This is a genomic window from Maricaulis sp. (assembly GCF_048270265.1).
Classification (GTDB): domain Bacteria; phylum Pseudomonadota; class Alphaproteobacteria; order Caulobacterales; family Maricaulaceae; genus Maricaulis.
Genome location: NZ_JBLWTD010000003.1, coordinates 36,948 through 94,618, shown reverse-complemented (window position 1 = coordinate 94,618; position 57,671 = coordinate 36,948). Strand labels below are relative to the sequence as shown.

At 63.5% G+C, this 57,671-nt stretch carries 40 protein-coding genes (1 of these 40 only partly in view); 10 read left to right on the top strand and 30 right to left on the bottom strand.

The annotated features are described in order from the left end of the window. From gspD to ACN0YF_RS02675, 11 genes are all read right to left on the bottom strand, one after another. Window positions 1-664 carry the 5' end (the start) of a type II secretion system secretin GspD gene (gene gspD / locus ACN0YF_RS02725; RefSeq protein ID WP_417493254.1) on the bottom strand. Its footprint begins 1,232 nt before the window's first position, so 664 of the gene's 1,896 nt are visible here — the first part of the coding sequence; its start codon is at window positions 662-664; the stop codon falls past the left edge of the window. A 239-nt stretch (window positions 665-903) separates the two neighbouring features. Beyond that, window positions 904-1,320, bottom strand: a complete 417-nt coding sequence (locus ACN0YF_RS02720; RefSeq protein WP_417493253.1) for a hypothetical protein — start codon at window positions 1,318-1,320, stop codon at window positions 904-906. Continuing rightward, window positions 1,307-1,882 carry a hypothetical protein gene (locus ACN0YF_RS02715; protein WP_417493252.1) on the bottom strand — a complete coding sequence of 192 codons (576 nt, stop codon included), beginning with the start codon at window positions 1,880-1,882 and terminating at the stop codon, window positions 1,307-1,309. The genes ACN0YF_RS02720 and ACN0YF_RS02715 overlap by 14 nt, the downstream gene beginning before the upstream one ends. Continuing rightward, a complete protein-coding gene (locus tag ACN0YF_RS02710) occupies window positions 1,879-2,808 on the bottom strand; it encodes a hypothetical protein (RefSeq protein WP_417493251.1) in 930 nt (309 codons plus the stop codon). The genes ACN0YF_RS02715 and ACN0YF_RS02710 overlap by 4 nt, the downstream gene beginning before the upstream one ends. 23 nt (window positions 2,809-2,831) lie before the next feature. Beyond that, window positions 2,832-3,455, bottom strand: coding sequence for a type IV pilin protein (locus tag ACN0YF_RS02705; RefSeq protein ID WP_417493250.1), 624 nt, complete (start codon window positions 3,453-3,455; stop codon window positions 2,832-2,834). Further along, entirely contained in the window at window positions 3,452-3,829 is a 378-nt protein-coding gene (locus ACN0YF_RS02700; protein ID WP_417482703.1) for a hypothetical protein, read from the bottom strand. Before ACN0YF_RS02700 ends, ACN0YF_RS02705 begins: the two co-directional genes overlap by 4 nt. Next, a complete protein-coding gene (locus tag ACN0YF_RS02695) occupies window positions 3,819-4,289 on the bottom strand; it encodes a pilus assembly FimT family protein (protein ID WP_417493248.1) in 471 nt (156 codons plus the stop codon). The genes ACN0YF_RS02700 and ACN0YF_RS02695 overlap by 11 nt, the downstream gene beginning before the upstream one ends. Continuing rightward, window positions 4,267-4,701, bottom strand: a complete 435-nt coding sequence (gene gspG / locus ACN0YF_RS02690) for a type II secretion system major pseudopilin GspG (RefSeq protein WP_417482701.1) — start codon at window positions 4,699-4,701, stop codon at window positions 4,267-4,269. Before gspG ends, ACN0YF_RS02695 begins: the two co-directional genes overlap by 23 nt. Window position 4,702: 1 nt before the next feature. Continuing rightward, window positions 4,703-5,941, bottom strand: a complete 1,239-nt coding sequence (locus tag ACN0YF_RS02685; protein WP_417493247.1) for a type II secretion system F family protein — start codon at window positions 5,939-5,941, stop codon at window positions 4,703-4,705. Continuing rightward, entirely contained in the window at window positions 5,934-7,526 is a 1,593-nt protein-coding gene (locus tag ACN0YF_RS02680; protein WP_417493246.1) for a GspE/PulE family protein, read from the bottom strand. The genes ACN0YF_RS02685 and ACN0YF_RS02680 overlap by 8 nt, the downstream gene beginning before the upstream one ends. A 161-nt stretch (window positions 7,527-7,687) precedes the next feature. Further along, entirely contained in the window at window positions 7,688-17,524 is a 9,837-nt protein-coding gene (locus tag ACN0YF_RS02675; protein ID WP_417493245.1) for an Ig-like domain-containing protein, read from the bottom strand. 293 nt (window positions 17,525-17,817) lie between these two features. On the opposite strand from ACN0YF_RS02675, the gene ACN0YF_RS02670 reads away from it, so the two are divergent. From ACN0YF_RS02670 to ACN0YF_RS02655, 4 genes are all read left to right on the top strand, one after another. Then, entirely contained in the window at window positions 17,818-18,795 is a 978-nt protein-coding gene (locus ACN0YF_RS02670; RefSeq protein WP_417493244.1) for an NAD(P)H-dependent flavin oxidoreductase, read from the top strand. Window positions 18,796-18,876: 81 nt separating this feature from the next. After that, window positions 18,877-20,109 carry an acetyl-CoA acetyltransferase gene (locus ACN0YF_RS02665; protein WP_417493243.1) on the top strand — a complete coding sequence of 411 codons (1,233 nt, stop codon included), beginning with the start codon at window positions 18,877-18,879 and terminating at the stop codon, window positions 20,107-20,109. 4 nt (window positions 20,110-20,113) lie between these two features. Continuing rightward, on the top strand, window positions 20,114-21,322 hold the full coding sequence (locus ACN0YF_RS02660) for an acetyl-CoA C-acyltransferase (protein WP_417493242.1): 1,209 nt from the start codon (window positions 20,114-20,116) through the stop codon (window positions 21,320-21,322). A gap of 211 nt (window positions 21,323-21,533) precedes the next feature. Then, window positions 21,534-23,843, top strand: a complete 2,310-nt coding sequence (locus ACN0YF_RS02655; protein ID WP_417493241.1) for a TonB-dependent receptor — start codon at window positions 21,534-21,536, stop codon at window positions 23,841-23,843. A 113-nt stretch (window positions 23,844-23,956) separates the two neighbouring features. Here the strand turns inward: ACN0YF_RS02655 and ACN0YF_RS02650 are convergent, their stop codons facing one another. From ACN0YF_RS02650 to ACN0YF_RS02605, 10 genes are all read right to left on the bottom strand, one after another. Next, entirely contained in the window at window positions 23,957-24,709 is a 753-nt protein-coding gene (locus tag ACN0YF_RS02650) for an SDR family oxidoreductase (protein ID WP_417493240.1), read from the bottom strand. Beyond that, a complete protein-coding gene (locus ACN0YF_RS02645) occupies window positions 24,709-25,254 on the bottom strand; it encodes a nuclear transport factor 2 family protein (protein ID WP_417493239.1) in 546 nt (181 codons plus the stop codon). Before ACN0YF_RS02645 ends, ACN0YF_RS02650 begins: the two co-directional genes overlap by 1 nt. Then, entirely contained in the window at window positions 25,251-25,727 is a 477-nt protein-coding gene (locus ACN0YF_RS02640; protein ID WP_417493238.1) for a nuclear transport factor 2 family protein, read from the bottom strand. The genes ACN0YF_RS02645 and ACN0YF_RS02640 overlap by 4 nt, the downstream gene beginning before the upstream one ends. Before the next feature lie 26 nt (window positions 25,728-25,753). Beyond that, window positions 25,754-26,806 (bottom strand): hypothetical protein, encoded by a 1,053-nt coding sequence (locus tag ACN0YF_RS02635; RefSeq protein WP_417493237.1) that lies wholly within the window; start codon window positions 26,804-26,806, stop codon window positions 25,754-25,756. Beyond that, the gene (locus tag ACN0YF_RS02630) at window positions 26,803-27,774 is read right to left on the bottom strand and encodes an SDR family NAD(P)-dependent oxidoreductase (RefSeq protein ID WP_417493236.1); all 972 of its coding nucleotides are present in this window, start codon (window positions 27,772-27,774) and stop codon (window positions 26,803-26,805) included. Before ACN0YF_RS02630 ends, ACN0YF_RS02635 begins: the two co-directional genes overlap by 4 nt. A gap of 52 nt (window positions 27,775-27,826) precedes the next feature. Then, complete coding sequence (locus ACN0YF_RS02625; RefSeq protein ID WP_417493235.1) at window positions 27,827-28,792, bottom strand: winged helix-turn-helix transcriptional regulator; 966 nt, start codon at window positions 28,790-28,792, stop codon at window positions 27,827-27,829. Between the two features lie 220 nt (window positions 28,793-29,012). Continuing rightward, a complete protein-coding gene (locus ACN0YF_RS02620; protein ID WP_417493234.1) occupies window positions 29,013-30,368 on the bottom strand; it encodes an MFS transporter in 1,356 nt (451 codons plus the stop codon). A gap of 2 nt (window positions 30,369-30,370) precedes the next feature. After that, window positions 30,371-30,850, bottom strand: coding sequence for a nuclear transport factor 2 family protein (locus tag ACN0YF_RS02615; protein ID WP_417482418.1), 480 nt, complete (start codon window positions 30,848-30,850; stop codon window positions 30,371-30,373). 79 nt (window positions 30,851-30,929) lie between these two features. After that, entirely contained in the window at window positions 30,930-31,346 is a 417-nt protein-coding gene (locus ACN0YF_RS02610; protein ID WP_417493233.1) for a nuclear transport factor 2 family protein, read from the bottom strand. Continuing rightward, window positions 31,346-33,052, bottom strand: a complete 1,707-nt coding sequence (locus ACN0YF_RS02605; RefSeq protein ID WP_417493232.1) for a class I adenylate-forming enzyme family protein — start codon at window positions 33,050-33,052, stop codon at window positions 31,346-31,348. The genes ACN0YF_RS02610 and ACN0YF_RS02605 overlap by 1 nt, the downstream gene beginning before the upstream one ends. Window positions 33,053-33,337: 285 nt before the next feature. On the opposite strand from ACN0YF_RS02605, the gene ACN0YF_RS02600 reads away from it, so the two are divergent. From ACN0YF_RS02600 to ACN0YF_RS02585, 4 genes are read left to right on the top strand one after another with little or no spacing between them, the layout of a single operon-like run. Next, on the top strand, window positions 33,338-35,215 hold the full coding sequence (locus tag ACN0YF_RS02600) for an AMP-binding protein (protein ID WP_417493231.1): 1,878 nt from the start codon (window positions 33,338-33,340) through the stop codon (window positions 35,213-35,215). Continuing rightward, the gene (locus tag ACN0YF_RS02595; RefSeq protein WP_417482414.1) at window positions 35,212-36,015 is read left to right on the top strand and encodes a DUF1295 domain-containing protein; all 804 of its coding nucleotides are present in this window, start codon (window positions 35,212-35,214) and stop codon (window positions 36,013-36,015) included. Before ACN0YF_RS02600 ends, ACN0YF_RS02595 begins: the two co-directional genes overlap by 4 nt. Next, the gene (locus ACN0YF_RS02590; RefSeq protein WP_417493230.1) at window positions 36,015-37,493 is read left to right on the top strand and encodes a carotenoid oxygenase family protein; all 1,479 of its coding nucleotides are present in this window, start codon (window positions 36,015-36,017) and stop codon (window positions 37,491-37,493) included. The genes ACN0YF_RS02595 and ACN0YF_RS02590 overlap by 1 nt, the downstream gene beginning before the upstream one ends. A gap of 21 nt (window positions 37,494-37,514) precedes the next feature. Continuing rightward, window positions 37,515-38,054 carry a nuclear transport factor 2 family protein gene (locus ACN0YF_RS02585; RefSeq protein WP_417493229.1) on the top strand — a complete coding sequence of 180 codons (540 nt, stop codon included), beginning with the start codon at window positions 37,515-37,517 and terminating at the stop codon, window positions 38,052-38,054. Between the two features lie 21 nt (window positions 38,055-38,075). On the opposite strand, the gene gabT is transcribed toward ACN0YF_RS02585, so the two are convergent. The 9 genes from gabT to ACN0YF_RS02540 form a co-directional block, all read right to left on the bottom strand. After that, window positions 38,076-39,350: a 4-aminobutyrate--2-oxoglutarate transaminase gene (gene gabT / locus ACN0YF_RS02580; RefSeq protein WP_417493228.1), complete on the bottom strand. Its 1,275-nt coding sequence runs from the start codon at window positions 39,348-39,350 to the stop codon at window positions 38,076-38,078. A gap of 20 nt (window positions 39,351-39,370) precedes the next feature. Continuing rightward, complete coding sequence (locus ACN0YF_RS02575; RefSeq protein ID WP_417493227.1) at window positions 39,371-40,828, bottom strand: NAD-dependent succinate-semialdehyde dehydrogenase; 1,458 nt, start codon at window positions 40,826-40,828, stop codon at window positions 39,371-39,373. 105 nt (window positions 40,829-40,933) lie between these two features. Further along, window positions 40,934-42,130: an MFS transporter gene (locus ACN0YF_RS02570; protein ID WP_417493226.1), complete on the bottom strand. Its 1,197-nt coding sequence runs from the start codon at window positions 42,128-42,130 to the stop codon at window positions 40,934-40,936. Further along, window positions 42,127-44,295: a serine hydrolase gene (locus ACN0YF_RS02565; RefSeq protein WP_417493225.1), complete on the bottom strand. Its 2,169-nt coding sequence runs from the start codon at window positions 44,293-44,295 to the stop codon at window positions 42,127-42,129. Before ACN0YF_RS02565 ends, ACN0YF_RS02570 begins: the two co-directional genes overlap by 4 nt. After that, window positions 44,292-45,860: a sulfotransferase gene (locus ACN0YF_RS02560; protein ID WP_417493224.1), complete on the bottom strand. Its 1,569-nt coding sequence runs from the start codon at window positions 45,858-45,860 to the stop codon at window positions 44,292-44,294. Before ACN0YF_RS02560 ends, ACN0YF_RS02565 begins: the two co-directional genes overlap by 4 nt. A gap of 52 nt (window positions 45,861-45,912) precedes the next feature. Then, a complete protein-coding gene (locus tag ACN0YF_RS02555) occupies window positions 45,913-48,297 on the bottom strand; it encodes a TonB-dependent receptor (RefSeq protein ID WP_417483224.1) in 2,385 nt (794 codons plus the stop codon). Window positions 48,298-48,361: 64 nt separating this feature from the next. Further along, window positions 48,362-49,282, bottom strand: a complete 921-nt coding sequence (locus ACN0YF_RS02550) for a carbon-nitrogen hydrolase family protein (RefSeq protein ID WP_417483223.1) — start codon at window positions 49,280-49,282, stop codon at window positions 48,362-48,364. 153 nt (window positions 49,283-49,435) lie between these two features. Further along, window positions 49,436-51,283, bottom strand: a complete 1,848-nt coding sequence (locus ACN0YF_RS02545; protein WP_417493223.1) for a PLP-dependent aminotransferase family protein — start codon at window positions 51,281-51,283, stop codon at window positions 49,436-49,438. A gap of 163 nt (window positions 51,284-51,446) precedes the next feature. Then, window positions 51,447-52,196 carry a metallophosphoesterase gene (locus tag ACN0YF_RS02540; protein ID WP_417493222.1) on the bottom strand — a complete coding sequence of 250 codons (750 nt, stop codon included), beginning with the start codon at window positions 52,194-52,196 and terminating at the stop codon, window positions 51,447-51,449. 232 nt (window positions 52,197-52,428) lie between these two features. Between ACN0YF_RS02540 and ACN0YF_RS02535 the strand changes: the two genes are divergently transcribed. After that, on the top strand, window positions 52,429-53,238 hold the full coding sequence (locus ACN0YF_RS02535; protein ID WP_417493221.1) for a transglutaminase-like cysteine peptidase: 810 nt from the start codon (window positions 52,429-52,431) through the stop codon (window positions 53,236-53,238). A 553-nt stretch (window positions 53,239-53,791) separates the two neighbouring features. Beyond that, window positions 53,792-57,634: a hypothetical protein gene (locus tag ACN0YF_RS02530; RefSeq protein ID WP_417493219.1), complete on the top strand. Its 3,843-nt coding sequence runs from the start codon at window positions 53,792-53,794 to the stop codon at window positions 57,632-57,634. The last annotated feature ends 37 nt before the right edge of the window (window positions 57,635-57,671 follow it).

Below are 57,671 nucleotides of genomic sequence, written 5' to 3'. Positions count from 1 at the left end.
CGACTTCACCCTTGGCCGTTTCGGCGTTCACATATTGCAGCTCATACATGCCGAAGACACGATTGGTCAGAAAGGGCCGGTCAAAGGTCTCGATGGCTTCAACCGCGCTCTCGACCTCACCGGCCGGACCGGCAATGACCAGCACGCCTTCGGAGTCGTGCGGGATCACATCCACGCGTTCCGACAGGAAAGGATCGATCAGGGCCAGGATCGAGCTGGGATTGGTGTGGGTCACCGGAACGACCCGGCCGCCATAGCCAAGCGAGGTCGAATACTGGGACAGGCTTGCCTGGGCCTCGCCCTCACGCGTGAGGAGATAGCCGGCCTCCCGTTCGATCAGGGCAAAACCGGATTCGCTCAGCACGGTTTCCAGCGCAGCCAGGGCAACCCGCGCAGACGTGGGTTCAGGCGATGTCAGCGTGATCCGCCCCTCGACGCCGGCGGCGACCAGGACCGGTCGGCCGAGTGCGTCGGAAATAATCGTCCGAACGGCGTCAGCAACCGGCGCATCAACAAAGTTCAGCCGCAGGGTCGTCGTATCAAGGCTTCGATCACCGGACACACTGGTGGCGGGCGTTCCGCGCTGCTGGTCGAAATAGACCAGGCGATCACCATCCGGTTCGGCATCAGGCCGGCCGGCAGGGGTCTGCCCGGCCTGCGGCATCTCCGGTCCTGCCGGTGTCACAAGGGCAGGCTCGGCTCGGGACAAGGGTATGGGGCGGGGCGGGAACTGCTCCGCATGCACACCGCGCGCATCGGGCATCACCATGGAACACCCCTGCAGTGCGAGCACCAATAGGGCAGCGAAACTACCGCGCCAACACCGCAAAACCACGCTCAGTCCTCCCCCGGAATCCGACTTCGTGGACCTTATGCCCAATCCCCGGAAACCTCCAGCCTAACTCACCGGGCCAGGCGCAGCGTGACCTGATTACCATCACGCTCAAACACAATGTGATCCGTCTCGATGGCCGTGGCTTCATAGCCATCGAGCATCCCGCCGACCGCCAGCGAGTGCGTTCCGCCATTGCCAGCGATGACAGCCAGGGTCCTGCCGTCCACCTCGACCAGCCCAACCAGGCTGTATCCGGCCAGTTCATCCACCGGCGCCAACGGCCGGGCAATCCGGGCAGGCGCCGGGCGCAGCCGCCCCTCCAGCCATGGCGCCCAGCCTTCCGCATCGCCCGGTTCGGGCGTCGTGACAGCCGGTGACGGCGACTCGAGCGGCGGCGCGAGCCCGATCGGCATAAAGGACAGCGCCCCAAGGACGAGCAGGGACAGGATGGCAGCTGAGCCGAGAAAATCGCTACGATTCATCATCAACCACCACCAGATAGCTGTGCCGCAACTGCAAGCGCCCGCGAACCCGCCCCTCGGGCTGTCCCGGCATGGCGATAATATTCAGACCGGCGAGCCGGATGCCGGTATGCTCCAAGCCAGCAAATGCCCGCAGGACATCGCTGAGCGCTCCGGAGAACTGGACAGTCCCGGCCAGCTCGATGACGTCACCGCCGAGCGAAGCCTGCTGCACGTTCGGCGCCTGCAGCAAGTGTGCACCCGAGCCGATCAAGGCCTCGGAAATCCGGTCGAGATCGGCATCCAGGGCCTGGCGCGCAAGATCGGGATCGCTGTATTCCCGAACGGTATCCTCCGTCTCGCCGTGCCTCTCATACCAGGCGTTGATCGTTTCAGTCTGGGCGCCGACCCGTTCGGTCAGCGCCGAAACGGTCTGGCGCACGGCCCGGGTCTCTTGCCACGCCTGGACCATTCCGACCGCAGACAGGATCACAGGCAGGGCAACAAGCAAGGCCGCCCCGCCCAGCATCGCCCAGGCGATCATAAGGCGGTTCCGGGCATCCAGCGATGAAAACATCCCGGTCATGTTTCATCCCCAAGCGGCAATTCCAGCCGCGTGACTGCGGTGGAATCCGCTGCGTCAGCTTCGGGACCTTCGATGACGAGCGCATGTGGGGGTTCGAGCTGAATGGTCCGGATGGTCAGATCCTCCGGCGCCTGTAGTCCGAGATCGCGCAAGGCCTCGACCACCCGGTCGAGGGGCACGCTGGTCGGTCCCGCCTGCATCGCAAGTTCGGCCCGCTCGATACCGAGGTCCGCATCGCGCAGGCCACGGGCAAATCCGATCAGCTCGGTGCGCCGCAGCTCGAGCGTATCCGCCTCCCGGGAGAACCGGTCAGCCCAGGCGACGCAGACCAGCACGCAAACCGCAACAAGCAGGAGAAGACCCGCCCCCCGTCCGATACCCCGGCGCCCGCCACCCGCCGATCCGGTGGCAAAACGAAAGCCGGGCTCGCCCGAGGCATCCACCGCGCCGACAATGCTCCAGCGCGCGGCCGACCGGGGCAAGGCGTCAATGGCCTGCCGCAACCGCGCCGCTCGAATAACCGCAACCTCGATGTCGCAACGCCCCCCGACAGCGGGCGAAAGCTGACGAAACGCAAACCTGGCCTGGTCGACCGGAAGGGGGCTGAACTCATTCAGGCGCAACTCCAGGGCCGCGCGCCCGCGGCGGGCCACACCCTCACTGACGGTGAGGACGCGGCGATATTGTTCGGCATCGGAGAGTTCGAGCTGCAGCTCTGCCGGTTCGTTACCGGCCCTGCCCTCACCCAAGGACGCTTCACCCAGCCAGGAACGATAGCGCACCCCGACCTGGATCAGCTCATTCTCCTTGCCGAGCCGGGCAAGACGGGCATCCGGGCCGCGGCCGAACTCGCGGATCATGCGCGGCAGTGTGGCGCGCACAGTCGTCAGCGCCCACCCGAAGGCGTGTCGCAGCTCGTCAGTCAATCGAGCCAGTTGTGTACTTGCCGTCACTCTGTATCCCCCAGACAGATACCTTGCCCAGAATCGAACCGGCAATCAAACGCGCCTGCACCGCCGACCCGTGCCTCGATCCGATTGCGGCTGCCATCGCGCGACAACAGATCCAGGCCAACCAGCTGTGGCGGCGCGGGATGGTCCCAGCTTTCGTGCCAAACCGTCCCGCGACCGTCTTCGATATCGCCAAAATACCGGAAACGGGCACGTTCGAGTTCGTCGGCCAGCACTATGCCCTGCGGCGCGCGCGAACGGTCCTCAAGACGCGGCAAGGTCAATTCCAGACGACCGGATTCAAACTCCAGGCGAGCCGGTTGCGGTGTCCCGGCTGCGGTCGCGAGCGTGAGGAAGCTGACAGAGGTGGGCGTGCCTTCCAGCTGCCCGGCCGACGCCGCGCGTGGCGGGCGGTGGGCCCGCAGCAGAAGCTCGCGCAGCAGATCTTCGGTGCCGGCCTGCGTCTCGAGACCGACAATCAGGTTCGAAGCGCGGGCCTCGACGCGGACGGCGGTGCTGACAGCCGGAACGAGAACCGCCGCGATCCCGGCGAGAATGACAACGGCGATCAGGGCTTCCATCAAGGTGAAGCCGGCGCTGTGGTCGCGCTCCGCCCGGATCATGGTTGCTCATCCGTCAGCAGGTATCCGTCCTCGATAAAGACGAGTTCGAGCGCCACAAGGGGCGCCGTGTGTTCAATCCGGGCGCGCGTCAGGACCGCACCCGTGCGCGGGTCGACCGGCCGGTCGACAGCCGAGATGGATATCCGCCAGTCCGGGTAATCAGCCGACACATTTGCGGCCGGGTCACCGGCGCGCAAGCGGGCCGAGATATTGGCGCCATCGAGGAGCACTTGCTGCATGTCCGCAGCCCCGCGTGCGCCGCGCAGGGCGATGGTCATGCCTGACATCGCCGTGGCGACGACTGCAGCCGCGATGACCGAAGCGACAAGCACCTCGGTCAGGGCATAGCCACTTTCCTTGTGGCTAGCCGGCATGGACACGCCCCGTGACACGATCGATCTGCACGGACAGGCGGTCATCACCGCGCAGGATCTCGACTTCCAGCTCGGGTGAGGCAACCGTCCGGGGCGGCAGCGCCAGAACGGTCGCAACCTGCCAGCTGCCAGCCTGGTGCACCCGCCAGACCGCCGTCACATCCCGGGGCCAGGTCCGATCGATTTCCAGGGCCTCGATGCTGTATCCCTGGGGTGAGAGCCGGATGATTGTCTCATCGCCCGTGCTGCGCGCCTTCAGGCTGGCGCGCCGCAAATCGAGCACCAATTGTTCAGCCGATCGCTGATAGCGCAAATGCCCCAGGGACCCGGCGAGCGCCACCCCGGACAGGCTGGCAATGGCCGCGAAAATGCTCAGGGCGATCAAGAGTTCGAACAGGGTCATGCCGCGCTCATTGGCGGATGACCGGTCGCCCCGATTAGCTGCGGGTGAGATCGCCATCTTCGCCCTCGCCGCCCTCTTCGCCATCACGGCCGAAACTCGTCAGGACAAATCGGTCACCGGGCTCGGCGCGCAGATAGATATAGGGACGCCCCCAGGGATCATTGAAACCTGAGCTGTTCCCGAAATAGGGCCCGCGCCACAACAGACTGTCCTCTGGCGCCTCCATCAGGGCAGCCAGTCCCTCATCGGCTTCCGGGTAGCGGCCCATATCGAGATAGAACAGCTCGAGCGAGGTCGCGATCGAGGACATCTGCGCCTGGGCGACATCGGTTTTCGAGCGGCCGAGATATCCGATCACGCGTGGAGCCACAATGGTCGCCAGCAAGGCCAGAATGACGAGCACCACCAGCAGTTCGAACAGGGTGATCCCGCGCTCGCTGGCCTTTGGCCGCCGGAGTGCCTTCGTCATATCAATAAACCACTTCATTGAGACTCAAGACCCCCGACATCACTGCGGCAATCACACCGCCCACGCACACGCCGAGTATGCCAATCATCACCGGTCCGATCAATTCAACCGAACTCTTGAGCATGTTGCGGACCTCGCGGTCATGCAACTGTGCCGCCCGCTTCAGCATGACGTCGAGATGTCCGGTTCGCTCGCCCAGCGTGACAAAGCGCAAGGCCTGGGCCGGCAGCACCCGTTGGCGGCCCAGAGCCGCAGACAGGCTCTCGCCCGCGCGCACCGCCTCGCCGGCCACAGCATAGCGCGCCCGCAGTCCAGGCGAGGCGATCGTACTGCGCGCAACAGTCTCGGCGCGCGAGAGGGGCTGCCCGCTGGCGAGGAGCAGGCCGAGCGTCCGGCAATAGCGGGCCGCGTCCAGCGTGCGCAAGGCTGCCCCGACCACGGGAATAATCTGGACCAGCTGATCAAGCCCGGAACGGAACTGGCGTGCGAGCAAGCGCGCACCGATCGCCACGGCGATGATCAAGGGCGGAATCCAGACGGCATAGGCCCTTAAGAACGCGCCGACAGCGAGCACAAAGGCTGTCTCGGGAGGCGGCGCCACACCGGCATCCAGAAAGATGGTCTCGAATTGCGGCAGCACGAAATAGGACAGGAAGACCAGCGTCAGGCTGATCAGCACCACAAGCGCCATCGGGTAGATCATCTGCCCGATCAGCTCCTGGCGCAGACTGCGCTCGTCTTCCATTTGCGCGGCCAGTTCGGTCAGGTTCCTGGCCAGCAAGCCCGAGGCTTCCCCGGCCCGGACGAGTGCGATCAACAGGCGCGGAAACTGCCCGGCATCGACCTCAAGCGCCTTGCTGAACGCTTCACCATGGCGAACCCGGTCCTCGACCCGGACCAGCGCCGCACGCAGGGCCGGTCGCTTCTCGTGCTCGGCAAGGCTGGTGAGTGCATCGCGCAGCGGGATGCCGGCATCGACGAGCTCGGCGATACCACGGGTAAAATCGAGGGCTTCTGACGCGTCCAGGTGTGTGCGCCGGCCGCTGAACAGACCGTTGCCCGCGCTTGCTCGCTTCATCTCCAGCGGCGTGCCTCCGAGCGCGCGCAGCTTGAGCAAGGCCTCCGCCTCGGTTCGCCCGACGACTTCACCGCGCAAAAGCCGACCGTCCGGCTGTTCGATTGTATAGCGCCAGCTCTCCGGCCGGCCCGCCGCGGCGGGTTCTGGCTTGAGATCAGGCACGGCCAACCGCCCTGTTCACTTCCGCCATCGTGGTCAGGCCGGCATCCACCTTGTTGCGGCCGTCCTGGGACATCGGGATAAAGCCGCCCTGCAACAATACCTGCGCCAGACCCGGTCCGCTCGCGGACTGCCGGATCGCCTCGCGCATCGCCTCGTCGACCTCAAAGCCTTCGGCAATCGCCACGCGGCCGAGGAAACCGGTGTCCTGACAGGCCGCACAACCCCGTCCGGCACACGCGGCGCAGGTGCGCCGGACCAGACGCTGGGCAAAGACACCGACCAGGGTCGAGGACAGCAGATAGTCCTCAACGCCCATATCGAGCAGGCGGAGGACCGCCGAGGCGGCATCATTGGTATGCAGGGTCGACAGCACCAGATGGCCGGTCATCGCCGCCTGGATGGCCGTCTGGGCAGTTTCAGCATCACGAATCTCGCCGACCATGACCACGTCGGGGTCGTGACGCAGAAAGGAGCGAAGCGCGCTGGCGAAGTCGACACCGATCAAGGGGTTGGTCTGCGACTGGGCAATGCCGGGGAGCCGGTATTCGATCGGATCCTCGATCGTGAGAATCTTGCGTTCTCCATCGGCGAGGCGGCGCAGGAAGGAATACAGGGTCGTCGTCTTGCCGCTGCCGGTCGGGCCGGTCACCAGGATCAGACCGTGCGGGCGTTGCAGGACGGCTTCGGCGACAGCCTTGACCTGGGCCGGCAGGCCAAGATCGTCGAGCTCCTGCAAATTGGCCTCGGGATCGAGCAGGCGCACCACCATGCTCTCCCCGTGCTGGGCGGGCACGACCGAGACCCGCAGGTCGATGGCGCGGCCCGCGACCGGCTGGGTGAAGCGGCCATCCTGGGGACGCCGGCGTTCCGCAATATCGAGGTCGGCCAGAACCTTGATGCGTGAAATGGCGGCCAGGGCCTGCGTGGTGTCGAGTGTTTCCAGATCACGCAACACACCATCGACGCGCAAACGCACCACGGTCTCGCGTGGCCCCGGTTCGATATGGATATCGGTCGCCCGGGCACCGGCGGCCGCCGTGATCAGACGATTGACAAGGCGCACGACCGGAGCCGTGCTCGCCATATCCTTGAGACGGTCGAAATCAGCGGTCACGTCGAACTCGCGTTCGCCGCCCGTCATCGCGCGATCATTGAAACGCCGCTGATACAGCGCGATGAACTGGGAGTGCGTCGTCACCACCGGCCGGACCTCACGGTCCAGGGCAAAGGCGAGCCCCCGCAAACCGGCATCGCGGGCCGGATCAATCACGGCCACGATCACGATGTCATCCTCGATCACGACGGGCATCACCCGCTCGGCGAGGAGGAAATCGGGATTGAGATCGCCGTCACAATCCGCGACCGGGCCTGGCGCGATGGTGGCAAGGTCGAGACAGGGATCGCACCCGGCGGCGCTGGCAAAATGCTCTGCCAGAAAGGCCTCCGTCAGCAAGCCGAGCTGGGTGAGGATCTGGTCGATCGGTTCGCCGGTGCGGCCAAGCAAGGCCGTGGCATGCGCGGCTTCGGCGGCGGTGAGATGTCCCGCTTCCGTCAATTCGCGCAGTCTGACGTGATCGATTTCCATGGTCACAGACTAATACATTTCACCCGCTTGTGTACGGCCCAATGCCGCTGGGGAAGACCGGTGCAGGGGGGCCGGTATCGATGGCAGGGCCCCGAAAAGCAGCCGGCCCGCCAGTTTGGCGGGCCGGACACAGTCATTGTCTCCGCAGCGGGACTGCGGACCTACTCCATGCTCAGCGGCATCCGGATGCGGATCATCGCATTATTGGCTTCGAACTCACCGAGACCGAGGCCGATAATCCCGAGTTCGCCCGAGATCATGCCGCCATTGGGCAGCTGCGCTGTCAGGCCGAAGCGTGCGTCAGCCCGCAGACCGCCAATGCCCTGCAGATTGCCCGCGGAATTGTAAACGTCCGCATCATCGTAATCCCACAATGCGGTGAGGCGGACATAGGGTTCGAAATACCCGCCCTCGGCATTGACGAAGCGATAGGCCAGTTCCGGTCCGGCGTTGATCCGGCCAAGGGTGATTTCCTGGCTCGGGATCAGGAAGCCGAGCGTATCGGTATAGGCGTCCTGTTCCTCGTTGAAATAGGCGATGCCGATCTGTGGCGACAGGCGCCAGTTTCCGGAATGCATCTCGCCACTCAGATTGGCTTCGACGAGCCAGCGGCTGGTTTCGAACGCGTCGGTGTAGAGGCCGATGGGATTGACGTCATTTTCCGAACGCCCCCAGGCGCCGCGTGCGTCGAGATACACATTTTCCGACAGGCGGGCCGCGACATACGGACCGGCCATCCAGCCATCACCGCTGACTTCACTGCGATAGGTGCCGGTAACCGTCTCGGCATGATCCCATTGCAGCAAGGCACCCACGAGCACGTTCTCCGACGCCATCATGTCGACGCCCAGATAGTAGAGGCCGAAGGTGGAGTTGGCGTTCAGCCCGGCGCGGTTGTCGTCAATGCTGGTGTAGATCGCCTGCGCCCAGACATCGAGGCTGGCAATACCGGTCTCGCCGTCGAGGTTGAACTGCTCGTCACCCGGCATATGCGCCCGGCTGCCCTCGGCGGCCTGACGGATTGCCGACAGGCTGGTGGACATGTCGGCGGAGAAACGCCCGTCCTGATAGTCAGCGGCAAAGCGGTTCGGCGTCGCCGTCATCCGGCTGCCGCGAATCCGGCTGGCCAGCTCCGGCGAGTTGGTGAGGATCTGGTCCGCGCGCGCCGCCATGAAGCTGCGAATGGCGCTCTGGGTGATCTCGCGGATGAAGTCCTCGTCACGCCGGTTGGCGAAGGTACACACCATCGCCTCTTCCGGGTCGATGTCCAGGACGATGGTGCCGCTGTCGAGATCGAAGGTCGAACCGCCATCGGTATCGCCGGTACAGCTCATCGAATCCAGGGCCCAGCCTTCGGAGGCTGCCTGGGTCAGGCTGTAGCTGCCGCGCAGCACCGTCAGAGCTCCCGAGCTGGCGGTTCCGCCGGTCGTCGAAAGGCTCAGCCCGTTCAGGTCTGCCAGGGTCGAGGTGTAGTTGAAGACCCCGTCGCCGGCTTCGGATGGCGCCGTGGTGGCGACAATCGTCAGCGTGCCTTCACGCGGAGCCAGTGTGATCGTGACCGGGATCGTCAGAACGTTGAGCGTATTGGCACTCGAGCCGGCAGGCTTTTGCGCCGCACCCGAAGTCTCGGTGATCGTGACATTGGCCGTATAGGTTCCCGGAGCCAGATCGAGCACACCATCATTGAAGGTGATGGTGAATTCCAGTGCTCCATCGGCCGGAATCTCACCGGACGTCGGATCGATATCGAGCCAGGTCACGTCCGCCCCCGCGGTGAACGAGAAGGGCAGCCCGCCGGTATTGGTCAGCGAGAAGCTTGTGCTGACCCCCGTCGGATCATCAATGGCAGAGTCCAGCGCGAGGGTCACTTCAGGAATAACCGTCTCGTCAATCGCGGGATCGGCGATGGCGTTGAAGGTACAGCTCACATCATCGGCAGGTGCCAGCGTGATGGTGACCGCCCCGGTGGTGGGATCGATCGAGGTCGAACCACCCGAACAGGTCGCGCCGTCGAGGCCGAAGCCGTCCTCGGCCGCCGGAGTGATGGTGTAAACCCCTTCAGCCAGATCGGCGAAGGACTGCGAGCCGGTCTGGCCGGTGGTCGCGATCGAGAAGGCACCGAGATCGCCGGTGAAATCGAACTCGCCATCGACGGCGCCATCGACCGTCTGGGCGATGGTGATCCCGCCACGGCGCAATTCGACGCTGAACAGATCGGTGGTGGTCGCATCCGCAAGCAGATTACCGGCCAGATCGGCCGCGCCGGAGACCGTGATGTCGATATCATCGGCCTTGATGCCGCTATCCAGCAGATCATAGCTCGCCGTGTAGACCGTATCTCCGCTCGACCAGGCCGCTGACTGCAAGCTCAAGGTGGCAGAAAGATCGGCACCGACGAAGGCAAAGACCGGCGCGATGGCCGTGTCCAGTGCCTCGGAGAAGGTCGCGGCGACCGTGAAGCTGGTGCCGACATCGCCAACCGTGAGGTTGGCATCAGACACGACAACCGAGACGACTGTCGGCAGGCTGAGATCGGCAGCGACGGCAAACTGGGTCGCGGCGGTATTGTTGTTACCCGCGGCATCGGTGGCGACACTGGCGGCGACATCGATGGTGACCGTACCATCCGCTGCCGGTGTAACGGTCGCGGTATAGACGGCGCCGCTGCCGGCAAGGGCCGAGGCCGTACCATTGCCCACGGCAATATCACCCAGCGCAAAGCCGCTCACGGATTCGGAGAAGGTGAAAGTGGCCGTAAACGCCCCGGTCTGTGCGGCGCTCGGGCCGGTAATGGCCAGGGTCGGCGCCGTGCTGTCGGCGGTGATGGAGAATTGTGCCGAAGCGAGGTTGAGATTTCCGGCGTAATCAAGTGCGACACCGGCCGGGATATCCACCGTCACGGGACCGTCAGCGACGGGCGTGATCGTCACGCTATAAGAGTTGGCAGCCTGGGGCTGGAAATTCGAGGCAAGGCCATTGCTGATCACAAGCTCGCCCACAATCAGCTCATTCCCCGAGCCGGCGATGCTCTCATCAAAGGCGATATTCAGGGTGAAGGCGCCCGTGACCGGGTCAGTCGCCGCGCTTGTCATCGTGGCGACCGGTGCGGTGTTGTCGATGCTCCACGCCGCGTTGCCGATCACGCCGGGACCGGCCAGCTGGTTTCCGGCCGCGTCAGCAATGTCCTGACCTGGTGCCAGGCCCAGTTCGACCGAACCATCCAGGTCCGCCAGATCACCTCCGGTGATGGTCACAGTGACACTTGTGCCGCTGGATCCCGACACCGAAATCACGGCACCGGAAATGCCGGTGGCCACAAAATCATCGCCGGAAATATTGACCACGGCTTCGCTGAACGTGACCGTCGCAACCAGCGTGTCGGCATTGGTTATCCCGCCATTGGCTGAAGCCGTCACCCGGCTTCCCTGGGTGATCGTTGGCGCTGAACCGTCACTGGTGATGGAGAATTGCGTCGCGGCCGTATTGTCATTGCCGGCTACATCCTGAGCGGCGGCGGCAGCGACATCGACGGTGACAACACCGTCGGCAGACGGCGTGATCGTCGCGGAATAGGTGTCACCGGAGCCCGCGAAGGCGGAGGCGGCACCATTGCCGACCGTCAGGTCGCCAATCGCGAAACCGGTGACGGATTCCGAGAACACGATATCCAGAGTAAAGGCACCGGAGACCGGGTCAGCCGAGGCCGTTGAAAGCACGACCGTCGGTGCGGTGGCATCAAAGGTGATCGAGAACTGGGTCGCGGCGAGATTGTCATTGCCGGCCGAATCCTGGGCTGCACCGGCAGCGATATCGACCGTCACCGCGCCATCTGCTGCGGGTGTGATCGTTGCAGAATAGGTGTCGCCCGTGCCTGCGAAGGCCGAGGCGGCCCCGTTGGCAACGGTCAGGTCGGCGATCGTGAATCCGGAAACGGATTCCGAGAAGACAACATCCAGCGTGAAGGTGCCGGAGACCGGGTCGGCCGACACCGTCGAGAGCGCGACCGTGGGGGCCGTGCCATCGCTGGTGATCGAGAACTGGATCGCCGCCGAATTGTCATTGCCCGCCGAATCCTGCGCTGCAGCCGCAGCGAGATCGACGGTGACCGTGCCATCGCCAGCTGGCGTGATAGTGGCGGAATAGGTGTCTCCCGAACCGGCGAAGGCCGAAGCCGCACCATTGCCGACAGTCAGGTCACCGATGGTGAAACCGGTGACAGATTCGGAGAAGACCACATCCAGCGTGAAGGCCCCGGAAACCGGGTCAGTCGCGCTGGAGGACAGGACAACGCTTGGCAGCGTGCTGTCGCTGGTGATCGAGAACTGGGGCGCCGCCAGATTGGCATTGCCTGCCGCATCAGAGGCAGCGCCCCCGGCGACATCCACCGTGACCGCACCATCGGCAGCCGGGGTGATCGTGGCTGAATAAGTGTCGCCGGAGCCCGCGAAGGCGGAGGCGGCACCATTGCCGACCGTCAGGTCGCCGATCGCGAAACCGGTGACGCTTTCCGAAAACACCACGTCCAGCGTGAAGGCACCGGAGACGGGATCCGACGAGACCGATGACAGCACCAGGGTCGGGGCTGTGGCATCACGGGTGATCGAGAACTGGGTCGCAGCCGTATTGGCATTACCGGCCGAATCCTGGGCCGCCGCGGCCGCCACATCGATAGTGACGGCTCCATCGGCAGACGGGGTGATGGTCGCGGAATAGGTATCACCCGCGCCGGCAAAGGCCGAGGCAGCGCCATTGCCGACCGTGAGATCACCGATGGTGAATCCGGTAACGGTTTCAGAGAAGACAATATCCAGCGTGAAGGCACCGGAGACTGGATCAGCCGCAGCCGTCGAGAGCACAACGGATGGGCCGGTCTCATCATTGGTGATCGAGAACTGGGTCGCAGCCGTATTGGTATTCCCGGCAGAATCCTGGGCGGCAGCAGCCGCGAGGTCGATCGTGACAGCACCGTCAGCAGCCGGGGTGATGGTGGCTGAATAGGTGTCACCCGAGCCCGCGAAAGCGGAGGCGCTACCATTGCCGACCGTCAGATCGCCAATCGCGAATCCGGTGACGGATTCGGAGAAGACGATATCCAGCGTAAAGGCGCCCGAAACCGGATCGGAACTGACGCTGGACAGCACGACTGTCGGTGCGGTCTCGTCATTGGTGATCGAGAACTGGGTCGCAGCCAGATTGACATTGCCCGCCGGATCAGAGGCGGCGCCAGCGGCGACATCGACGGTGACGGCGCCATTGGCGGACGGCGTGATGGTTGCCGAATAGGTGTCGCCCGAGCCTGCGAAGGCCGAGGCCACGCCGTTGCCGACCGTCAGATCGCCAACGACAAAGCCGGTGACGGATTCCGAGAACACGACATCCAGCGTGAAGGCACCCGAGACGGGATCCGATGAAACAGTGGACAGCACCAAGGTCGGGGCGGTGGCGTCACGGGTGATCGAGAACTGGGTCGCAGCGGTATTATCGTTGCCGGCAGCATCCTGGGCAGCCGCAGCAGCCAGGTCGACGGTGACGAGACCGTCAGCCGACGGGGTGATGGTGACCGAATAGGTGTCGCCAGCGCCGGCAAGGGCCGAGGCTACGCCATTGCCGACCGTCAGATCGCCGAGGGCGAAACCGGTGACCGGCTCGGAGAAGACCACATCCAGGGTGAAACCGCCCGCGACCGGGTCGGTGGCGACGCTCGACAGGACCACGGTCGGATCAACCGTATCCTTGGTCGCCGTATCGTTCACGGCCGCACCGGCATTGCCGAGCGGGTCAGTCAGAGTGGCCGAAAGGGTGATCGTGCCGTCGCCGAGGCCGGAAATGTCGATCCCGCTGACCGTGGCGGCAGCGGCCGAGACAGTCGCACTGTCCACCACCGAAGCACCGCCCCCGTCGCTGGAAATCGTGTAATCGAGCAAGGCGCCGACTTCGAAGCCGGTGAAGCTGAACGACACGGCGCTCGCAGTGGCTGCGGTGATCGGATCCTGGTCGAGCGTGACCGCATAGCCCGAAGGCGCTGTGATATCCGCGGTGATCGTGAACTGGGTCGCGACGAGATTCGGGTTGCCAGGAATGTCCTCAACCTTGCCGGCATCCATGTCGACGGTCACCAGACCCGAGGCGGCCGGCGTGATGGTGACGGTATAAGCTGAACCCGAACCGGAAAGACCCGAAGCGGTGCCATTGCCGACAGTGAGGTCGCTGGCAGCGAAACCGGTCACGTCTTCATCAAAGGTGACATCGAGAACAAAGGAGCCGGAGAAGGGGTCGGCGGCGGCCGTCGAGAAACTCGGCGTTGCACCGGTCTCGTCGTTGGTGATGGTAAATTGCGTAGCGACAAGGCTGTCGCCAGCATCCGCATCAACTGCGGCTGCGGCAGCAATATCCACCGTTACGAGGCCGTCGGCAGCCGGGGTGATGGTGGCGGTGTAGGCGGTTCCGCTACCGGCAAAATTGCTTGCTGCGCCGTTGCCGACGGTCAGATCGGTAACGTCAAACCCGGTCACCGGCTCGTCGAAATTGACCGTGATATCGAAGGCACCGGAGACCGTCCCCGACGACACACTGGTGATGACGGGTTGGGGTACATCCTGGTTGACGCCTATCGAGAACTGGGGTGCGGCTGTGCTGACGCCACCGGCCGCGCCCGTGGCAGCCGAACTCGCGATATCAATCGTCAGCGTGCCGTCCCGAATCGGGGCGACAGTTGCTGCGTACACGGCCCCACTTCCGCTGAATGCCGAGACAGCACCGCCATCGATCACGAGGTCACCGGATTCGAAGCCCGTGACAGACTCCGAGAATGTAACCGTGATATCAAACGTGCCGCCCGTAACCGGATCTGCGGCCGCCGAGGAGATCACGACCGTTGGAGATGTGAAGAGCGGAATCGTCAGATCAGGTCCCTGGCGATTGGCGGCACCGCCGGAGTCGGCGGTGACCGTCGCTGCCGGCAGGCTGACGACAACATCTGCGGCGTTCGTCGCGTTTACGAAGAAGCTATAGCTTGTACCGCTGCCCCCGAACGCCAGGGTGCTGGCGACCCCGGTTACATTGAAATCGCCGATATCCAGCCCGGAAACAGCTTCATCGAACTCAACAAGAATCTGGACAAAACCGGCTGCAACGATCACCGGCGTCGTACTCGTGATCGTGGCCACCGGCCCGAGCGAGGCTGCGGTCACCGAATATTGTGTTGCGCCGGAATTGTTGACCCCACCGCCGTTCTGGGCAACAGCCGCGGCGACATCCACCGTAACCGCCCCGTCCGCATCCGGGATGATGGTAGCGGTATAGACGGCACCCGCACCCGCGAGAGCACTGGCCGAGCCATTGCCCACGACGATGTCGGAAAGCTCGAATCCCGTCACATTCTCGGAGAAGGTGAAGGTCGCGGTAAAGGCATCAGAGACGGGACCGGCAGGACCGGAGATCACGAGGGTCGGAGAGCCAAGGACGGCAGCGATCGAGAACTGGGTCGCAGCCGTATTGCCGTTACCAGCCAGATCGGTCGCCGCGTCGGCAGCAATATCGACCGTTACGGTGCCGTCGATCGTCGGCGAAATCGTCGCGACATAGACAGCATCGCTACCGCTGATGGCGGTCACGGCACCGTTCCCGACCGTCAGGGTCGAGGCGACAACCCGGTCCATGGCCTCGGAGAAGGTGAGCGTGACATCGAAAGAACCAGCGACCGGCCCGACAGCCGCGCTGGTAATCGCGACGGTGGGTACGCTTACGTCGGCTGTGAGAGACAACTGCGTCGCGGCGAGATTGTCATTCAGGTCACCGTCCTGGGCGACACCGGCGGGGACGTCGACCGTCACGGGCCCGTCGACCGACGGGACGACATCAAAACTGTAGACATTGCCCGAGATCGACTCATTCGAAGTCGTGCCATTGACGATCAGGACATCCGTGAACAGAAAACCGGTCACAGCCTCGGAGAAGGTCACCGTCACCGGGAAAGAGCCGCCCACAGGAGATGCCGACGTAGTGGCGATCACAACGGTCGGCGCACCATCAGCAGTCGATTCGATCGTGAACTGGGTCGCGGCCGTATTGTTGTTTCCAGCCGTATCCTGGAAGGCACCGCCAGCAACATCAACGGTCAGCGTACCGGTGGCCGTCGGCGTAATGGTCGCCGTCAGGTCATCGCCCGCGCGCTGGATATTCGTAGCCACACCATTGACCACGACCAGATCGGCGATGGTGAAGCCGGAATAGGCTTCAGAAAAATCAAGGTTGAGCGTAAAGGGCGCACTGACAGGCCCGACAGCAGAACTGGTCAGCGTGACAGTCGGCGCAACGGCGTCAGCCTGCACGGTCAATGTTGTTGCGGCGACATTGTCACGCGCGCCTGTGTCCTGGGCCGAAGCACCGGGCACATCCACCTTCACCGTGCCTGAAGCGCTGGCCTGGATGGTGGCGCTGTACTCGGCACCGGAACCGGAAAACCCGCTGGCGGTCGCATTGGTAAGAACCAGGTCATCAACCGTAAATCCGGTGACAGGCTTGGAAAATGTGAAGGTGGCTGTGAAGGCAGCTGCGACAGGCGAGGACGCCGAGGTCGCAATAACGACGGTCGGGTCGGTAATGTCAGCCTCGACCGACAGCGTATTGGACTCGGTGTTCGCGTTGGTGTCGGCGTCAATCACCGTCGCCGCGGCGACCTTGATCGACAAGGTCCCGGTGTTGGTTGGAGTCAGTGTCGCCGTGTAGGTGGTTCCGGAACCGGCCACGCTATCGACAGTAAAGTCACCAGCGACGAAATCACCGGTATCGAAACCGGTCACCGTTTCATTGAAAACGACATCGACGACGAACGCGCCAGCCACAGGCTCGACTTCACTGGTCGAAATGACCACGGATGGCACATTCGTATTGGCCGTATAGGCATCCGCCGCCGCGAGATTTGCGTTGCCTGCGAGGTCCGTGGCCTGCCCCGCACTGTAAATGAGGACAACACCGGCGCCCGTCAGGCCCGGATCGGGGGTCAGTGTGAAACTGTAAAGCTGGCTGGAAACTTCGGTGAACCCGGAAATTGCACCATTGGTCACGGTGACCTGGCCGGCCGCAACGCCCGACACAGCCTCGCTGAACTCAAGCTGGACCGAGATGGGCCCTTCGATGGTCGTGTCTGGCTCGACATCGACAAACTGGGCCGAAGGCGCGGTTGCATCATAGGCTACCGTGAAAGTCGGCGCGGCATTGGTTTCGGTTGTACCACCATCCACGGCGGCACCAGATGCGATATCGACTGTCACATCGCCATCGGTGGTCGGCGTGATAGTGGCCGAATAGCTGTCGCCCGAACCGGCAAAGGCCGAAGCGGCGCCATTGCCGACGACCAGGTCATCGACAGTGAACAAGGTCACATCGCCATCAAAGGTGATCGTCGCGGTGAACGCCGCGTTCACCGGGCCTGCCGGACCGGAGATGCTTGGCGTCACGCGGGCGGAATTCGGCCCGGGGCAACTATCGTCGAGAGCACTGGCATCAAACCCGAGGGTCGCCATCTGATAGCTGTCAACCTCATAGACGTCACCGACGGCGTAGAGCGGGGATCCGGTATTCTGGTTGTAGGCGACAAGCGTATAGGCCGAACCATCAGAAGGGGTCTGGGTCGTCGGCACGGAAATCGTTGAGGTCGAGGAATAGGCTGCAGCGGAAACACTCTGGCTGGAGGAGCCGATAATCGTGTTGGTGCCATCGAGGAGGAAGAGGGAATAGGTATCGCTGGAACCGGCGTCGGCCGACTGGTAGGTGGCCGTGAAGCTCGCACCGAAACTGGATGACGACGCTGCGGTGCACAGGCCATCGACCTGAAGGCTGGCCGCGCCATTGAACGTCCCGCTGGCTGCCTGGGCCGGCGCCGACAAGGCCGCGCCTCCGAGGAGCGCGAGAGCCGCCATACCCAACCCGCCCAGAAGGCCCGAGAAGCGCTCGCGCCAAAGCGGCACATGCGAATTCGCTCGTTCAAGTTTGGTCATAATGCCCCCTTCACCCCTGAATCTCGGCAACCTAACAGGTTCGATCAGAATAATACAGTGACGACACGGCCTTAGCGGCTCTTTTTTCGACGCCACCGCGCTCAAACGGCCTGACTGGGCGGCAAGGACCGGATGAAGAAGACCTCCGGGGCCGGAAAGCCGCCACCATTTCCGGAGCAAACCCGCGCCGCCTGCCGATCCGCAGCAATTGACATTTGCCGAGTAGGTTTTAATAAGAAAGTGACACACTGCCCCGGTCGGGCGGTGGGGGCTGCAGCCGGGGGCGAGTTTTCATGAATGCCAGCGAACCCAGAATGCCGCGCGCGCTTGGCGGGAATCTTCGCCTGCCGGCGATCTGTGCACCCATGTTCCTGGTTTCCGGCCCCGAGCTCGTCATCGCCACCTGCCGTGCCGGCATGATCGGCTCCTTCCCGGGACCGAACTGCCGCACGATTGAGGATCTCGACACCTGGATGCAGCAGATCACCAGCGCCCTCGGCCCGTCGGATGCGGCCTGGGCCTTCAACATGGTCACGCACTCCTCCTATCCGCGCTTCGACGCCGAGCTGGCCCTGCTGAAAACCTATAAACCGCCTCTGGTGGTGACCGCACTGGGCGGGCCCGGCCGGGTCGTCGAGACTGTGCACAGCTATGGCGGCATGATCTTCGCCGACGTCAATACGGTCGCCTTTGCCCGCAAGGCCGTTGCTGCGGGTGCCGACGGGCTGGTGCTGGTCTGCGCCGGCGCTGGCGGCCACACCGGCACGCTGACAAGCGTCGCCTTCGTAGAGGCGGTCAGAGAATTTTTCGACGGCCCGCTGGCCGTCGCGGGCGGAATTTCCACGGGCGCCGGGATTGCCGCGGTGCGGGCGATGGGCGCCGATTTTGCCTATATCGGCACCGCCTTCATCACCGCATCCGAGAGCCTCGCCCAGGACGAATACAAGGCCATGGTGATCGACGCCTCTGCGGCAGACCTGCTGGTGTCCGCCTCGATCACCGGCGTTGCGGCAAGCTGGATGCGAGCAAGCCTGGAAGCCAATAATCTTGATCCGGACAATATGCCCGCCAGGGGCACTGTGACGTTCGAGGACCCTTCCCGGCTCACCAAGGGCTGGCGCGATGTCTGGTCAGCAGGCCAGGGGGTCGGCTCGATCCATGCCGTCGAGCCTGTGGCGGATATCGTCGAGCGTCTGGCCACCGGCTTTGCTGGGCGCGCAGGCCCCTGGCTCGAGGCAAGAGAATTGGAAAGCGTACACGGCCAAGCCTGACCAGGACGGATCAGACCGCCATCCGGTCGGGCAACAGCCCGCAGCAACAAGAACGAAACCCGGCCAGGAGGCCTGAACAAGATGTCCGAACCCGTTTTCATCCTCGGTGGTGCACAAAGTGATTTCGCCCGCAACTGGGCGCGCGACGACAAGGGGTTGTTTGACCTGATTTCAGAGACGACCCATGCGGGGCTTGAGTCCGCCGACATCTCGGCCGCCGATGTCGATGTGGTGCATCTGGGCAATTTCGCCGGCGAACTCTTCTGCGGTCAGGGCATGATCGGCGGCATGGTGGGGCATGTGGATCCAGGCTTCGAGGGCAAGCCCACGAGCCGTCACGAAGCCGCCTGCGCCTCGGGCTCGATGGCGATCATGGCCGCAATGGCCGATATCGAGGCCGGACGTTACGGCCTTGCCGGCGTGGTCGGCGTCGAGCTGATGCGCAACGTTCCGGGCCAGCGGGCCGCCGAAATTCTCGGCGCCGCCGCCTGGGCCGACCGCGAGGCACTGGGCGCGCGCTATCTCTGGCCGGCGATGTTCTCTGATCTCGCCGAGGAATACGACCGGCGCTACGGGCTCGACCGCGCCCATCTCTCCGAGATCTCACGCATCAATTTCGACAATGCCAAGCGCAATCCCTACGCCCAGTCGCGCGCCTGGACCTTCACCGAGGCCAGTTTCGAAGCCGATGATGACGCCAACCCGGTCGTCGAGGGCTGGATGCGCCGCAGCGATTGCGGGCAAGTCACCGATGGCGCGGCGGCCCTGTTCCTGGCATCGGAAGCCGTGGCCCGGGACTATGCCGCCAGGCGCGGCCTCGACCTCGCGCAGATTCCCCGCTTCAAGGGCTGGGGTCACACCACCGCCCCCTTGATGATGGAAACCAAGCTGGCCAAGACCCGTGATACCGGCGGCTATATGTTCCCCTGGGTCCGCAAGGCGATCACCGATGCCTGCGGCCGCGCCGGCGTCACCGATGTTCACCAGCTCGATGCCATCGAAACCCATGACTGCTTCTCGATCACCGAATACATGGCGATCGAGCATTTCGGGCTGACCGCGCCGGGCGAGGCCTGGAAGGCGGTGGAATCGGGCCTTATCGCGAAGGGCGGCGACCTGCCCGTCAATCCGTCGGGCGGCCTGATCGGACTGGGTCACCCGGTCGGCGCGACCGGCGTGCGCATGGCGCTAGATGCTTGGCGGCAGACTTCCGGGCGCAGCGGCGATACCCAGGTAGAGGGCGCGCGCACCGTCGCGACCTACAATGTCGGCGGCTCGACGACGGCGAGCGCCTGCTTTGTGATTGGCGTCTGATCCGATGACAGAGATCTGTATCTACGACGCCGTCCGGACACCGCGCGGCAAGGGAAAACCCGGCGGCGCCCTGTCGACACTGACGCCGCATGAACTGGTCGGCCAGCTGACGACGGCCTTGCGCTCGCGCTGCGGCGAGACGGCCCTCGACCGGGTGGCATCATTGACGCTGGGCTGCGTCGGCCAGATTGGCGCCCAGGGCGGCCAGCTGGCACTGGTCAGCAAGCTGCACGCCGGCCTGCCGGTGGCGACGTCCAGCCGGACGGTCAATAATTTCTGCGTGTCCGGACTGACTGCCACGCGGATCGCGGCGCTCGAAAGCGCCGCGACGGGCGATGACCAGCTGCGCCTGGCCGGCGGCGTCGAGATGATGTCGATCGTCCCCTTCCTGGCGGATAATGGCTTCTATTACGCGGACCCGGATACGGCTCGGGCGCTGCGCTATGTGCCGGTGCCGCTCTCGGCGGATCTGATGGCGACGATGCATGGCTATACCCGCGCCGATCTGGATGAAATCACGATGCGCTCGCACCACCGCGCCGCCCGGGCCTGGAGCGGCGAGCCGCTGCAGGAAGTCATTCCGGTTCATGGCGCCGATGGCACGGTCCTTCTGGACCGGGACGAATCGATCCGCCCGGACATGTCGATGGACTCGCTGGCGGGGCTCAAACCGGCATTTGTGCAGGCGGGAGCCGAGGGTTTTGATGCCGTGATGCTCAAGGCTCGCCCGGAACTGGACGAGATCACACATTCACATACCGTTGCGCATTGCCCGCCTATCGCTGATGGCGCCGCTCTGGTCCTGTTGGGAAGCGCTGCCGCCGGCGCTGCAGCCGGCCTCAAGCCGCGCGCCCGCATCCGGGCGGTCACCGATGCCAGCGCCGATCCGGTGCTGCAGCTCACGGCCGGCTTCAAGGCCATGGAACTGGCCCTCGCGGAGACCGGACTGACGCTCGGCGACATGGACCGTATCGAGTTCATGGAGGCCTTCGCGGCGACGCCGGTCAAGTTCGAACGCGATTACGCACCCGATCCGGCCAAAGTGAATCCGCAAGGCGGCCATCTGGCTATGGGCCACCCGATGGGAGCCAGCGGCGGGATATTGCTGGCCACCCTGCTCGCCGGCCTCGAACGCGATGGCGGCACGCTCGGTCTCGCCGTTGTCCATGGCGGCTCCGGTGTTGGCTCAGCCATCATAATTGAACGCGTCTGAGACCCTCGGGCCTGCAATTCCGCCCCGCCACCCACAAACCTGACACTCCAGAGCAACACTTTCCCCCCTTCGGTGAAACAGACCGGAGCACGGGGCGACTTGCATTGACGAACTCACTTGTAATGTCATACCTTCGATCACCAACAAAAAAGATACCGGGTGATCGCGGGCGATCTGCATCACTCAGGCCATCGAAGACGGGGAGAAGCAGATGAAATACCTCAGTAATGCATCGGCACTGGCGATCGCGGTCTCACTCATGAGCGCAACGTCGGCTCTGGCCCAGTCAGCCGAGACCAGCGCAAGCGGTCCTCAGCTGGACACGATCACGATCACCGCGCAGCGGCGTGAAACCACACTCCAGGACGCCTCCATCGCCGTATCGGCCATGACCGGTGAGCAATTGGAGAAAGACCGCATTCTCAGCTTTGAGGACCTTGCCGGTTCGGTGACGTCACTCTCCTTCACGGCACTTTCGCCGCTCGACCAGGAATTCAACATCCGCGGCATCACCAATACGCGCCTTGATTCGCCAACGGCCGACCAATCAATCGGGATCTTCCTCGATGACGTCTATGTCGGGCGTTCCGGCCTGTTCAATTCCGACCTGTACGACATTGCCCGCGTCGAGGTCGTTCGCGGCCCACAGGGCGTTCTGCTCGGCCGCAATGTCGTCGGCGGCGCGCTCAACATCATCGTCGCAGAGCCCGACTTCACGCCCGGCGGCAATATGACCATATCGGTCGGCAATTATGACGAAGTCCTCACGCGCGGCTACATCACCGGCCCGTTGACCGACGAGATCGCCGGCCGCCTCTCCTTCCAGTCGCGCAATCGCAGCGGCTATAATTACGACGTGCTGCACAACCGTGACCTCGACGATCTGCGGTCCTTCCAGCTGCGCGGCCAATTGGCGTTCCAGCCTGAAGGCTCCAATTTCGGTGCCCGTCTGATCGCCGATTACACCAAGGACGAGTCCAACGGCTTCCTCAGCGTCGCGATCGATGGTCCCGATCCGGCAACCCAGGGCCCCTGGAGCATCGCTCGCGAACAGATCGGTGCGCTCCGCGGCATACCGCTCACCATTCGCGAAGGCCTGCCGGAGCATCCGCTTTATGCCGGTGATGCCAATGAGACCCCGCAAGGTCTGGAGCGTGAAGCCATTGGCGTGGCGGTGCACCTCGACTACGAGTTTGACGATTTCGCGACCCTGACCAGCACCACCGGCTATCGTCAGGGCCAGGCCGCCAGTGTGTATGACCAGACGGGCCAGGGTCCGAATAATGGCTATGGCATCATTTCGCCCCTGCTCTTCCGCTTCCCGCTCAGCGAAACCGAGGACATCACCCAGTTCACTCAGGAGTTCCGGCTGGTTTCCAACACCCCGGAAAGCGCGTTCGACTGGATCGTCGGTGCCTACTACCAGCACGACGAAGTCACCAAGCAGGACCGGTTCTGGGCCGAGGTGCCGTTGACGGCGCTCTCGACGCTTTCCGGTGAATCCCATTGGGACAATTCCGGCGAAACGACCTCCTATGCGGCCTTCGCGCAAATGGGTTATCGCTTCAGCGAGCAGTTCCGGATCGTTGGCGGCGTTCGCTACACGCATGATGAAAAAAGCGGCACCGTCACCGCCCTCGCGGTCGAGACCGGCGATGCCTTCAATCCGACCGATACCGTGCCTCTGTCCCCCCTGGCACCGACCTATACTGAAGGCGGTGGTTTCACGACGGATTACGGTGATGACTGGTCGCAGGTTACCACCCAGGTCACAGCCGAATATGCGCCCAATGATGACCTCTTCGTCTATCTGACCTGGGCGCAGGGCTATAAGGGCGGCGGCTTCGAGGATGACCCCGCGAACGCGATCGCGGCACAATCGGGCTATGATCCGGAAACCGTTGAGAATATCGAGCTCGGTGTCAAATTCGACTTCTGGGATAGTCGCGCCCGCCTGAACGTCGCGGCCTTCCAGATGAGCTACCAGAACCTGCAGGTCACACAGACCGATGCCGGCTGCCTGTGCAACATCACCGACAATGCCGCCGATGCCGATATCTCCGGTATCGAGGCGGAACTTCAGTTCGCTGTGACGGAAAACCTGCGGGTCTGGGGCGGCGCGACCTTCCTGGACACCGAGTATATCGATTTCGTCGACTCACTCGGCGTGGACTCCTCGGGCAACAACCTTCAGCGCACTCCGGACAGCCAGTTCAATATCGGCGGCGAACTCACCTTCGACGCCGGTCCATGGAGAGAGGCCCTGTCGGCGCGCCTGAACTACAGCTATCACGGCGAAATGTTCTGGGCACCGGACAACAACCAGATCCAGGAGGCCTATGGCTTGCTCGACGGCCGTCTGACCCTGACACCGCCGAATGCTGACTGGACCGTGTCGATCTGGGGCAAGAACCTCACTGACGAACTCTACCGGACGAATATTATCGCCTTCTTCGGCGATGAGATCTCCCGGTTTGCAACTCCTCGGACCTACGGCATCGAGCTGTCGGTCGACTTCTAACCCCCTCCGAGCAAGGGAGGGCGCCTCGTGCGCCCTCCATACTCCGAGTACTTGAAAGCCGATCCGTGAAAACGGATCGGCTTTTTCTTGCCCGAAAATGAGATGCTGGAAGACTAGGCCTTGCGCGGCGTGCTGACGCGTTTGGCCATCGCCTTCTCAAGCCCCTTGGGATCGCGCGCCTGATGCGCCCGGACCTGGATCGCGTGTGGATCCGTATCGTGCTCGTCAATTCCCCGCGCGGCGGCCCACAGGCCGGCCTTTGCGATATCGACTGGCTGGGATTGGGCGACATTTTTCACATGTGCCGCCATGCGGGTCTCGACAGAACCGACAATCAGCGCCGTGACATGCACACCCAGTGGCGCCAGTTCAGCGCGCAGGCAATTGCTGGCTGCCCGGCTGGCAAATTTCGACGGGCTATACCCCCCCATTTCCGGCACGGCGACGATGCCGCCCGCGGAAAGGACATTGATGATCGTGCCGCCACCATTGCCCGAGATCACCGGTGCGAAGGCACGGCTCATCTCGAGCGGGCCGAAGAAATTGACTTCCATCTCCCGGCGCGCGGCATCCTTGTCATCGGTGTCGTAGAGGCGCTCCATGGTGCAAAGGCCGGCATTATTGACCACCAGGGTGGCGTCCTTGCAGGCAGCCGCAGCCGCGGCGACCTGTTCGGGTTTCGTGACATCCAGCTCGACCGCAACAACGCGGGCCGGATCCCTTGCAACGATGGCCTGGGCATCGGCGAGCACGCGCGAGGCAACATAGACCCGCGCAGCGCCCTGGTTGAGCAATTCCTCGACAAAGCCGAGACCAATGCCGCGATTTCCGCCGGTGACAATGGCGGTGCAACCTTCAATTTTCATCATTTCGCTCCCTGAACCTCGTAGAGGACATCATGTGGTTTCTTGGTGCCGCGCACGAGAACGGACGGGTCCGGCGCGATGCCGCCACGCCCCCAGCTCTCGAGCAGGGGCATTTCGTGATTCCATTCCCAGGCAATGCGGCGATGGACGATGCCCCAACGCCCGTCGCGGCGTTCGAACCGGTCGATAGCGCGCGCCATGGTCAGATTGTCGAAACTGGCATCAGCCGTTTCGTTGCGTGAAAAGGTCATCATGTAGCATTCGGCAAGCGCCGTATCGCCATCGAGTTCGATGAGCATATTGGTGATCGCGTGCGTCATTCGTGGTGCCTTGGGGAGCACCTTGCGCAACATGGCGATGTAGTCGGAGGCGGGGCCGAGAAAGGTGCCGCCGTGATCCTCGATCGCGTCGTCATGATAGGCGGCGGCAATGAGGTCGGCATCGCCGCGGTCGGCGCCGCGGCAATAGCGGACCAGAATTTCGCTGATCGCCTGCTTGTCGAGCAGGGCCCGCAGCTCTGCCTCCTGGATAGGGGGGGCCGTCATGATGCAACTCCTTGAATTGGGGATGGCTGAGACCCTGAACCCGGCAGCACAGGCCGGTCCAGCAGGGCCCGGACATAATCGGGCGGTGACACACCCCGCTCACCTTCGGCGACGAGCCCGGGATTGAAATAGTCACGCCAGGCCTTGATCCGCTGACCCTCGAATTCGAAGATGCCCATATAGGGCACAGCGACATGGCCGCCCTCGACGGTGTCGAACTCGTCCGCACCCTCAACGAAAAGGGCATTGCCCGCCTCCGCCGCGCGGAAAATGCGCCAGTTCGGCCGCCGGGCCTTGAGCTTGTAGGCCTTCAGGAATTCACGGGCGCCGTCATGACCGATCTTCGGTGCCGCCGCGGTCGTGGAATAGTGCCAGACGACATCTTCCGTCAGGTGGGCGATGACGGCCTCGACATCCTGGGTTTCGCACCATGACTTGATGATCGTCTGCAGCACTTCGAATTTGGTCTGCATCTCGTCTCCCCCTTGCCGGCTGGTTTTCAGGCGCGCCTGAATGCGTGGAAATGCGTCGCCAGGGGCGCGGGCTGCAAGCCTGGCGGCGCCGCAATGACGGCCGGAATCGCATTGATGACCGCGCCCGCCACACCAAGTTGCTCGGCGGTCGTCCGGGCGGTCCATCCGCTTGGCGTCTCGAGATCGAAATCCAGCTTCACCGAGGGGGTTCCATCGACGCGAATGGTCCAGAGCGGTGGCGGCGCCTCGCCCGCGGCCGGCGCCTCCATCGTCCAGCCAATACCGAGATCGACGCGTGTCTCGCCGCCCTCGATACCCAGCCAGTTCCAGTCGATCCGGGCGGTCGTACCGGCGCGGATCACGCCGGCGGCAATCTCGAGATCGCTCTGCGCCGGCCGCAGCATGTGGGCTGTCTTGACGCCGTCGAGTTTCCAGCCGAGCCGGTCTGCCACGCAGCCCACAACTTCACGGAAAAGCGCGTTCATCGTCTGGCCCGGCACCCAGTCGGGATGGTTTGGGTCCACCTTTCCGGGCTCCGATCCGAAGCCAATGATATCGAATACATAGGGGGCGCTCTTCACCGCGCGGCAATCGACCAGTTCGCGCAGCGAGATGCTGGTGACGTCCGAGCACACGCCCGTCGCCAGAACGGCCAGCTTCTCGGCCCCGAAACCGGGATTGAGACCGGCGCCCATGAAACTGGTCTGGCCCTCGGCACAAGCTGCCTGGAAGGAGGCCTGGCGCTCTTGTGGCCAGAAAGGCGGGAAGCTGCCGCCATTGATGCTGATCACATTCTTGCCCGAGCGGAGCAGGCGCTGGATGTCACCATCATGGCGTTCGAAGGGCGGATCCAGCCGCGCGGCATGGATGACGACATCGGCGTCCAGCGCCAGAATCTCCTCGATCGATTGCGTCGCGAACACACCGGTGGCGGGGCGTCGTGCAATCTCGCCGGCGTCCAGCCCGGCCTTGCGCTCGCCATAGACATAAAGGCCGACCAGTTCGAGATCAGGCCGGTCGATGACGGCCCGCAAACAGGTCTTGCCCATCGCGCCGGTAGCCCACTGGATGATTTTCATGCGGTGCCGCTTCCTGTGACTGAAGGCCGGGCCTCGGACGCACGCGCCCTTTGGCATTCGTGGATCAGATCCGCAAAGGCCGCTTCGGCGCCCGCGAAACCGCGAACATCGTCGAGGCCCCGCAGCGTCCCGGCCAGGGCTTGCACATCCTCGGCCGACATGTCGGGCGCCGCGGTGGCACCACGCCCTTCGACCATCTGCGCCCGCCGGAGCCAACCGGCCCCGCTGACCCATATTTCTCCGCTCTGGCGGCAGGCCGCACTGCTCAACCACACCGCAGCGGAACCGACATTGCCGGGCGCGATTGCCGCTGCCAGGGCGGGATCGAGGTCGGGAGCATCAGTCATGCGGGTCGCGGCATAGGGCGCGAGAACATTGACCCCGACCCCGTCGCGGCGCCATTCGCTCGCAAGCGACATGGCAAAGGCGTTGAGAGCGCCCTTTGACGCCGCATAGGGCGCACGTCCCCTCACACCATACAGGCCGGCTGACGATGAGATCAGCAGGAAGCGACCCGAAGGAGACGCCCGCAATGGCCCCTGCGCAGCCTCGGCCAGGGCGATATTGGCAAAGAAATTGGTTTCCATCACATCGCGAAAATCTGCGAGTGAACCCTGCGTCAGCTTGCGGGCCGGACCACTGGTGCCGGCATTGGCGATCACCGCGTCCAGACGCCCGAAGGCCTTGATGGCCGCGCCGACCACCGCCTCGCCGGCACCGGGGTCCGCCATGTCGGAATACTCGGCAACGGCCTGGCCGCCTGAACTGCGGATCTCCTCGACAACGCGGCCCGCATCGTCCGGAGCGCCGGGGCGGCGCCGATTGCTGACCACGACATGGGCGCCACGCGCTGCCCAGGCTTTCGCGAACGCCTCGCCCAGCCCCTTGCCTGCACCGGTGACGACAACGACCCTGCCGCTGTCATCAGGATGATCGGATCGATCAGAATGGGAAGAATATCTTGTCATCCCCCGAGGATAGGGGGGTAGGTTTGTTATTGCAAGTGATGTTGTGCGGAGCTCAGGACGCGGCGGACTGATCCAGATCGCGGATAGGCCGCGTTTCGACAACCTCGTATTCAACCTCCTGCGGCCCAACCGGCTCACGGCAGGATGAACAGACAACCATCGCCTCGAGATCAGCGCCGCAGGGCCGGTGCTTCAGCAACAAGGGCGGCCCCTCCGGTGCGACATAGTACTTGTCGCCCCACTTCAGCAGCATCAGCAGGATCGGATAATAATCGATCCCCTTCGGCGTCAGCCGGTATTCAAACCGGGCCGGCCGGTCGCTGTACTGGTGCATGGTGAGGACGCCGATGGTGCACAACCAGCTCAGGCGTTCCGACAGGATATTGGTCGCGATTGCGGTATCGTCGCAGATCTCGTCGAACTTGCGTAACCCGGTGAAAATCGAGCGCAGGACGAGACTGGCCCAGCGATCCCCGGTGATCTGGGCCACATGATCGAGCAGGGTGGATTCGGCGGGCCGGTCGGCAGCCATGTCGCGATAGCGACGTCGCCGGCTATAGGTCGCGGCCATCAGGCCGACGCCCGGGCCTTCGCTCCAGTCGACATCATGCGCGGTGACTTCTTCGCGGCATGCGTTACAGACCGGCGTCGGATCGAACACCTGGCCGCACGTCTTGTGGCGCAGGATGATTTCGATCTTGCCCTCGGGCGGCGCCCAGTGCCGCTCCCAGCGCAGCATCATCAGGGCGGTCCAGTAGAGGTCACGCCCCTTCTGGGTCATCTGGTACTCGAAACGGCGCGGGGCTTCGGAATAGAGGCGGCGCTCGAATATCTCGGCCGCGAGAAGGCGCTTGAGCCGGTCGCTCAGCAGGGGCTTCAGCAAGCCGGTGCGATTGCGAAAATCCTCAAAGCGGCGGGCACCCAGCCAGCTGGCCTCAAGGATCAGCAGGGTCGACGTATCACCAACGACCTCCAGCGTCCGCCAGATCGAGCAGGTTCTGATAAATTTCTTGGCCATCTGCGCCTCATAGAATGCGACAGTCGAGACCTGATGCAAACCCGGGAAGCCCGGCCCCCTGCCCCAAGCATTAACGACGTAGATGGTATTACCACACAACCCTCGGTCTGCATCTCACATCATCAGTATCCGGCGTTTATGTCGCAGAGTCGGTGAGGCGCAGACAGCGCTGCGGGATGCGCAACCCCCGATCAGGCGGGGCTCGCGCATCCCGGCCAGGCTATACGTCGATCGTTTTCAACTCGCGCTTCGCATATCTGGCCGCGAGGAAAAACAAGAAGGCTGCCAGCGCAAAGGCGGCGGGTGATGCGATTGCGATCGCATACCGAATGCCACTTTCATAAGGAAACAAGATGTCCCCCAGAAGCGCCGTTGCCGTCGGTCCCGCGCCGAGACCGATGATGTTGACGATGAACAGGTAGACCGCTGACACCGTCGCCCGCATCCGGTTGGGCGTGAGCTGTTGCAAGGCCGTCGCAGCTGCTCCGATCGGCACAGCTGCCGTTGCGAAGAAGATCACGAAGGCGATCGCCGTCACCCAGAGATTATTGCTGAGCGGGAAGACGACGGCACCGACCGTGCCAATCATGGCGGCGAAGCCACAGAATGCGAGGCGTCCCGCTGGCTGGCCACCCAGCCTGTCGGTCAGCCAGCCACCACCGACCAGGCCGATGAGCCCGCCCAGGATGAGACAACCGCCGGCGAGCTGGCCTGCATCGACCAGGGGCATTCCGTGCACCCGCATCAGGAAGACCGGGAACCATGAGATGGCCGCAAAGACGGCGAAATTGACCATGCCGGTCGCAAAGCAAAGGCCCAGGACGGCCCCGGCCCGGCGGCGCAGGAAGGCGGCAATCGCCTTGAGGGGGATCTGAACCTTGTCGGCCAGCGGATCACTTGAGACCAGACGCGCGGGTTCCGGCATGAGCGCCAGCACAACAGCGATGGCCAGGCCGGGGATACCGACGATCATGAAGGTTGCCTGCCACGCCCGCACTTCGCCGATGATCGGCAGGTAGAGCGCGTCGGCCGCCACGACAAACTGGATAACGGCTGCGCCGATGAAGAAGGCAAGCCCGGCACCCACCGCAGATCCAAGCCCGTACAGGCCCATCGCGAGGCCCATGCGGCGTTGCGGGAAGCTGTCGGAGATAATGGAATAGGCCGCCGGCGACAGGGTCGCCTCGCCCACACCGACACCCATCCGCGCGAGGAAGAGCTGCCAGTACTGGCCAGCGAGGCCACAGGACGCCGTCATCAGACTCCACAGGGCGACACCGACAGCGGCCACACGCAGGCGCGCGGCCCGGTCGATCAGACGCCCCAGCGGCAGGCCGACAAGCGTGTAGAAGATCGCGAACGCCAGACCCTGCAACAGGCTGATCTGGGTATCGGTGAGATTGAGATCGGCCTTCATCGGCTCAACCAGAAGGCCGATGATCATACGGTCGATGAAGGAAAATATATAGGCGACGAAAAGCACGGCCACGGTCAGCCATGCGACCAGAGGAGGCGGGTAGCGCCCCGCCTCCTCTGCAGCATTTGCGGGGCTGGTTTCGCCCGTTGCGTCAGTCACGCTCACCGCCCGGCCGAGTCAAAGTCCGTGGTGAGACCAAGGGCCTCGAGCAGTTCGGCACGGTCATAATATTCGCGCCATTCGGTGATCAGGCCGTCTTCAACCTCGATCACGCCAACGACAGGCACCGAACCGGCATGGCCGTTATAGACAAACTCGTCGGTGCGCTCGAGGAAGACGACATTATCGACGAGGCCGACATGGCGGATGTTCAGTGTGATGGTCTCGAGGCCTGCACCGAGATGGCCGATGCGCTCGCCAATGGCTTCGCGGCCGACAACCGGCTCGACCATCATGGAATGCAGCGATCCGTCTTCAGCAAACAGGCTGTTGATGCGGTCCCAGTCGCGGGTGTTCCAGGCATCAACCATGTCCATGACAACAGCGACGCGCGGATCGGTGGCGGCGGATTCTTCGACCTGCCCCTGGGCGCAGCCCATGGTGAGCAGCCCGGCAGTAAGGGCGATAAGTGTGGTACGCATTGGAATTCTCCCCGTTGGTTTTTGTATGCAAGTCATAAGAGAGGTGGAATTCAACTACGTCAAGCGCGTTATCGCCAGATCAGGTCGATTGCATGATATCGTCCAGCCAGTCGGCATTCGGTTCGCCTGCCCGGGCAGCGGCAATGACAGCTGCATCGATATAGTCGCGCCAGCCGGCAACTCGGCCATCACGGAACTCGAACACACCAGCATAGGGCAGGCGGATATGGCGCCCGTCTGCGCCGACATAGTCGTCGATACCCTCGACGAAAAGCCGGTCACCCGCCTGGGCCCAGTGCATGATCTCCCAGCGGATCTGGGTCTGGCCGGCACCAAATCGCTCAAGGAAACGCCGCACCGCATCGCGGCCGCGCAGCGGGCGGGATCCGACATGGTAGTGATACACCACATCCTCACACAGGTGCTCCAGCACCCCGTCGACATCGCCGGCCTTCCAGGCGGCGATGATCCCGTTGACGGTCTCGATTCCACTCATCAATTCACTCCCTCGGACTGGCTTGATATTTCTGGTTCGGCGGTCAGCTCGCGGCGCAGGATCTTGCCCAGCGGGTTCCTGGGCAGGGCATCGACGATCTTTAGCCGCTCCGGCAATTTGTAGGTCGCCAGCGCCTCATCCCTGAGGAAGCCGGTCAGCTCTTCAAGGGAGAGGGATTGTCCGGGCTTCAGTGCCACGACAGCGCACACGCGCTCGCCCAACCGCTCATCGGAAAAGCCGATACAGGCAACCTCGCGAACGGCCGGATGCCCCTCGATCATGGAATCAAGCTCGGCGGGCGAGATATTCACCCCGCCGCGGATGATGATTTCCTTGCTGCGCCCCACGAAGTGATAGAAGCGCTCGCCGTCATCGGCCGCGATCTCGAACAGGTCGCCGGTACGGAAATAGCCGTCCCCGTCGAAACAGGACTTGTCGAGTTCGCCAGCCTGCCAGTAGCCGTCAAACACCATCGCGCCATCCAGCCTCAACTCTCCCGGCCGGCCGGACACGGTGATGATTTCTTCGGTCTCCGGATCAACCAGTCGCGTGCGCACCTTGGAGGCAAAGCTTGAATTCCAGCCAAGCCCCTCGACGCCGAAACGCGGGAACAGCCGCGCGCGCAGGTCCGGATCTGCGACATCAAGCGAGGAGGAAAAGAGCGAACAGCCTTCATTGGACCCGAATACATTCATCACCGGCACGCCATGGCGTTCCTGCCAGCCGCGCACCATCCAGGGCGACAGCGGCGCCGAGCCGGAGCCGAGGCAGCGCAGATGGGAAAGATCCGCACCGGCCAGCATGGATTCGTTCTTCAACAGCATGTTGAGAATAGCCGGCGGCGCCACGGTATAATTGATCCGCTCGGAGATGAGCTGGTCGAGGAATATCCCGGCATCAAAGGGGTGATGCTGCACCATGGTCCCGGCGCGCAGAAGCCAGGGCATGACCACGCCGCCAAAGGCCGCGATATTGATCAGGGGGAAGGGATTGAGCAGGACGTCCCCATCCTGCAGCCCCGTCGCCTCGACCAGGGCTTCGCCATTGACGCGCCAGTGATCATGGTGACGCGGCACGCCCTTCGGCGTCGCCTCGGTGCCCGAGGTCCAGCAGATCGTCAGCGTTTCGGCCGCCTCGACTGGCGGATCGGGCAGAACAATCTCGGTCTCCAGCGTCAGATCCAGCGTGGTGGCCCCGGCGGTCTCGCAACCGCCAACGCAAATGACGGGCCCTTCGAACAGTCCGGCATCGCGGAGTTTGACCGCGGTTTCGGCGTGCGCATGCGTCCCGAACCTGTCGACCGTCAGGATGAGCGCCGGCTGGATCTTGCCCAGCAGGGCGCGCAATTCATGCTCGCGATAAGCCATCGGCATCGGGCTCAGGATGGCGCCGATCCGCGCGCAGGCGAGGAAGGCCAGAACGCCCTCGACGATATTGGGCAGCTGCGCCAGGACGATATCATCGCGCCCGACGCCCTGCGCCTGAAAGGCCCGCGCAACGGCGTTCACGCTGGCATCCACCGCCTGCCAGTCCAGCCGCTGCGGCTCGCCCAGCAATCCCATTGCGGCCCGGTTGGGCGGATCCACGAGGGCGGTATTGTCACCCCCGGCGGCCACAGCACGACGGAAGATGGAATCAACGGTCTCGCCGCGCCACCAGCCCTTCCGGCGATAGCTGTCGATGCGGTCTTGCGGGCTCTGGATCACGCCGAATACCTCCCCGGTCTCGAAAAATCTGCCGCGCCCAGTTAGCCAGCATCGGTATGTTCATGCAAGTCGTTCACTGAACCGGGGCGGCGAGGCGGTGCCACAAAGCGCTCCAGCTCGGGACGAGCCAACTGTAATCAACGCATTTTTCGTCGCAACGCACCGCGCAGAATTGACAGTGCCGAAGCCCGGCGTATAGGCTCAGGATCGAATTGCATAACCAGACCTTCTTCAAGATTTGCGCACGCCCTGCCGGCGTTGCGCCGGAAACGGATTGATCAGACCATGCCCTCACCGGCTTTTCGAGACGTCGAATTCCCCCCCGTCGATCTGGTGATCGAAACGCATGCGGATGGCAGCATCGTCATGACGCCGCGCGAATCCCTGCAGATCGAGAACGCCTCGGTACCGGCTGGCCTGGCCCGCCAGGCAAGCCTGCAGCCAGACCGCCCGCACCTCGCCGAACGGCCGGCTGACGGTGACGGCTGGCGCAAGGTCAGCTTTGCCGAGATCAAGGCCGCCGCCGATGCGGTAACGCAATGGCTGATCGATCTCGATCCGGAGCCGGGCCGCCCGGTGATGATCCTGTCGGGCAACTCAATCAATCATGCCATCATGCGCTATGGCGCGATGGGCGCCGGCGTGCCGGTCTGCCCGGTGAGCGAGAACTACGCCCTGATGGGCGGTGCCGGCGGCTATGAGCGCCTGCGCCACGTTGTCGACCTGGTCCGTCCCGCAGTGATTTTCGCCGAAGACGGCAAGGCATGCGGTCCGGCGATCAAGTCCGTCGCGCCGAAAGGCAGCGTCATTGTCACCGGCGCCCCATGCGACCTGCCCTCCACGCTTCTCGACGACGTCCTCGCGACGCAGCCCGGCGCGGACGTCGCGGCCCGCATCGCGGCGCTCGATCCGGATGCGCCGGCAGCCTATATGCTGACCTCCGGTTCCACCGGCCGCCCCAAAGCCGTCATCCAGACCCAGCGCATGATCACCGCCAATCTCTACCAGGGCTGGCAAGTGCTCGGACGCGCCGCCGGCTGGGACGACACCCTGCTGGAATGGCTGCCCTGGAGCCATGTCTCGGGCGCCTTTTCCTCGATGGCTGCGGCGATCTTCGGTGGCACCTATTACATCGATGGCGGCAAGCCGATGCCCGGCCGTTTCGACGAGACCATCCGCAATCTGCGCGAAGTTCCGCTCAAATATTTCACCAATGTGCCCGCCGGCTACGCCATGCTCGCGGACGCACTGGAGGAGGATGAAGTGCTGCGCCGAACCTTCTTCCAGGACCTGCGCCTGATGCTCTATGGCGGCGCCGGCCTGCCGCAGCCCCTGTATGATCGCATCCAGGCGCTCGCGATCAGTGAAACCGGCAAACGGGTCTTCTTCACCACGGGCTATGGTGCGACCGAGACCACATCGGGCTGCATGTCGATCTACTTCATGAGCGAGCAGGTCGGCATCGGCCTGCCAATGCCCGGCCTCTCGGTGAAGATGGTACCGGCCGGCGATCGCTACGAGTTGCGGATGAAGGGCCCGATGATCACCTCCGGCTATCTCGATCAGCCCGAGCTGAACGCGACCCTGCGCGACGAGGATGATTTCTACCGCATCGGGGATACGGCCCGCTTCCACAATCCCGACAAGCCCGAAGAGGGCCTGGCCTTTGCTGGCCGCCTCGCCGAGGAATTCAAGCTCGATACGGGCACCTGGGTCTCCGGCGGCGCCCTGCGCGCAGAAATCGTCGCGGCCCTGTCACCCTGCATCGCCGATGCGGTGATCTGCGGCGAGAACAAGCCCTATATCGCCCTGCTCGCCTGGCCGAACCCGAAAGGCCTTGCCGAACTGACCGGCACCAGCGGCCTGCCGCTCGGGGAGCTGTTGCAGCACCCGGCGGTGACCGAGGCGATCCGCTCGCGCCTGACCGCCCACAATGCCAGGGCCAGCGGTTCGAGCCAGCGTATCGGCCGCTTTGCCTTTCTGACCGAACCACCCAATGCCGAGGCCCATGAAGTCTCGGACAAGGGCACGATCAACCAGTCCATCGCCAAACAACGTCGCGCGGCCGATATCGAGGCGCTCTATGCTGCCACGCCCGGTCCCGGCATCATCGATCTGCTGGCCCGACCGGCCGCGCACAAATCTTCTGGAGACGCCTCATGACCGAAGTGATCGCACTGCTCGGCTCCAATCTCGCCATGCTCATCGGCGTCATGCTCGCGCTCTGGGCAATCAGTATTCCGTTGAAGGATGTCAGCTTCATCGATTCTTTCTGGGCCTTCGGCTTTATTTTCGTGGCCGGCCTGAGCTTTTTCCTCACCCCGGACGGCGCCAGCGCGCGGAAACTCTTGCTCCTCGGACTGACAGCAATCTGGGGCCTGCGCCTGGGCGGCTATCTGTTCTGGCGCTGGCGCAAGGAAGGCCCCGACAAACGCTATGTGGCCCTGCTCAAACAGGCCAAGCCGGGCACAGAACACTGGCACAGCTTCAAATTCGTTTTCATGATGCAGGCTGTCCTGCTCTGGATCGTCTCGCTGCCCGTCCAGCTGGGCCAGATCTCGGCGACGCCCGCGGCCCTGGGACCGGTCGCCTTCGTGGGCGCCGCCCTGGCACTGACCGGTATTTTCTTTGAAAGCGTCGGCGACTGGCAGATGGCCCGGTTCAAGGGCGATCCGGCGAATGCCGGCAAGGTGATGGATCAAGGCCTGTGGCGCTATACGCGGCACCCGAATTATTTCGGCGATGCCTGCGTCTGGTGGGGCCTCTATCTGATCGCCGCCGAAACCCAGGTGGCCTGGGCCGCCATTCTCGGCCCGATCATCCTGACCGGCCTGCTGGTCAAGTGGAGCGGAGCGGCCTTGCTGGAACGCAGAATGAAGCGCTCCCGTCCCGAATATGAGGACTATATTGCCCGCACCAGCAGCTTTATTCCCATGCCCCCGAAATCCGGAGACCTGTCCTGATGAGCACCGTCAAGATCAACACCGTTCCGCACACCGAACCTGATCCGCGCCATCCCTATATGTCGGGTGCGTGGACCCCGAATTTCGATGAGTATGATGCCGACAAGATGGAGGTGATCGGCGAGATTCCGACCGATATCGACGGCGTCTATGTGCGCAATACGGAAAACCCGGTGCATGGCTCGATCGGGCTCTACCATCCCTTCGACGGCGACGGCATGATCCACGCGATCTCATTCCGTGACGGCCAGGCCGCCTATCACAACCGCTTCGTACGCACCAAGGCCTTCATGGCCGAGGCCGAGGCCGGCAAGGCACTCTGGGCGGGCATCGCCGAAGATCCCAAGCTCTCCACCCGGCCTGGCTGGGGCGCGCATGGCTCGGTCAAGGACAGTTCCTCGACCGATGTCGTTGTCCACGCCGGCAAGATCCTCTCGACCTTCTACCAGTGCGGCGACGGTTATCGGCTCGACCCCTACACGCTGGAACAATTCGGTACCGAAAGCTGGGTCCCGCTCGACGGTATCTCGGCCCACCCCAAGGTGGATGAAGAGACCGGCGAATTGCTGTTCTTCAACTATTCCACCCATGCGCCCTACATGCATTACGGCGTCGTCGGGCCGGACAACAAGCTCAAGCATTATATCCCGATCCCGCTGCCCGGGCCGCGCCTGCCGCACGACATGGCCTTCAGCAAGAATTACTCGATCTTCGCCGACCTGCCCCTGTTCTGGGACCCGGTTGCGCTGGAGAATGGCCGCCACGCCGCCCGTTTCCATCGCGACATGCCGACCCGTTTCGCGATCGTGCCGCGCTATGGTTCGCCGGACCAGATCAAATGGTTCGAGGCCGACCCGACCTATGTCCTGCACTGGATGAATGCCTATGAAGAGGGCGACGAAGTCATCCTCGACGGATATTTCCAGGAACAACCTGTGCCCAATCCGCTCGAGGTCAATCACCCCGATCCGCGCATGGGGCATCTGATGGCCTTTATCGACGAGAACTCCTTCAAGCCGAAACTGCACCGCTGGCGCTTCAACATGAAGACCGGCGCCTGTACCGAGGGGCATCTCGACGACCGCATCCTGGAATTCGGCAGTTTCAACCAGGAACGCGCCGGCACCCGGACCCGCTATGCCTATTCCACCACGACCAAGCCCGGCTGGTTCCTGTTCACCGGTGCCGTCAAGCATGATTACGAGACCGGCCAGTCCCAGAGCCTGTCCTTCGGCGAGGGCCGTTTCGGCAGCGAGGCCCCCTTCGCGCCGCGCATCGGTGCGGTCGACGAGGATGACGGTTATCTCGTCTCCTTCATCACCGACATGAATGAAGACCGGTCGGAATGCGTTCTGATCGATTGCAAGAATTTCGAGGCCGGTCCGGTCTGCCGCATCATCCTGCCGCACCGGATTTCCAGCGGCACCCACGCGACCTGGGCCGATGGCCCACGCCTGCGCGCCGCCCAGGCCGCCTGATCAAATCAAAGGACATCTTCCATGGACATCCAGCCCAACACCATCGAGAGCCTGCTTGCCAAACAGGACATCCAGGAAGCCCTCGTGCGCTATGCGCGCGGCGTCGACCGTGCCGATGGCGAGCTCCTGAAGTCCTGCTATCACAGCGATGCGATCGAGGAACACGGCAATACCTATAGCGGCCTTGCCCATGCCTATGTCGACGGCGCGATCGAGCGCATGGCCAAGCTCAGGCATCCGATGGCGCACTATCTGTGCAATGTACATATCGATCTCGATCTGAAGGCCGGCCTCGCCTATGTCGAGACCTATGTCCTGACCTTCGCCCGCTTCGACGACAAGGCCGGCGAGCCCAATGACACGCTGACCGGCGGCCGCATCGTCGACCGTTTCGAATGCCGTGATGGCGCCTGGAAGATCGCGCACCGCAAGATCGCCTTCGACTGGAATCGTGATGCGCCCGCCAACGAGACCTGGTGCCTGGGCATGTTCAAGCCCGATGCGCCGGGCATGAATATGGGCCAGCGCGGGACCGGTGATCTCTCCTACCAGCGCTTCTAACCTGACCGAGCTGCCCGGATGCTAGGCGGAGGCCTTCACGGCCTCCTCCAGCACATCCAGCCCCTCGTCGAGCGTGTCGAAGCCGATCGTCAGCGGTGAGAGGAAGCGGATGACATTGCCCCGCACGCCGCAGGAGAGCAGCAGCAGACCGCGCTGACGCGCCTCGGAGACGATGCGCGCCGTGCGGGCCGGGTCGGGGCGGGTGGCATCGCCATCCTCGACCAACTCGATCGCCGTCATCGCACCGAGCGTGCGGATATCGCCGATGCCGGTGTCGGACTGACGCATCGCCTCGCAGCGGCGCACAATGCGGTCACCGATCTCGATGGCGCGTTCGCACAGGCCCTCCTCAGCGATTACATCGAGCACGGCCAGACCGGCAGCGCAGCCCAGCGGTGAGCCGCCATAGGTTCCGCCCAGACCGCCGGGCGCCGGTGCGTCCATGATCTCGGCCTTGCCGATGACACCGGAGATCGGGAAACCACCGGCCATCGCCTTGGCGATGGTCATCAGGTCCGGTTCGATCTCGGCATATTCGGTCGCGAACATGCGGCCGGTGCGGGCAAAGCCGGTCTGGATCTCGTCGACGATCATTAGGATGCCATGCTCGTCACAAATGGCGCGCAGGGCCTGCATGAAGGCCGGAGACGCGGCATAGAAACCGCCCTCGCCCTGGACCGGCTCGATGATGATGGCGGCGACGCGGGCCGGGTCGACATCGGCCTTGAAGAGCTGGTGCAGCGCCTTGAGCGAGTCCGCTTCCTCGATGCCGATATAGGGCGCGGGGAATGGCGCATGGAAGACCTCGCCAGGGAAAGGCCCGAAACCGAGCTTGTAGGGCGCGACCTTGCCGGTCAGCGCCATGCCCATCATGGTGCGGCCATGGAAACCGCCGGCAAAGGCGATCACGGCCGGGCGGCCCGTGGCGGCGCGGGCGATCTTGACGGCATTCTCGACCGCTTCGGCGCCGGTGCTCAGGAAGATCGTCTTTTTCGGGCTTGGTCCCGGGGCCAGCTTGTTGAGCCGTTCGGCCAGCCGGACATAGCTCTCATAGGGCGTGACCTGGAAACAGACATGGGAGAAATTATCCAGCTGCGCAGCAACGGCGGCTTTCACCTTGGGGTGATTATGGCCCGTATTGGTGACGGCAATCCCGGCCGCGAAATCGATATAGCGATTGTCCTCGATATCCCAGATCTCGGCATTGAGCGCGCGCTTGGCGAATACCGGATGCATGACGCCGACACCGCGCGGCGTTGCTGCCTGACGTTCGGCCCAGAGTGTTGAATTTGTCATTGTCTCATCTCCCCCGGCGCTCAGGCCGACAGGCCTCCCATCAACATGTATTTGGTGTCGAGATAATCCTCGAGGCCCTGGCGCGAACCTTCGCGGCCAAAGCCTGATTGCTTGACGCCGCCGAATGGCGCGGCGGCCGAGGACATGACGCCCTCATTAATGCCGACCATGCCGTATTCCAGCGCCTCGCCGACGCGCCAGGCGCGGCCGAGATCACGGGTGAAGAGATAGGCGGCGAGGCCGTAAATCGTGTCATTGGCAAGGGCGATCACCTCGGCCTCGGTCTCGAAACCGATCAGCGGCGCCACCGGTCCGAAAATCTCTTCCTGGGCGACGGCCATATCCGCCGTCACGCCTTCGATCACGGTCGGCTGGTAGAAAAGCTCGCCCGCCGCGTGCTTGGCACCGCCGGTCAGAACCCTGGCGCCAGCCGAACGGGCCTGGGCGACGAGACGCTCGGTCTTGGCGAGCCCCGCCTCATTGATCAGCGGTCCGACTTCACAGCCCGCCATCTCGCCATCGCCGACCTTGAGGGCGGCAACGCGCGCGGCCAGACGTTTGGCGAATTCCGGCATGATCCCCGACTGGATAAACATGCGGTTGGCGCAGACGCAGGTCTGGCCGGCATTGCGGAATTTGGACGCCATCGCGCCGTCGATGGCCGCGTCGATATCGGCATCATCGAACACGATGAAGGGCGCATTGCCGCCCAGCTCCATCGAGGCCTTTTTCACCGTCGCGGCAGATTGCTCCAGCAGGAGCCGGCCAACGGCGGTGGAGCCGGTGAAGGTGATCTTGCGCACATCCGGGCTGGCGGTCAGCTCACCGCCGACTTCTGCGGCGCGCGCCGAGGTGACGATATTGAACACGCCGGCCGGCACGCCGGCCTCAATGCCGAGCTGGGCCGCCATCAACGCCGAGAGCGGGGTCTCGGCGGCTGGTTTGGCAACCATGGTGCAACCGGCGGCGAGCGCCGCGGCGGCCTTGCGCATCAGCATCGCATTGGGGAAATTCCACGGCGTGATCGCGGCGCAGACCCCGACCGGCTGTTTCATGACCAGAATGCGATTATTGGCCGAGGCGGAGGGGATGATCTCGCCATAGATGCGTTTCGCTTCCTCGGCAAACCATTCCAGATAGGAGGCGCCATAGAGGATTTCGCCGCGCGCTTCGGTCAGCGGCTTGCCATTTTCGCGCGTCAGAATCAGGGCCAGCTCGTCGGCACGCGCGACCATCAGATCGCGCCAGCGCCGCAGGATTGCGCCCCGCTGCCCGGCTGGCAAAGCCGCCCAATCGGCCTGGGCCGCCTTGGCTGCGGCAATCGCGGCGCGCGTCTCGGTGACGCCGCAATCGGCGACCGAAGCAATGACGGCACCGGTCGCCGGATTGGTGACGTCGAAACGGCGTCCATCCTCCGCATCGCACCAATGACCGCCGATAAAGGCCTGGGTCGGGCAAGCCGGTAGTGTGGCCAACATGGCATTCCCTCTCGACATGATAAGGCGTCAAACGAAATCTGGGGCCAGTTTACGGCTTCGCGCCACCAGCCATAGGGCCAGTTTCAACCGACTGATCGAGCCAGATCAGAGGCTGGCCTCAGCCCGCTTGTGATCGAGCATTCGCGCGGGAAGCAACATCACCAGACCGCTGACAGCCAGGCCAATCAGGGCCAGATTGATCAGTCCGGGAAAGCCGCCATCGGTCGATAGCGCCCACCCGGCCACCATCGGGCCCGACGCCAGGCCGAGCTTGGAGATGAAACCACCAAAGGCCGAAGCCTGGCCCGCCTTGTCGAACTCGGCCGTCATGCCGAGCAGATAGGCGATGACAAAGCCCCAGGTGATGCCGGTGCCGCAATTGGCGACCATATAGGCGATCGGATTGCCGCTGTAATGGAAGATGGCGGTGCCCACGAGGGTCAGCACCATCGCGGCGGCCAGAAGGCGCAAGCGCCCGAAGCGCAGGCCGAACACCATCACCAGCAAGGGCCCGGCCAGGGCAACCCAGGTCGCAAGCCCCAGGGCCAGCGAGACATAGCCGCGCTCCAGCCCGTAATCGAGGCCAAGCCGGATGATATAGGCAAGCAGGCCCATATTGGCGGCCTGGAAGAGGAAGATCGCCAACAGGGTCAACAGGAGCGGCGTCCACTGCACCTTGCCGTCAGCGGCCGGATCCTTGATCCGGGCCGGATAGGCGGAGAGGAAGGGGAGCATGGCCAAGGTCGCGCCGCTGAACAGCGCCAGGGCGATAAACAGCGCCTGGGTGCCGTAGAGCGGAGCCAGCGGCGGCAGCACCATCACGGCCAGGCCACCGAGACCGAATTGAACGAAGAGCAACATGCCGAATGTGCGGTCGGGATTGGCGGTGCGGGCGATGACGGCAAAGCCGGTGCCCGTGAGCACGCCGCCGAACACGCCGTGGATCAGGCGCACCGGGAACATCACGTCATAGCTGGCAATGCTGATCGAGGCGAGATCGATCGCGATCAGCACCACGAGGCAGCCCAGCGCCAGCGCTTTCCAGGGCAGGCGTTTGACCAGGAAGACCGAGAGCAGCGCGCCGGCAGCGGCGCCATAAATATTGACCGAACCGATCTGTCCGGCCTGGCCTTCGGTGAAGCCCAGCCCGCTGACCAGACCATCGACAATGGCAGCCATGATATTGACGTAGAACAGGCCGGCCGTGGCGAGAAAGGCCAGCATGATGGCGGCGATCAGCCCGTTGGGCGGTGCCTTGGGCAGACCGCGCGGCCCGGTGACGGCTTCATTGGCTTCACTCATGGCACGGCCTCACAAAAGGGTTGGATGGCAAAGGATTGGGCAGCAGCCCGGCGCCAGGAAAATTCGCGCCCGTCACTGGCATAAAGATAGACATGGCCATTGGGGATCAGGGTGACGGAGATACCGCCATAGCCCGACATGGTCGGGATCCAGACATCATGGTCGCAGCCAAGATAATTGCCGGCATTATAGGCCCAGAAACCGGCACGGTAGCGCAGATTGTCCTCGATCGCCGGCAGGCCGCGATCATCGGGGTTCTGTTGCAGGGCCGCCGCGAGCAGGCCGCGGTCGAGCCAGGCCTGGCCATCAATCACGCCACCGGCCTGAAGGAAGAGCGCCATCCGGGCCATATCATCAGCCGTGAGGGTCAGCCCCCAGCCGGTGAAGGTCTGAGCTTCCGCGTCGCGGGTGCGCCGGGTCTGCATCGCCAGCGGCGAGAGATTTAGCGACTGCCAGATCGGCACCAGAAGCGTATCGTAGAAATCGGCATCGGCCACGCCGCTCTGCTGGCGCAGATAGGCCTGCATCGCCGTGCCGAGCAGATAGGTGTCGGTGGTGTGATAGACCCATGTCGTGCCGGGCTCGGCCTGGCGGGGGTGCATGGCACAGGCGCGTTCGACTTTTTCGGCATGGGTTTCGACCGTCAGGAAATCCCAGGTCGGGGCCGAGGCCTCGTCGAGATCATAGACATCGGAGGTGTAGTTGCCGGTCACCATGTCGAGCGCCTGTTCGAAGGTGACATCGCCCCAGCGCTCTGCCGTGCATTGCGGCACATAATCGGCAATCCGCGCCTGGCGGGCCCCCGGATAGAGCTGCTCCAGCCGCATCAGGCCGATCCCGCCGACCACGGACTTCGCCACGGAATAGGAGGGCAAGGGCGTCACATCGCAATAGGGGTCCGGTCCCTGCCTTGTCGGGCAGTCGCCCGCATAGAAACGGCCATCGGCCACCAGGCCAAAGGCCGTCATGTTTTCCGGCGTCACTTCAAGCGGCGAGCCGATTTCGGCAAGGTCGATCTGGGGATGGGCCAGCGCCAGATCACCGAGCGGCGAACGCGGCAACCGGGCTGCGCTTTCGCTGCGCCAGGCCTGCCGCACAGCTTCGGCGCCCGTGATCGCGCCCGGCTCGAAGCTGACGGGCAGACGCGCCAGAAGGTCGAATTGCAGATAGGCGCAGGTCTGGGCTCCGATTTGCACCACCGCGTGCGAGACCTCGCCGGTGGCACGGTAGAGGAAGCTCATCAGCCCGTTCTGGACGCAATTGGCATTGCGTTCCTGCAGCGCCACGGGCAGGGCCGCGCGCATCCAGCCCTCGCCATCGCCGCCATCCCAGATCCGGCCCGGCTGGAAAATCCATTCCCATTCGGGATGCACGCCGCGTTGCGGCCCGCGCTGAACCGGGACCAGGTCCCCGCCATCGCTGACCAGGTCGATCGCGAAGGCCGGCAATTCATCAAGCCCGTCAGCGCCCGATGCAGCATTGAACTCATCGAGCAGCAGGGCGAAATGATCGGCGCTATGGGGCGCGGCCAGGACCAGGCGTCCATTGAGGCCAACCGCTGGCGTGGGCGCCGCATCCGGCGCCGCAAAGACCGTGGTCGCATAGGGACCCTGGAGCGGCGCTGCCGCGAGCAGGGTTTGCGCCGACAGGGCCGGCGTCAGCGCGGCGAGCGGCGTTTGTCCGGTGACGCGAATATTATCCACCCAGCAGGTATCATTTGCTGCATTGCCCGCAGCACGCAGACGCACCAGCATGGCGCGCGCAGTCTCCGAAGCCGGCAGATTGCCGGCGACAGAGGTCAGTGTGACGGCGTCGTCCTGGCCGTCGGCGATGCGGCCAATTTCGATCCAGCCCTGGCCATCGAAGCTTGTTTCGAGCCGGCAGGAATCCTCGCCCTCGAGCCCCTCGGCGGCAAAGTCGGCCGAGACCCGGACCTCCTGCCCTGCCGGAATCCGGGTTGCCGCCGCGACCCAGGCATTGCGGCGCAGGCGCAGCGAGAAATTGCCGGCATATTCGGTGACCCGGACATCGCCCCGCCCGGCATCGCCGCGCCAGCCCTCGGCATCGCCATCCTGGAAATCATCCGAGAACAGGGGCTGCGCCATCCCCGGCGCATTGAACCCGGCCAACAGCCCCAGCGCCACAATTGCGGTCCGCATCATCATGGCGTCACTCCAAGCATCTCTGCCAAGGGCGCCAGTTCGCGCTCATAGCGGCGCCAGCGGCCAACCGCGCTGGCATAGAGCGGCTGGCGCACCTGGGCGGCACTCGCCGTTGCGGTCGGACTGGCATTGGTATGAAAATCGAGACAGGCCGGGTCCCAGTCGACGCCAACGTGTTCGAGCAGGCGCCGCGTCTGCCCCTCCTGGTCGGCGATGATGTCCTCATAGCGCACATCCAGGATCCGCCCAGGCAATACGACGCGCCAATGCTCCATCAACCGGTCCTTGGCGCGCATGTATTGCGCCAGATCACCGAAGTCGTAGGAGAAGGGATAACCCATCCGGAACAGCGCCTTGTACATGCCCAGCGCATTGTCCATCGGATCGCGGACGAGGTGGATGATGCGCGCATTGGGCAGGGCGGCAGCGATCAGGCCGATATAGAGGAAATTGGCCGGGGTCTTGTCGATGAAGAAAGGGTAGTCTAGGCGGCGTTGACCGACACGGAACAGATAATCAGCGGCAAGCTGGCGCATATCCAGTGCAGCAGATTTCGAGACCAGATCCGACTTGCTCTGACTGCCCCGGGTGAGGCCGGTCAGTGCCAGCGGCCAGTCATTGAGCTCACCGAGGCTCTCGATTTGCGGGTGGGCGCTGAGGATGCGGTCGACGAGCGTCGTGCCGCTTCTCGGCAGCCCCAGAACGAATACGGGGCCTTCGGTTTCGTCCCGGGTGTGTTCGCTGGCGAAAAACCCGGCATCGAACACCTCGGCGATCCGGGCCATCGTCGCAACGTCGCCCTCGACCCGATAGGCCATCATCGCCCGCCGGGCATCGGCCCCGCGCTTGAGCGCTTCAAAACTCTCGGCATAGTGACCGAGATTTTCCAACTCCAGTGCCAGGGCATAATTGAGCTGGACCTCGCCCATCCGGGTCCGTTTCGGGGCGGCCAGCATGCGGCGCAGCTCGGCGACATGATTGTCGTCCGGGGTCTGCTTTCGCAAGGTCGCGCGATTGTAATACGCGTCGTAATCATGCGGCGCCTGGGCGATCAACCGATCGAATTCCCGTTCGGATTCCTCCAGCTTGCCGGTGGAGATCAGGGACGAGGCGAAATTATAGCGGATCGCCGGCTGGGCCGGATCGAGTTCACAGGCCGCGCGAGCGCATCGCTCCGCCGCCGCAAAGGCCCCGCACTGGGTGTAGGATTCGCTGAGCCGGCTCATCCAGGCGGCATCCGATACCGCCTCGCTTTCCATGGCTGCAAGACCGGCCAGGGCGTCGCCGATCTGGCCAAGATACACCAGGGCTTCAACATCGAGCAGACGTGCCAGCGGAGAATTCGGCGCCAGTTCCAGCGCCCGGGCCAGACGCTCGCGCATCGCGGCGTGATCGCCGCTCATCTGCTCGAGCCTTGCCGCCGCAATCCAGGCATCGACAAAACGCGGCTCGTCCCGCAGCAGGGCCGCGATCAGGGGACGCACCTGTCCGAGCTGGCGGCCACGCATCGCCCGGTCGATCTCAGCCAGTCGGGTCTTGGGGTCGGGTCGGGTGATAACAGCTTCCATGACAGTGGGACGGGGTGGCCGACTCGGACCGCCACCCCGTCATCCTATCCGATCAGAAGTTATAGCGCAGCGTCGCGCCAATCGTTCTCGGCAGGGAGATCATCTCCTTGTTGCCATTACCGAAGTAACCTTCGCCCGGGGCCGTCCCCATATAGGCTTCGGTGAACACCCCGGTCACGCCTTCCTCATTGGTGATGTTCTTCACCCAGAAGGACAGGTCGACGGCATCACGCGAGAAGGTCGTGGTCAGGTTCCAGATCGCAAACCCGTCCAGCGGGACGTTGAAACTTGGCGATGTGGTGACGGCATTGGTCGTTTCCGACTGGTAATAACCATCCAGGCGGGTGAAGGACGACCAGTCGGCAAACCGGGTCGTGTAATCGACGGACCAGTTGATCTGATGCTCCGGCGTGCCGGGCAGCATCGCACCGTCAAGCGCGATCGGTGCCGCCGGTGCCGGGCGATCGGGAGCGTAGAAATCAGCCCCGAGCTCGGCATTGATATAGGCGTAGCCGAGCGAGTAGTGCCAGTCATTGCCGATGAAGCCGTCGATCGAGGCTTCCAGGCCCATCGAGCTGGCTTCGCTGCCATTCTGAACCGCGAAGAAGCCCCAATAGGTCGATGCCGTGTTGAATTGCGGATCGGTCCAGTCGACATAGAAGATGCTGACATCATAGCGGAAATCGCCACGGTCGCCCTTGAAACCGATCTCGTAATTGACCACGGAATCAGAGGTGTAGAGCTGCCAGCGCGGATCCTCGGCATAGACGCCCGAGAGCGGCACCGCGTTCGAGCCACCACGGCGATAACCTTCGGAAATCGTGCCGTAGAGCATGTCTTCATCGCTGAAGCGCCAGGCCATGTTGAACTTGAACAACACGTCGTCCTCGGAGGAGGAGAAGTCAGCATTCACGTCCGGGAAGAGGCCAGCCCAGAGCGGCAGGGCCATGAAGGTGTCATTGTCGGATTCATTGTCAAAATAGCGCGCACCAAAGGTCAGGTCGAGCGTGTCGCTGGCATGCCAGGTCAGCTCGCCGAACAGCGCCGTTTCGGTGAATTCCTCGGTCCGGCGGTAGTCCCAGTCCTGGTCACCAGCCACGGCACCCGCGGCGAATGGCAGCCAGGTGTCCCACCACTGCTTGAAGCCGGCGAGATAGCTTTGCTGGGTCGATTCAATCTGCTGCTGGCGATAGAAGCCGCCGACGACATAATCGAAATTGCCACCATCATCGGTCACCAGGCGGATTTCCTGGACCACCGCTTCATCGGCATAACTCCGAACCGCCGACGCCATCGGGCGCGGGTAGTTGTAATAGAAGCCAAGCCACCCGGCCTGTGCATAGAAGCCGGTGTTTTCACTGACACTTTCACCATTATGGTCGTAGTGCGAGGTCGAGGAGGTCAAGGTCGCGAAACCCAGATCCATCTCCATCTCGAGCGAGCTCATATTGATGTCGCGGGAGGATGGCTCGAGCTGGATCGAACCGTTCTCGTAATCGCCATAGGTATTGCCATAGCCGTCCTGGCCAACCGTCTGCTGCCGGCGGCCGCCGACCTCATCTGACTGGCGCGCATGCACGAGACGCATGGAGAAGGTATCGGTTGGCTCCCAGAGGAAGGTTGCCCGGCCCATCCAGGTTTCGACCGTGTCCGCATCTTCCACCGAGGTGTAGGAGGCGGCCGGGTCAAGAATGCCATTCGGCGCGACCGGCACACCATTGGCGTCGAGCTGGTAGACATTCACGTAATCGGTGATGCCCGGGTAATCGCCGAAGCTTCCAACCAGACGCAGGGCAGCGCGTTCACCAAGCGGCACATTGAGGACGCCGTCGACGCCATAGCCCCAGCTTTCGGAGCCTTCGACCTGCGAGGTCGACCCGCTGATATAGCCGTTCACTTCGCCGAAATCGGGATCGCGCGTGATGTAGCGGATGGTGCCGCCGAGCGAACCGGATCCGTAGAGCGTGCCCTGCGGCCCGCGCAGGACTTCGACCCGGTCGAGGTCACGCAGGGTGAAGCCGGCAAAGACCGGCGTGTCATTGATATAGGTCGAGACCGAAGCCACGGACGACACCGCATAGTCACCAAGACCATTGCCGTCGACCGCAAGGCCGCGGATGCGCGCGGCGTTCAGTGTGCCCGAATTGCGCGCACCGCGATCAACCACGGCGATGCCCGGAATGGAACGCAGAAGCTCGGCTTCGTCGACGATATTGCCGCGCTCGATATCGGCACCACCAACGGCGGAGATATTGTAGGGAACGTCAGAGACGGTCTCTTCACGCCGCGTCGCGGTCACCGTGATGGTCTCGCGGCGGCTGTCGGTTTGCTCGTCCTGGGCGTAGGCTGGCGCGAAGCCCAGCGTCGCCATCGCTGTCCCCCCGAGCAGCACCGCCATCATCGACGCGCGCGAAATTCTGTTTGTTGTATTGGTCATGATATCACCCTGTACTGTCCGCTGGTGCGGAGTCCTGTCGCGATCCGGTCCAGGCCGGTCCCCTTCACTCGATAATCGAGAGCCGCGGCTTTGATGTCCGGCCCTCCCCCTCATTGACTGCTTTCGCTGCCCCACCTTGCCGCTGCGGCATGGAAAGCGGCCCCAATTCCTTCATGCTGGCTTGCCGCGATGCCGGGTCCGCATGCAGCGGATATCCGGCCGGGGCATCGCGGAAACTTTTCATGATCTGGCCCAGCCCGTTCCAGCCACGGTCGCGGCAGCGCCGGACGTGTTCCAGATCGAGTTCGAAGGCCATGACCTCACGGCCGGCACCGGCTTCGTGCAGCAATTCACCGCCCGGCCCATAAACGACCGAACGGCCATTCCCCTGTGCGCCCGCAACATTGATATCGACGAAATAACACTGGCTGATCGCCGCATTGGCGCGGGCGATGGCGAGCTCGACATCGCGGTCGATCGTATTGGTCATGGTCGGGAGGATGATTACCTCGGCGCCCTTGGCGCACAGGGTCCGGATCGCCTCCGGGAACCACATGTCGAAACAGATCGCCACGCCCACAGTGCCGACGCCCGGAATGTCGAAAACCGGATAGTCCACGCCCGACGCCACGCCCTGCTCATAGGGCAGGAAGGGGAAGAGCTTGTCATAGCGCCCGACGATTTCGCCCTGGGGATTGATGACCGGGGTGGTGTTGAACACTACATCACCACGACGCTCATAAAGGGAGCCGGGTATGATCCACAGGCCGGTTTCTCGCGCCAGTGCCTGCAGGCGCCGCTCGGTGTCTCCACCGGCGGGCTCGGCCCTGGCGAGGCTTGCTCCGTGAATGACCAGCTCACCCAGAGCCACCATGATGACCCATGGAAAACGCTTGGCGACCGAACGGATTTCCTGCTCGATCAGGTCGAAATTGCCCTCTGCGGCTGCATCCACCTGAATGGCGGCAATGGAAAGTACTGACATCAATTCATCCCCGACGCTGCGGCAGACAGGATGCTGAAGGCATTGTCCGTCTGCGTCCCAATGACCATAACAGCGGGGCGAACCCGCCTTAGAGCCAGTTTCGGGCAATCTATGGGGCCAGTTTTGCGGTAGGGGACAGGTCTCGGGAGCCGCTCAGGACGCCGGAGAGCGCGACGGGTCACTCAGCACGGCGCTGTCCACGACATGGCCTTCATCATCCAGCCACGACAGCCGGTCACCGGCGATACGGATATGAAATCCAAGCGCTTCGCCAAAGGCCCAATTGCGCCACTGGCGGTACCATTTGTCGTTTTCAACCCACCAGCGACCGCTATCCTGGTCCTCGCCGCCATAGCCGGCCCGGCCCGACATGCTGCCATCTGCATTGAGCTCGATCGTACACGGCTCGCCATAGACAGTGTTGTACAACAGCGTCGCCGATGACATTTGCGCCCGCAGTTCCGCCTCGGACAACCAGCCCGCCCTGACCGGCGGCTCCTGGGCGTGCCCCGCCTGGTCAAGCTCGCGCATGACTTCGGAAAGCGCCTTGATCCCCGGCCGGATTTCACTGGCCGGCAACCCGGTTACGCCGAGCCGGAACATGTTTCTGGGCCCGTCCGGCAGGGCAAACCAGGCCTCGGCCGGCTCGATCAGGATCCCGCGCGCCTCCGCGGCCTGGACGAGAATGCGGGCGTCGAGATTTTCCGGGCCCCGCACCCAGCAGGTCGTACCCCCCTCCACCGGTGCGATAGCGATCGATGAGGGGCGGTAGTGATTGAGGGCATCGCGCAAAGCGATCAGGCGCTCCTCGCTGACCTGTCGCAAGCGCCGCAACATGGCATCATAATGCCCCAGCGACAGGAAGAAGGCGGCCGCGCGCTGATTGTTGGGCGACGGCCGACGCGTCGTGAGATCGCGCAGCCGACGCGCCTCATTGATCACCGCAGCCGGCGCAACCATGAAGCCGAGACGGACGCCGGGCGCGAGGACCTTGGAAAGGCTCGCGACATAGATCACGCGCCCATGCTCATCCAGGCTGCGCAGCGCCGGGACCGCATCGCCGAGATAATTCATCTCGCATTCGAAATCGTCCTCGAGAATGAGGAAGTCCTGCCTCTCGGCCTCGGCCAGCAGCGCCTCACGGCGGCGCATCGACATCGTCACCCCGGTCGGTCGCTGACGGCTCGGCGAGACGTAGACAATATCATTGCCACGCAACCGCTCATCGACCACGAGCCCCTCATCATCGACGGGCTGGTGATGCAGGCGGGCGCCATACATGCCGAACAGTTCGCGCAGGTCTGGCAGGCCGGGCTCCTCAAGGGCAATCCGGGCATCGGAATTGGCGAATAGTTGCGCGATCAGGAAGAAGGCCTGCTGCTCGCCGACCGTAATCAGCAATTCGTCCGAGCGGGCACGGATGCCGCGCCGCGGCAGCAGCTTCGTCCGGATCTCCTCGATCAGCGCGGGGTCGTCGACCTCGCCATTGTCGATCGACCAGTCCTCCACCTCGTTGACCGCCAGTGCGAGACGGCTGGATTCACGCCATTCAGCGATCGGGAACAAGGTCTTGTCATAGCGACCTTCGATGAAGGGGAAGCGGTATTTCTGCCAGTCCGGCGGGCATTTATAGCCGAGTGTGGGTGGGCGGACACCGCGCAGGAAACGCGTCGCCTCGGCGCCGTCATCCACGCCTTCCCGGCCCGCGATCAAAGACATCCTCCGGTCCGGAGCCGTCGCCTCGGCAACATAGATTCCCGAGCGCTGGCGCGCCTCCAGATGACCTTCCGCGATCAGTTGCTGATAGGCCAGAAACACCGTATTCCGCGATACGCCCAAGACCGCCGCCAGCTTGCGCGAGGACGGGAGTTTGCGCCCGGCTGGAAACAGGTCGGCCGCGATCGCCTCCATTACCCGCCGCCGGATCTGTTCCTGCAGCGACAGGCTCAGACCCGGATCGACCCGGAAGAGCGGAGCATAGGAAATCGCCGAGCTAGTCATACCTGGTCACGACCCGAGAAGCGCAGGATCCATCGTTGTGGAACCCTGACAGACCCGGTCCGGAAAGGACAGGCCAAGATACGCCGTTTAGCGCGCACCCTGCCTCAGCTCAAGCGCGCGGATTGACACAAATCCGGGTCCGGAGAGTTGCCAGTCCTGGCGATCAGGTGGAGATGAAACGGGCGCCGGAACTGTCGATCCTGGCTGCGGTGAGACGCCCGGAAGCGTAGGCCCCCGTATCGGTCCCCACCCGGCGACGGTTCGAGACAGGCTCGGGTTCTGGCGTGTGGCCATGAACAATGATGTGGCTGAGCCGGCGTTCATCCTGCAGGAACGCATCCCGGATCCAGAGATACTCCTCCTCTCCCTGGGCCTGCACAGGGAGATTGGGATCGACGCCCGCGTGAACGAAAAAATAGTCCCCACGCTCCTCAAACAAGACCAGCTCCCTGAAGAACTCGAGATGCTCTGCCGGCAGGGCATCATTGAGCTGCCCGCGGGCTTCCTCCCACGCTGCTGGGTCGCCGGTGACGCCCCGGGGCGGACGCACACCGTAGGAAACCAGCGTATCCGCACCTCCGAACCGGTTCCAGGCGGGACCGTGCTGGGCGTCGCCAATGAAGGCGAGAAGCGTGGCTTCGTGATTTCCCTTCAGGAAGACCGGTCGACGCGACGCTATCCTTGCATCGGACAGGAGCACATCAATGACCCCGGCCGAGTCAGGACCGCGATCAATATAGTCGCCGAGGAAAATCAACCCGGCCGCGCTGTCGGGATCGTCGGCCACGATGAGATCCAACAGCGCGAGCAACAGGTCCCGGCGCCCGTGGATATCGCCGACAGCGTAGACCACACCAGGCAGGGATGCGCGCGGCCGACCACCAAAAATCTGTCTGAAGCTTGAAACAATCACGCTGACGCTCCGGGGCTGCCCCCACTAGCTAGGCGACCTTCCACAAAATAGCCAGCACCCCGCCTCCGCCCGCACCGTAAACAACTCCTTTCGCGCTTATTGCGAATTTGAGACAAAATACAGGATCGCTGATTACCAGTAAATAACACTAATCACGATTAACCAAGTAATTTAGTTAGATGGAAAGTCAAGACAACTAGAACAACTCCAAATTCAAATTGGAGTGCGTCTGGTGAGTGTTTACTTTGTATTTGAAAGAATCCGCCGCATATTCCTGGGGCTGGCGATCTGCGCCGTCGCAGGCATGGCCACCGCCTGCACCACGACCGGATCCACTGCTGGCCCGATGATGCTGGCCGGCCTGGTTACACCACCCGAAGGCGCACTGCAGCTCTGCCAGGAAACACCGGAGGCCTGCGGCGGTTCACGCATTGAAGCGGGGCCAACCGGCGCGCCCGCCCTCCAGGCGCCGACCGGCGGGCGTGAGCCCGGCCCGGCCTCTTTGGCGAAGAGCATGGCGGATGCGGGCCCACACTCGGTCCTGACCATGGAGCAAACCACGGCGCAGACGCCGGAGACCGACAGCGAAAGCGTCGAGGCCGCTCCGCAGATTGAGCGCCTGACGGCAAGCCCTGAGACAATGGCCCTGCTCGAAACTGTCAATCGCCAGGTCAACCGCGCCCTGCGCTGGCGCTCTGACGAGGATCTCTACGGGATGCCGGAGCGCTGGGCGATGCCACTCAGCGGTGCCGCAGCCGGGACCACCGGCCAAGCCTACGGTGATTGTGAAGATTACGCGCTGGAGAAGCGTGCCGCGCTGATCCGCGCCGGCCTGCCGGCCGAGGCCCTGGCGATTGCCACCGCCTACTCCTATGCAACCGGCCACCATGCGGTCCTCATTGTCCGGCTTGACGGCACCGATGTGGTTCTCGACAACGAGACGCCGTGGATTCTCCCCTGGACCGAAGCGCCCTATTCTTGGCGTGCCGTACAATCCGGCCCCAGCCTCCTTGAGTGGCGCGCTCTGGCCCAGGTCCAGTAAAACGGCCACCTCACGGCTAGCAGCGATACGGATGGAAGCGGCGCGCTGGCCAGTAATGGCTGAAACCTTGCCGCAAGAACCAACAGATCGGCCCTGGTCTTCGGCCACCCCAAGTCATCAGCTGAAACTCGACCAGTCCCCGGCCCGGGCAAACCGGCCTGAAAGCCTGTTCAGTCAGCATCAAACCGGACTTCGGGATAGCGAAGCCCGGAAAAACCGCGCTCTCGCCTGTCCAGGTCCAGTGAATACTCGCGCAAGTCGCCTCATCCCGCGGGAGCCGCAAAGGCCGCTCTCGCCTCCCGGGCGAAAACCTTTCCGAAGCGGCCGACGCACCAACTCGGAGCGCTGGATAATTTTCGGTTTTGGTTAACACCCAAAATTGCAAAAAATCAATTACTTATAAGTTTGGGCAAATTGATTCGTTTTTCCAAACTACGAGAAACCTTAATAAAAAGTTGACTCGCGCGTTCCCTTGCCGTTCCCTCAACGCTAACTGGCGTCGGGGGGTCTGGCGCCGCAGCGGCGTAAAACACAAACGTCACAGGGGACCAAAATGTCTTTCACAACAGCACAAGACTTTATTGATGCATGGGCCGAACTCGATGCGGCGTATGTAACCTTCCCGTCGCTTGCCAGCACCGGGGGCAATTATCAGGACGCAACTCCGGTATCCACAGCCGGCGAGTTCATCGACGTCCTGTCCCATTTCCCAGACTACTTCGCGACACTGCAAAGCGGCGCGACCACGATGGGCCAGCTCGCGCTCGCCGTGAACAAGCTCTTCATTGAGCTGGGCAACGCCTATGTCGAGTATCTCGAAGCGGGCAACCCTCCGATCATGGACATCGCCAAGGACCGCGGCGGCGCGCCTGCCCCGGGCCAGACCTTCCACGACAATATCCTCGGCAATCTGGGCGATGGCCCGATCGCCTGGCGCTTCGGCAGCGACGACCCTGCCAATAATGTCGACGTCACCGGCGACGGTATCGGCGATCTGATTGCCGAGCCCCGTTCGGTCGACGCGCAGGGCTATGGCGACCGCCCGCTGCCGGCCGGCAGCAACACGAGCAATATCAAGGAAAGCATCGAGTGGGATCTGGCCAACATCCCGGGCATTTCACCGGAAGATCTCGATCTCGGCCGCCTTTCCGCCTTTGACGGCGAGATCAACCTGGTCTCCGGCGGCACCATCACGACCTATGCCACCCTCCAGGAAGCGATCAACGCCTCCTCTGATGGCGACACCATCACGCTCGGCGCGGGCACCTACGTCCAGACCGGCACCGTCAATATCAACAAGGAAGTCTCCATTATCGGTGCCGGCGATGGCTCGACCATCATCGAAACGGCTTCCGGCAGCTACGGCATTCACGTCACCGCTGACAATGTCTCGATGTCGGACATGGCGATTGATGCCAGCGCCACCACCACCTCTTACGGTGTGAAGATCGATCCGGGTTCGGGCGTCTACGACGATGCGATCGTCAATTTCTCGATGGAGAACATGACGGTATCGGGCGCTGGCCGTTCGGAAATCGACATGAATGGTCTCGACGGTGGCACATTCACCAATGTGACCGCTGATGGCCTCGACACCAGCGGTGTCGGCATTGCCGTGACCGATTCAACCGGCATCACCCTCACCGACATCACCACGACCGGGAATAACTGGGGCGCTGTTGGCCTCTATTCCGCGGGCCGTTCCTATGAGCCGGGCACCGACGATGTCACCTTCGAAGGCACCTTCACCTCCGACGATGCCCCGGGCATCTATATGGAAGAAGAGCTGCTTGGTGGCCTCCCGACCACGGTCACCAATATCGACATGAGCGGGATCTACGAAACCGCCTACATCGTCTTCAATGCTGACCACCGTGCAACCGGCGAGAACTTCCACTTCATGTTCGGCAATGAGGCCGATGCGGAAGCCTTCGCGCTGGCCCTGACGAATCCGGAATCGTCGGTCATCTATTCCGACACCACGCCAGCCAATGTCGATTCCAGTGCCGTTGGCGGCACCTTCTATGTCTATGAAGGCATGTCGATCCAGGCCGCCGTCGATGCGGCTGATGCCGGTGCCACGATCATCGTCGGCCCGGGCACGTATGACGAAGACATCGTGATCGACAAGGAGATCACCCTGCTCTCGTCCGATGGTGCCGCAACCACGATCATCAACGGCCAGAACGGTGCGCTGGGTGCGATCGAGGTTGATCCGAGCGCCGGTGCCGTCCAGATCGGTGCGACCGGCCAGGGCTTCACCATCCAGGGCAATAACGGCAATGGCGCCGTCGAGAACGCCGCCATCTACCTGCAAGGCGCTCAGGATGGCATCACCATCCAGGGCAATATCATCGAAGCGCGCGGCGATGCCGGCCTGCTCTCGGAATACTCCGCTGCCGTGACCAACCTGCTGATCGACAACAACGAGTTCACCGGCCAGACCTTCGAGGGCGCTCAGCCCAGCGATAACGGCTTCGGGACCCAGTTCGATGTCGGCAACAACGTCCCGCGTCAGCTGGTCACGATCGGTGGCAACGGCCAGAACGCCTCGAATGTAACCTTCACCAACAATACGGTGTCGGGCACGGCTGGCGGCACCAATGCCGGCGGCGAGCAGGGCAATACCCTGGTCACCATCGATGCGGCCAATTCGGTGATCGAGGACAATCTGTTCACCGGCTTCACCGCCCGTTATGCAACCGCATTGCGCGCCCGTGAGGACAACACCAATATCCGGAACAACGTGTTTGACGGCGAAACCGCCGGCAGCCCGAACACCGGAGCAATCTATGTCGACACGCCACTGCCGGGCACGATCGAGGGCAACACCTACATCACCGATACCGGTGAGCGGACCATCGAGTCCATTGCAGGTGGCCAGATCATTCGCGGCGGCACCCAGTCGGACATGATCGACTACTCCGCCTCCGATGCAGGCATCGACGTGCGCCTGTGGCGCGGCGGTGAAAACTCCGGCGGCCATGCCCAGGGCGATATCATCCGCGATGTGGAATCCCTGACGGGTTCTGGCTTCGACGATGTGATGCAGGGCAAGGACGGCATTAACTCGACGCTCGATGGCGGCGATGGCGATGACTATGTCGAAGGCTTCGACGGCAATGACACGATCATTGGCGGCGCGGGCGCAGACATGCTCAAGGGCCGTGCCGGCGAGGACAGCCTGTCCGGCGGCGATGGCGATGACACCCTGCGCGGCGGTGACGACAACGACATCCTCGTTGGCGGTGCCGGCGCAGACCTTCTGCGCGGTGATGCCGGCTTCGACACGGCCGATTATTCCGGCTCGGCAGCCGGTATTGATGTGCGTCTGTGGCGCGGCGGTGCCAACTCCGGCGGCGATGCCGAAGGCGACAAGCTGCGCGATATCGAACACCTGATCGGGTCCGATTTCGATGACGTGATGCAGGGTGCCAACGGCGTCGACGTGACGCTTGATGCGGGTGCCGGCGATGACTACGCCGAAGGCTTCAACGGCAATGACACGATCAATGGCGGCGACGGCAATGACATCCTCAAGGGCCGTGCCGGCGACGACATCCTGTCAGGCGGCGATGGCGACGACATCCTCCGCGGTGGCAACGACAATGACACCCTCATTGGCGGTGCCGGTGCAGATGTCCTGCGCGGTGATGCCGGCATTGATACGGTGGATTATTCGGACTCCAGCGCAGGCATTGATGTCCGTCTGTGGCGGAATAGCGCCAACACTGGCGGCGATGCCGAAGGCGACAAGCTGCGCGACATCGAAATCGTGGTCGGTTCCGACCATGATGACTTCCTCCAGGGCAAGAACGGCGTCGATGTGACGCTCAATGGCGGCGACGGCAATGACTTCATTGACGGCCTGAGCGGCAACAACACCCTGATCGGCGGCGCCGGTGACGACGCCATCTATGGCCGAGCCGGCACAGACCGGATTGATGGCGGCGCTGGCACGGATACGCTGAGCGGCGGCACCGATGCCGACACCTTCATCTTTTCTGATGGTTATGGTGCCGACACCATTCTGGACTTCGAGGATGGTACCGACACGATCGACCTGTCCGGCGTCTCCGGCATGACGAATGCGGCGGCCGTGTTCAACGCAGCATCCTATGACGGGGCCAATACGGTCATCGATCTGGGCGGTGGTGACACGCTGACCATCAATGGCTGGAACTATGCCGCGGAAATGGACGGATCGGAGTTCATCTTTGCTCCGGCCGCTTCGGACCTGAAACTCGCCACCATTGTCTCGCCGGAGCTGACCTTCGACGTGACATCCGGCATCGGTACCGGTTTCGTGCTCGATCTGCACAACGCCCCGTCCGAACAGACCGGATGGGATGCCGGCCTCTTCGACTTCGACCGGATCGATTACGACGCATTCTGATGAACACGGCTCCAGACCGGGTCAATCACCCGGTCTG

What these genes read in the sequence shown, in the direction of transcription:
- ACN0YF_RS02720 (WP_417493253.1), bottom strand. Translation starts at nt 1,320, where the DNA reads ATGATGAATCGTAGCGATTTTCTCGGCTCAGCTGCCATCCTGTCCCTG.
- ACN0YF_RS02715 (WP_417493252.1), bottom strand. Translation starts at nt 1,882, where the DNA reads ATGACCGGGATGTTTTCATCGCTGGATGCCCGGAACCGCCTTATGATC.
- ACN0YF_RS02705 (WP_417493250.1), bottom strand. Translation starts at nt 3,455, where the DNA reads ATGATCCGGGCGGAGCGCGACCACAGCGCCGGCTTCACCTTGATGGAA.
- ACN0YF_RS02700 (WP_417482703.1), bottom strand. Translation starts at nt 3,829, where the DNA reads ATGCCGGCTAGCCACAAGGAAAGTGGCTATGCCCTGACCGAGGTGCTT.
- ACN0YF_RS02695 (WP_417493248.1), bottom strand. Translation starts at nt 4,289, where the DNA reads ATGGCGATCTCACCCGCAGCTAATCGGGGCGACCGGTCATCCGCCAAT.
- gspG (WP_417482701.1), bottom strand. Translation starts at nt 4,701, where the DNA reads ATGACGAAGGCACTCCGGCGGCCAAAGGCCAGCGAGCGCGGGATCACC.
- ACN0YF_RS02680 (WP_417493246.1), bottom strand. Translation starts at nt 7,526, where the DNA reads ATGGAAATCGATCACGTCAGACTGCGCGAATTGACGGAAGCGGGACAT.
- ACN0YF_RS02675 (WP_417493245.1), bottom strand. Translation starts at nt 17,524, where the DNA reads ATGACCAAACTTGAACGAGCGAATTCGCATGTGCCGCTTTGGCGCGAG.
- ACN0YF_RS02670 (WP_417493244.1), top strand. Translation starts at nt 17,818, where the DNA reads ATGAATGCCAGCGAACCCAGAATGCCGCGCGCGCTTGGCGGGAATCTT.
- ACN0YF_RS02665 (WP_417493243.1), top strand. Translation starts at nt 18,877, where the DNA reads ATGTCCGAACCCGTTTTCATCCTCGGTGGTGCACAAAGTGATTTCGCC.
- ACN0YF_RS02660 (WP_417493242.1), top strand. Translation starts at nt 20,114, where the DNA reads ATGACAGAGATCTGTATCTACGACGCCGTCCGGACACCGCGCGGCAAG.
- ACN0YF_RS02655 (WP_417493241.1), top strand. Translation starts at nt 21,534, where the DNA reads ATGAAATACCTCAGTAATGCATCGGCACTGGCGATCGCGGTCTCACTC.
- ACN0YF_RS02650 (WP_417493240.1), bottom strand. Translation starts at nt 24,709, where the DNA reads ATGAAAATTGAAGGTTGCACCGCCATTGTCACCGGCGGAAATCGCGGC.
- ACN0YF_RS02645 (WP_417493239.1), bottom strand. Translation starts at nt 25,254, where the DNA reads ATGACGGCCCCCCCTATCCAGGAGGCAGAGCTGCGGGCCCTGCTCGAC.
- ACN0YF_RS02640 (WP_417493238.1), bottom strand. Translation starts at nt 25,727, where the DNA reads ATGCAGACCAAATTCGAAGTGCTGCAGACGATCATCAAGTCATGGTGC.
- ACN0YF_RS02635 (WP_417493237.1), bottom strand. Translation starts at nt 26,806, where the DNA reads ATGAAAATCATCCAGTGGGCTACCGGCGCGATGGGCAAGACCTGTTTG.
- ACN0YF_RS02630 (WP_417493236.1), bottom strand. Translation starts at nt 27,774, where the DNA reads ATGACAAGATATTCTTCCCATTCTGATCGATCCGATCATCCTGATGAC.
- ACN0YF_RS02625 (WP_417493235.1), bottom strand. Translation starts at nt 28,792, where the DNA reads ATGGCCAAGAAATTTATCAGAACCTGCTCGATCTGGCGGACGCTGGAG.
- ACN0YF_RS02615 (WP_417482418.1), bottom strand. Translation starts at nt 30,850, where the DNA reads ATGCGTACCACACTTATCGCCCTTACTGCCGGGCTGCTCACCATGGGC.
- ACN0YF_RS02610 (WP_417493233.1), bottom strand. Translation starts at nt 31,346, where the DNA reads ATGAGTGGAATCGAGACCGTCAACGGGATCATCGCCGCCTGGAAGGCC.
- ACN0YF_RS02600 (WP_417493231.1), top strand. Translation starts at nt 33,338, where the DNA reads ATGCCCTCACCGGCTTTTCGAGACGTCGAATTCCCCCCCGTCGATCTG.
- ACN0YF_RS02595 (WP_417482414.1), top strand. Translation starts at nt 35,212, where the DNA reads ATGACCGAAGTGATCGCACTGCTCGGCTCCAATCTCGCCATGCTCATC.
- ACN0YF_RS02590 (WP_417493230.1), top strand. Translation starts at nt 36,015, where the DNA reads ATGAGCACCGTCAAGATCAACACCGTTCCGCACACCGAACCTGATCCG.
- ACN0YF_RS02585 (WP_417493229.1), top strand. Translation starts at nt 37,515, where the DNA reads ATGGACATCCAGCCCAACACCATCGAGAGCCTGCTTGCCAAACAGGAC.
- gabT (WP_417493228.1), bottom strand. Translation starts at nt 39,350, where the DNA reads ATGACAAATTCAACACTCTGGGCCGAACGTCAGGCAGCAACGCCGCGC.
- ACN0YF_RS02575 (WP_417493227.1), bottom strand. Translation starts at nt 40,828, where the DNA reads ATGTTGGCCACACTACCGGCTTGCCCGACCCAGGCCTTTATCGGCGGT.
- ACN0YF_RS02570 (WP_417493226.1), bottom strand. Translation starts at nt 42,130, where the DNA reads ATGAGTGAAGCCAATGAAGCCGTCACCGGGCCGCGCGGTCTGCCCAAG.
- ACN0YF_RS02565 (WP_417493225.1), bottom strand. Translation starts at nt 44,295, where the DNA reads ATGATGATGCGGACCGCAATTGTGGCGCTGGGGCTGTTGGCCGGGTTC.
- ACN0YF_RS02560 (WP_417493224.1), bottom strand. Translation starts at nt 45,860, where the DNA reads ATGGAAGCTGTTATCACCCGACCCGACCCCAAGACCCGACTGGCTGAG.
- ACN0YF_RS02555 (WP_417483224.1), bottom strand. Translation starts at nt 48,297, where the DNA reads ATGACCAATACAACAAACAGAATTTCGCGCGCGTCGATGATGGCGGTG.
- ACN0YF_RS02550 (WP_417483223.1), bottom strand. Translation starts at nt 49,282, where the DNA reads ATGTCAGTACTTTCCATTGCCGCCATTCAGGTGGATGCAGCCGCAGAG.
- ACN0YF_RS02545 (WP_417493223.1), bottom strand. Translation starts at nt 51,283, where the DNA reads ATGACTAGCTCGGCGATTTCCTATGCTCCGCTCTTCCGGGTCGATCCG.
- ACN0YF_RS02530 (WP_417493219.1), top strand. Translation starts at nt 53,792, where the DNA reads ATGTCTTTCACAACAGCACAAGACTTTATTGATGCATGGGCCGAACTC.